The following is a 57,347-nucleotide window of genomic DNA, read 5'->3' as shown; positions in this document are numbered from 1 at the left end:
AACTGTTCAATGTGGTCTCGGCGAAGCCGATGAGCAGCCACGGGCCGGTGATCTCGACCAGGGTGTACAGCAGCAGCGGACGCCAGTGGCGGAATACCGGTGTCAGCGCCTTGGTGTAGAGCGCGATCGGCAGCAGGATCAGCGCGCCGAGCAAGGTTCGGCCGAAGGCCACCACGATCGGGTCGAAATCCTCGACGGCGATCCGGATCATCGCGTAGGGCACGCCCCAGATGACGCCCATTGCCAAGAACAGCACCCAGCCACGCCTGGTCATCCGTGGGACCTCCGATCCATTCCTCGCACTGGAGCTTATATGGGTTCATCCCATGATTCGAGGGCGAGCTGTACCGGCCGAGCCGTTGGAACCGGGGGCTCGACGGCGTCCGCGGCATCGGTTTCAATCGGCCTGCCGCACAACAGCTTCGGCTGTCCCACGACAGATTGTCGTAACGAGACCGGTCCGGTTCTCGATCAACTGGCCGGGCCGATGTGTATTCGGGTCCGGGCCTTAACGAAGGAATGGGTGTTGAACCGTCCAACAAAACGCGTGATGCTGGCGGCGATTGCGGTATTGCTCGGTCTCGGTGCGATTCCGGCGCATGCGGAGCCGAATACGGGCTCCGGAACGGGATCGACGCAGCCCGCCATTGTGCTGCCGTCGTCGGTGCAGTCGCCGGACGGTTCGTTCATCGAAAAGGTCGAGGCCAAGGACGCCCGCAACGTTCGCCTCTACATCCATTCCGCCGCAATGAATTCGACTGTCCCGGTCGATGTGCTGCGACCGACCGACACCTCGGTGCCGCGCCCGACGCTCTATCTGCTGAACGGTGCTGGCGGCGGGCAGGACGATGCGACGTGGAAGCGCAATACCGACGCGATGGAGTTCCTGTCGGACAAGAACGTCAATGTGGTCAATGTCATCGGCGGGCACTGGAGCTTCTACGCGGATTGGATCGCGCCGGATCCGGTGCTCGGCACCAACAAGTGGGTGACCTTCTTCACCGAGGAACTGCCACCGCTGATCGATACCGCGCTCGGCACCAATGGCGTCAACGCCATTGCGGGACTGTCGATGGCGGGTACCTCGGTGCTCAACTTCGAAATTGCCAAGCCCGGCCTCTACCGCAGCGTCGCGGTCTACAGCGGGATCGCTCAGACCAGTGACCCGATCGGTCAGCGGATGGTCAAAGTGACCGTGGAGACCTACGGCGGTGGCGATACACGAAATATGTGGGGCCCGTCCGATGGTCCGCTCTGGGCTGCGAACGATCCCATCCTCAATGCCGAAAAGCTGCGTGGGCCAAACCTTTTCGTCTCCACCGGCAATGGCATCCCCGGCGTCTACGACCAGCCGGGAGGGAAATTCCGGCTGGAGAAGCCCGAGGACAATGCGCAGACGGTCGCGGTCGGCGCGGCGATCGAGGCCGGGGTCAATTGGTCGACGCACAATCTGCAGAACCGGCTGGACCAGCTCGGGATCCCCGCCACCTTCGTCTACCGCGACAGCGGCACGCATTCCTGGGGTTACTGGCAGGAGGATCTGCACACCTCATGGCCGGTTCTCGCGCAGGGACTGTACTCCGCTCCGTAGTGGCCTGCGAGCCGGTTCACGGGATGTTCGTTTGGCGGTGCATTCGCCGGACTGTCAGGCTGGAGGAGTGTCTCAGCCTGAACAGTCGGATGCGACCGAACGCTCAGCCGCCTCTGCGACGCCCAACTACCGCCTGCTCGAACTCGACCACGAGACGGCCCTCGAAAGTGCCGAGGCCCGGCTGCAGGACGAGTTCGCGACCATGTTCGACTTCGAAACGGTGCACTGTTACCTCTACGACTCGTACGACGAATTCGTCGCTCGCTCCACGGTGACGTTGTTTCTGCCGACGCTGGCCGAACGCTTCGGCCGTCAGCGGCTGTACGCGCTGGCGAAGGTGCAGGGCAAGGTCGCCCAGCCCAAGCCGACGGTGCTGTTCCTGTGCACCCACAACGCCGGACGTTCGCAGATGGCGCTCGGATTGTTCACCCATCTGGCGCAGCGTCGGGCGATCGCCTGGTCCGGCGGCTCCGAACCGAGCGTGGCCCTCAACCCGGCCGCGGTCGAGGCGATGGCCGAGATCGGCATCGATATCGCCGACGAATACCCCAAGCCGTGGACCGAGGAAATCATCCGCGCTGCCGATGTCATCGTCAGCATGGGCTGCGGCGACACCTGCCCCATCGTCCCCGGCCCCCGCTACGACGAATGGATCATCGAAGATCCGGCGGGCCTCGGCCTCACCGAGGTCCGCCCGATCCGCGACGATATCGCCGCCCGCGTCGAGAACCTCCTCGCCGACCTGGGCATCCCCCTGGTCGACAGCCTGCGCGGTTAGCGAATCCGCCACGGTGTCAGCGCGGTGTCAGCGGCGGTCGGCATCGTTGCGCCCATGCCACGAAGGACGCGGCAGGCAACGATCACCGCATCGACGGTTCGGTCCGCATCGATATCACCGCTGCATATCCCCGGTCTCGGTACCGCCGCCGCGAATCTCACCGACTGCGGTACCGAGGCAAGAGCGTCATCCGGATCCGATAGGCGGACCGAACTCCAGTCTTCTGGCGAGCGAGACGGGGCCATCCGTGCGATCGCCGCAGCGGGCGCTGCATGCCTGGCCGCATGTCGCGACCGGCGGCGACGCCGCGGCCCGTATCGAAAACCGGCGGTGACTGCTACCGCGTAGCGGTGATGGTCGGTGCCGCGGACTGTGTCGTCGTGGTAGTGGTGGTCGGTTCGGTGGTGGTCGGCTTTGCGGTCTGGGCGGGGGTGGTGGTCGGCGCCGGTGGCGTTGTCGTCACCTGCGGGGTGGTCGCCGCACTCGTCGTCGTGGTGGGCGGTGTCGTGGTCGTCGGCGGTGCGCTGGCAGCGGGCGACTTCGCGGGTGACGTGCTGGTGGTCGTCGGCGAGGTCGTCGTGGTCTTGGTCGGTTCGCTGGTCTTGGTCGTGGAGGTCGCCGCCTGGTATGCGGCGGCGAGATCCGCTGGCGTCGGCTGCGCGCTGGTATCGACCGTCTTACCCGCCTGCGCCTGCTGCGCCAGATGAGTGAGCCAGGCGGCCGCGTATTCGGCGGAGGTCAGCGGCTTGCCGTCGGCGGCGTCGCGCCAGTAGTCGAAGTGGTGACCGGTCGCGTTCGGCCCGAGCGTGAGCTGGTACGGGTCGCTCATGATCACGGGGATGGTGTTCTGATTCGTCACGATGAGACCGATGATCTCGTTGAACACCTTCTGCGGCAGATAGGCCAGTGGCGACATGTCGTTGGTCGCGATCGCCGTCGCCTGCGTCGCGGGCTTGGGCGTCTGCCCCGGCTTGTACTCGGGATCGGAAACCCGCAGCAGCACCTGGAGGAAGGTTTCGTCGCTCTGCATCCAGTTCGGCTGCGACTGGATATCGGCGAAGGCCGCCAATGCGATCCGGCCGAGGACAACCGCCACATCCTGCCCGGTCGCCGGGGTGAGCCCGTCGCGTTCGAGTGCGTCGACATTCAACTGTCGACCCACATTGACCACCAACTGCAGCAGCGAAATATTCTGCGGTGCCGAGCAGGTGAGATCGCCATCGGAGCAGAACGACGCGATCTTGCCGTTCAGCGCCCCGAAGTCGCCGCTGGTGCCGGGCAGCGCACCCTGACCCGCAACCGCTTTGGTGCCGCTCTGATATTTCTGGTCGAAGCCGTCGGGATTGCTGTACGGATCCTTCGCACCCGGGAACGGCCCGTCGCCCGCCGAGCGCCCGGCATCGGCGAGGATGACGACACCGACGACGTCGGCCGGATCGACGACTCCGTAGCCACCGTTCTGGTCGGGCGTCTGATGTCCGACCGTCATGGCGACGCGGCGCACGACATCGGCGCCCTCGCTGTAGCCGACGATGGAGAATTTGGTGTCCGGGCAGGCCTGGCTGATCTCCCGCATCACCTGTTCGGTATTCGCGACACCGGCATTGACGGCGTCCTCGTAGGTGGCCATATTCGCCGGATACGCGATGTACACAGCGGCATACGAGCCGGGATCGACATTATCGGCGGGTGCGTTGACGACGGGGTCGACCCACTCACTGTGATAATCATCCGACAGCGCGGCGGGCAATTCCTCACCATTGGCCCCGACCAGCAGCTTCGTGGTGCCCGCCACCGGAGTGTCACGACGTCCGGCCACCGAAATGGTCACCATGTCGTGGCACTCGGTCACCGAGGCCCTGAGCTGTGTATCGACGGTCTGCGACGTCGACGTCAGCGCCCACGAGGTGGCGACGATCGCCACCACCCCGAGCGTGGCGGGCGCGACAACGGCCGAAGCCATGCGATGGCGCGCGAAGAACTCCCGAAGAGCCATGTCCAGATCCCCAATCCAACAAATCCGACAAATGGGCGGACAGGCCCCCCGACAGGCCATATGTCACGAGGTGTGTCGGTGACCGGGATGTTTTCGTTACCGCGGTGTCGCCGCGGCGAAAGAACTGTTGTAGGAATCGGACAGATTGCCGATCGGTGTTGCCGTTGCGTTGCCGACGTTATCGATCCACTGATCGGTGGTGCTGACGGCGGCGAACTGGGAATGCATCACCACATTGAGCACGCGGTGGATCTCCGCCGCGGCACGGTCTTTTCCAGGGCGAGGTCGTAATGCCGTTCGGCCACCGTGCGGTGCAGCTGCCATCCCGCGGTGCCGCGATCGTGCCGAGCTGGTATGACCACCACCCCCTCCAACTACCGCCGAACCTTCCAACCCCCGGGTCCATCGGCCGCTGAAGTCAGCGGATAGCCGATGCGCGGATCGGTTGGCGGAAAATGTTGCGCCGCACCAGGATTCACTCGCCGAGGCGAGGCGGCTTCGCCATGGCGCGTTGGGCCTGTTTGCGCACTGTGGGAGCTCGGTCATGGATGAGCGGTTCGACAAGGTGCCGCACCCCAGTGGCTTTCATCTGGACCAACGCCTTGATCGCTCTCCCGCGGGCGGGGCCGTCGAGGTATTTCAACCCAATATTGCGGGATTCAGGTGTCTTGACCTTCCCGAGGTACTCGACCAGCGGGAGCATGGCGGTCCCCTCCGGCAATTCCTCGAGCAGTTCCGCAATCTGTACGAAGTTCTTCGGCCTCGCGATCTTGCCCACTGATGACCCGGATCCGCTGGTCGTAGATGGTGTCATGGGTCATGCCCTGTCACTGGAGGACACCGGCTCCTCATGGGACGGATTCGCGCTGGCCGGTTCGGGGGTTTTGACATGGCGTGGCAGCAGGAAGGGTGTGCCGAGGAGCAGAATCCCGGCCAGCGCAATGGCTGTGCCCGGGCTGGTGAGTTGGGCCAGTAGGCCCCAGAGCACGGTGATAGCGGCAATGCTGGTGCTGGTGGTGATCGACCAGGCGGTCAGTACCCGGGCGTGGCGGTCTTGGGCGGTGGTGTTCAACCGGTGGGCGGCGAAGACGGCGTTGAAAATGCTGGCGCAGATGATCAGGCCGAGTTCGGTGACCATCACGACCACGAGTCCGGGCAGGCCGGGCCGGATGAACGCCAGCCCGAGGGGCCAGCAGGCGCGCAGTGTGCCGAAGACGCGCAGCACCGTCCGTTCGCCGAGGCGGGCGGCGATGCGGCGGGCGAGTCGTGCACCGATCAGGCCACCGATGCACGGAACGGCGAACGCGAGCCCGTATTCCCAGACCGGAAATCCCAAGTGGGACAGCATCAGCACCGATAGCAGTGGCTCGGTAGCCATGATCAGCCCGTTGACCAGCATGGCGTTGAAGAAGAATCGACGCAGTGTGTCGTGGGTGAGGATGTAGCGCCACCCCTCGGCGATATCGCTGCACCGACGCGTTCGGGTGTGCTGCGGAGGCTGCTCGGGTTCGGTGATCGCGGCAATGCCGAGCGCCGAGAGAAGGTAGCTCACCGCATCGATGACAACGGTGGTCACCGGACCCAAGAGCCCGATAGCGGCACCGCCCACCGGCGGTCCGATGACCGTTGCCGACCAAGTGGTGGACTCGAAACGACTGGTGGCCACCAGCAGTCCGTGAGCAGGGACGATGGTCTCGAGGTAGGCGCCACTGGCGGCCGTGAACGCGATCTTCGCTGTCGCAGTGACAATGGAGACCACCAACAGCTGCGCGAACGACAACACACCCAGCCAGTAGGCGAGCGGTACAGATGCCAATGCCGCGAAGCGGACCACATCCATGGCGATCATGACCGGCCGCTTGGCGCGGAACTCCATCCACGGCCCGAGCGGGACCGCCAGCAGCGCCCCGAGCACCAGCCCGGATGACGAGAGCACCGCTACCTCTGCCGAGCTGGCGTTCAGAACCGTAATGGCAACGACCGAGAATGCCCCGAACCCGAGCCCGGTCCCGTAGGCGCTGACCGCGTAGGCGGCCCACAACCATCCGAACGCCCGCCCCGGTCTCGTCCTCCGCCTGATATTCGACACTCGCTCGCTCCGCTTCACACCTCGTCGGACAACGCTCTGTTGCCACGGGGATTGAAGCCGGTTGATGGACGTCGACACCAACAACAGATCGAGCGGCGTGCCACAACGCATCGTTGTGCGATTAGGTTCTCCCCTCATGGATCTCGATGCGGTTCGTACCTTCGTCGCCGTTGCCGAGACGGGCCAGTTCCAAGCCGCTGCCGACGATGTGGGCATCACCCAGCAGGGGGCCTCGAAACGAGTGGCGAGCCTGGAGCGAGAGCTCGGCGTACAGCTGTTCGCGCGGACCGCCAGGGGCGTGCGGCTCACCGTCGACGGACAAGCACTGCTGCCCCATGCCCGCGAACTGCTCCGCGCCGCCGAACGCGCCACCACGGCCGTGACACCGGGGCGCAGGGCGCTGCGGATCGACGTGGTCAGCCGCAGGATCGCACCGTCCAATATCCTGCACGCCTTCTACCAGCAGCACCCCGATATCGAACTCGATGTCGTCGCCCTACCCAACGCCGACGCCGCAGCGGCGCTGGCCGAGATCGGCGCCGGTACCCTTGACGCCACCTTCAGATCCCTACGCGACTCCGCCCGCAAAGTCCCGACCGGACTCCGCTCATCGCGTGTCATCGACGACCGACACGAACTCCTGGTCGGCCCGAAACATCCGTTGGCGAACGCCAAATCCGTGACGCTGGCCGAACTCACCGACCACCCCATCTGGATGCCCGGCATGTCCGATCCGGAGCCGATCGGCTACTACAACGATCTCGCGACCGCCTTCGGACTCACCATCGACACGATCGGCCCGATGTTCGGCATCGAAGCGCTCCTCGCCGAACTCGCCGACTCGACCCAACTCGCCACCTTCGCCGGCGAAGGCTCCCGATACCTCTGGCCGGAAAGCTATGACCTGCGCCGAATCCCCGTCGTCAACCCGACCCCCGTCTACCCTCTTTCGGTGATCTGGCGAGCAGACAACCCCCACCCCGTCCTCGCAAACTTCCTCGACTACCTCGAGACCAGATACCGAACGACATCAAGCGATGACATCTGGACACCGGACTGGGCACGCTGAGACCCCCGCGGAGCAGGCAGCTGCTCTGTATTCGATGCCACACTGCCGGGACAACTTTCAGCTGTCGAGCAACTCCGGGGCGAAGACATCCTCGATCTTCCACCGTCGAGATCCGCGGAAACGAGTTCGACATCGAAAGCAGCGTCTGAGCGCGACGTCCTGCTCACCGGCGTAAGGGGCCTGCTGGTCAAAGCGATCAGGCGCGCCGCCCGCAAGGCTGGTCAGCCGCGCGCCATATCCACGAACCGACTCAAATGCAGTTGGTGCGCAACGGTAATCGTGGCAGTCGGGCCATTACGGTGCTTACCTACGATCAGGTCCGCCTCACCACCACGCGGGTCGTCCCGCTCGAAGGCGTCCGGGCGGTGCAACAGGATGACCATGTCGGCATCTTGTTCCAGTGAGTTGTGTACCGAAATCCCTTGTGCCACAAAGTTATGCGTTCCCGGCACGGTGCCATCGTAGACGTCTTGTTCGCCCAGGCTGGTGATTTCGACGACCTCGTCCCAGAAGACGTCGTTGGTGGCCAGCATTTCGATGTCGGCATCGTCGAGGACGGCGGCGACGCGGGCGAGACGGGCGCGGCTGGGAGAGCGCTTCCACATGGTGGAACCACAGAAGCGGGAGCCCATGGCGGCCGAGAACTCTCGGTGAGTCATGTGCTTGGTTGCCAGCAGGGTGCGGACTTGGGCCCAGACTTCCTTGGGGACGGTGTCGACATTCGTATTGCGCACCATCGGTTCCAGTTCGGCGAGGGCCGATTGCGCGGCCCGTCCGCGTGCGCCGTGAACACTGACGTCACGCAGGAAGATCGTCTGATTGTCCGCCCCATCGATGGTGAGGTGCCAGCAGTCGTGATAACCCGCCTTGCGGACATTCTTGATTCGTCCGTGCACGCCGAGCCGTAGCAGTAGCTGTGCCACATCATCGATCAGGCGGCGGCTCGTGGAGGCGTAGTAGACGCGAGCCTGGCCTCCCTCGGCATCCCAACGCACGGAGCCGTCGGTGGCCCACAGATGCTTCAGGAACAGTGCGATCTGATCGTTCGGCAGCGAGAACACCTGCTGCGGAACGAATTTTTCGTAGCTGCGTAACCCGAAGAGTCCCAGCTCATCGAGCCAGGCGGCAATGGGATTGCGTTTGCCGTGGGTGAGTCGATAGGGCGCGGGCAATCGCAGGGTTGTCACGCGGGCAGCCGCGTGCTGGTCCCGCACCGCCGTCACACCGAAGTGCCGGGCCGCTGTGGTTACCGCGTCGAGGTTCTCCTCGTCGGTGCTGGCGTAGCGGATCGGCTGGCGCTCGACGCACGAGCCGTCACCGATCATGTGCGCCAACAGGATTATCTCGGCGTCCGCCATCCGCTTGGTGTGCACTGGTTCAGGCACCATACGCGGAGTGGCGAGACGGTCGCCTGCGGCCAGCTTTTCCAGTGGGATCCAACCATCGACCGTCAGGAACGGGTGGTTGCCAGTGGCCTCAACTTCTCGCCCCGAAGCCAGCCGCAGCCGGAACACTTCCTTGCGCCCACTGGGAAAGACCTTCACCATCGGCCGCGCAACCATCCGCATGCGATCGTCCAGCGACCACACCAGCGGCTGCTCCCCGCTTGCGATCAACTCGCCGAGGGTGGTCTCACCACCTGTGTCGGCACGCAGGATTCGCGTCGAAGCCGGGAGGCAGCCCGATTCACGCAGGTCGGACACCATCGGGCGCTTATCTGTTCGCTGTTCGGGACCACGGTTGAGCTGGCTGATCGCGATGACCGGAACTTCCAACTCCTTGGCCAGCAGCTTCAGATTTCGCGAGAAATCCGAGACTTCCTGCTGACGAGATTCGACCTTTTTTCCCGAAGTCATCAGCTGGAGGTAGTCCACCACAACGAGTTTCAGGTCGTGGCGCTGCTTCAGACGGCGCGCTTTGGCGCGAATCTCCATCATCGTCAGGTTCGGCGAATCGTCGACGAACAGCGGAGCCTCACTGATCTCACTCATCCGCCGAGCGAGTTTGGTCCAGTCGTCATCACTCATCCGACCCGAACGCATATCGCCCAGCTTGATCTTCGCCTCAGCCGAGAGCAGCCGCATCACGATTTCCGTGCGACTCATCTCGAGCGAGAAGATAACGCTCGCCAAGCCATGCTTGATCGAGCAGCTACGCATGAAATCCATTCCCAGGGTCGATTTGCCGACGCCAGGACGCGCGGCGACGATGATCATCTGGCCGGGGTGTAGGCCGTTGGTGAGTTCGTCCAGTTCGGTGAAGCCGGTGGGGACGCCGAGGGAGATGCCGCCGCGGGAGGCGATGGAGTCGATTTCGTCCATCGTGGGCTGCAGCAGTTCCTCGAGGGGGAGGAAGTCCTCAGTGGTGCGGCGTTCGGTGACCTCGTAGACCTCGGCCTGGGCGCGGTCGACGACCTCGGCGATGTCCTGGCCGTCGGCGCCCGCGTAGCCGTATTGGACAATGCGGGTGCCCGCTTCGACGAGCCGGCGCAGGATCGCCTTCTCCGCAACGATTTCGGCGTAGTAACCGGCGTTGGCGGCGGTGGGGACCGTTTGGGTGAGGGTGACGAGATAGGGCGCACCGCCGATGCGCTTGAGTTCGCCGCGGCGGTCGAGACCGGCGGCGACGGTGACCGGGTCGGCAGGTTCGCCGCGGCCGTAGAGATCGAGGATGGTGTCGTAGACCGCTTGGTGCGCCGGGCGGTAGAAGTCGCCGGGGCGCAGCACCTCGACGACGTCCGCGATCGCGTCCTTGCTCAGCAGCATGCCGCCCAGTACGGACTGCTCGGCCGCCATATCGTGTGGCGGCTGCCTGCCGAAGTCTTCGCCGGGCGGTTCGGGCGGGTAGTCCGTATGCCCGCGGTCATCGGTGGTAGTCACCAGACTCGACCGTCCTCTCTCGCCGCTAGCGACATACATCTAAGGCCGCTCGGAAACGGCGACCGCGTACAGATCGCTCGAAACCTGCCGGCTGACCCTATTGATCACTCGTTGTACTCCCGGGTACCGACACATCCGGCGTCGAACCACGGTGTGCGAGTCCCCCGTCGACGGGCTCACCCGCGGTTCCAGCAAACCGGTGTGACAGCTCCCGGATCATGACGATCCGGAGGTTCGATCATGACAATGCGACGAACCTAGGCGACCGGATGGAGACTCGCCAAACCGCGCTGTGCACACAGCTGTGGATAAGTTGGGGACTGTTTACCCAACGATGTGCACCCCCTGTGTACTACTTGGGGAAAACCCAGGTCACCTCGCTCAAACGCGCAGATAGATATCGATTTCCAAATCTATCCACGTGTGGATGAATCAAGTGTCGGCGTGTCGGTCCAGTTGAACAGCCGGGCGTGTTGGGTAAACAGAGCGTGTACTACGGGTATGTCCTGGATCACGTTGCTGCCGGTTGGTTTTCTCGACGATCCACAAGCCGAATAACAGGTGGTAGAGCCGATAGCCGAGTTTGCCGAGAATGGTCCAGATCACCGTTCCGGCCTCTCGCAAATATTTGGCTATCTGCAGGACAATGCCCATGGCTCACGCTGCGACCGAGCAGTGGCCCGAGGCCGCGCAGCCGAAGGCCACCCTTGTGTCGGAACACAAGAGTGGCCTTCGAATGAACTCAGTTCGCGGCGACCTGCAGGTCGAACTTCGCGACCACGTCGGGGTGCAGGTGCACCACGACGTTGTGCTTGCCAACCGTCTTGATGTGCGACTTCGGCAGCTCGATGCTGCGCTTGTCGACGACCGGGCCACCGGCCGACTTGATGGCGGCGGCGATGTCGGACTGGGTGACCGAGCCGAACAGCTTGCCGGTGCCAGCGGTCTTGACCGACAGCGAAACCGACTCCAGGCCCTCGATGGCCTGTTTCAGCTCGTTGGCGTGGTCCAGGTCGCGCACCTTGCGCGCGTCCTGGGCACGACGGATGCCCTCGACCTGCTTCTGCGCGCCACGGGTGGCGACAATGGCCAGGCCGCGCGGCAGCAGGTAGTTGCGGCCGTAGCCGTCCTTGACCTCCACGGTGTCACCGGGGGCACCGAGGTTGTCCACATCGGCAGTCAGAATCAACTTCATTTGCGATGCCTCCCTTCTCAGCGAGCCGTCGACACGTACGGCAGCAGGGCCACCTCACGCGAGTTCTTGACGGCAACGGCGACGTCGCGCTGGTGCTGCACGCAGTTGCCGGTGACCCGGCGAGCGCGGATCTTGCCGCGATCACTGACGTACTTCCGCAGCAGGGCGGTGTCCTTGTAGTCGATGCTGACGAGGCCGGACTTGGCCTCCTTGCAGAAGGTGCAAGCCTTCTTCTTCAGCACCTTTTCGCGCGCGGGCGCTTTAGGCATGGTTACTCCGTAATTAATGATGGCCCAAAGTAATTCGGGCCGATGTGAGCCGTTCTCAGAACGGCGGTTCGTCGTCTACGCGGCTGCCCCCGAAGGAGCCCGCCGCGGGTGCGCTGCCCCACGGGTCGTCGTCGGCGCCGCCGGAACGGCTGCCGCCACCACCACCGGCAGGAGCGAAATTGCCACCGCCCCCGGAACCGAATCCGCCGCCGCCCCCGCCGCCGCGGCTGGCCTTGGCGACCTTCGCGGTGGCGTAACGCAGCGAGGGACCGACCTCGTCGACCTCGAGTTCGACGACCGTGCGCTTCTCACCCTCGCGGGTTTCGTAGGAGCGCTGCTTCAGTCGTCCGCTCACGATCACCCGGGCGCCTCGGGTCAGGCTTTCGGCGACATTCTCCGCAGCTTCACGCCAGATGTTGCAGCGCAGGAACAGCGCTTCGCCGTCTTTCCATTCATTCGAATTACGGTCGAACACGCGGGGAGTCGATGCGACGGTGAAATTCGCCACCGCAGCGCCCGCGGGCGTGAATCGAAGTTCGGGGTCGGCCGTCAGATTTCCGATGACGGTGATGACCGTGTCGCCTGCCATGTGGTTCCTCCTGCTCGGTATGCAGTCCGCAGTGCACCTGTTGCGTAGAGCCTAGAGACAGGCACCGACGCAATCGAGGGTCACTTGCCGTGGCGCAGAACCTTGGTGCGCAGCACCGACTCGTTGAGGCCCAGCTGGCGGTCGAGCTCGCTCACGGTGGCGGGCTCGGCGGTCAGATCGACCACCGCGTAGATGCCTTCGGCCTGCTTGGCGATCTCGTAGGCGAGACGGCGGCGGCCCCAGATATCGACCTTGTCGACCTTGCCGCCTTCGGTCTTGACGACGCTCAGCATGTTGTCCAGCGACGGACCAACAGTGCGCTCGTCCAGGCTCGGGTCGAGGATAACCATCACTTCGTAATGACGCACGGACCAATCACCTCCTGTGGACTAGGAAACGGCCACGGACGGTCCGTGGCAGGAGGGTCGTTGCGTCAGCAACCCGACAAGGCTACATGAACGCCCGTTAACCAGCGAAATCGATGTCCGGCGCGGTGCCACGCCGGTCCTTCCCAGGGGAAGCGAGGGCGTCTGCGCGCGGTGCGGCCTAGGGTGGTGCCCATGCCGACCGGACTCGCTACCCACGACAGGATCGCGGGGGGTGTGACGCGCAGCGCGGCCTTGGCCGCGGTGGTGGTGTTGCTGTGCGGGTTGACGCTGGCGCTGGCCTATCTGAACAAGGCACGCTGCGCGGGTGCGCCGTTCGGCGCGGACGGCCGCAGTGCGATTTTCGATGTGATCAAGGATTCGGATGTCTGCTATTCCGATATCCAATTCCTGTGGTTGGGTCGCGATATCGACCAGCACGTCTTTCCCTATATCGACGGCGGGATCACCGATGACGGCATGCTGACCGGCGGTGCGGTCGAATACCCGGTGCTCAGCGGCGTATTGATGTGGCTCGGTGCGGTCGGCGCCGATAATGACGCGGAATTCCTGCTGCACTCGGCATTGCTGCTGGCGCCGTTCGCGTTGCTGACCGCCTGGCTGTTGGTGCGGCTGGCCGGTCGGGCGGCGCTGTTGTGGGCGGCGGGGCCGCCGTTGGTGCTCTACGCGTTCCACAACTGGGAACTACCCGTGGTGTGCATGGCCGTCGCCGCGGTGTACGTGGTGACCGCGCTGACCAGATATTCGTTGCGTACCAGGGGAATTCTGGCCGCCGTACTGCTCGGCATCGGGTTCTGCCTCAAGCTGTATCCGGGTATTTTCGTACTGCCGCTGCTGGTCTATGTGCTGACGGGCGGCCCGCGCGATATGGATGGTCCGACGCGGTCCCGGCTGGATGTGCGCGGTGCGCTGATGACCGCGGGTGCCGCCATCGGCACGGTGGTGCTGGTGAATCTGCCTTTCGCCCTTGCCGGTTATGAGGGCTGGCGCGCATCGATCACCTTCCAGCAAATGCGGCAGGCCGATATCACCACGAATTCCATTTGGTACTGGGGACTTCGGCAGATGTTCGGTCAGGACGCCGATAGCGAGACCGCATTTCAGCATGCGGTGTCGATCGCCTCGCCGACGCTGGTGCTCATCTCGTTCGCGCTGGCCATGTGGTTGGGCTGGAAGCGATTCACACTGACCGGCACCTTCCCGTGGATCGGGGTGAGTGGCGCGATGCTGTGCGGATTCCTGCTGTTCCACAAGGTGCATTCGCCGCAGTACACGCTGTGGCTGGTGCCGTTCCTGGTGCTGCTCGCGGTGCCGTGGCCGGTGATCGGGGCCTATTTGGTCGCCGATGCGACCATCGGGATCGGGGTGTTCCGGTACTTCTATTCCATCGTTTCCGGCACCTCGGTGGATTTGATGGAGAACGTGGTGCAGTTCGGCGTGTGGGGGCGTGCCGTTCTCCTTGTGGTCTTCTTCTTCGTATTCGTGCGGGCGGTGCCGCGCGGAACCCGGCTCGCGCCGCCGCCGATACCGCGGTTGGAAACCGGCGGCCTGGTACCTGTGGCCTAGTACCGGATTCCACCCACGGGTGGTACTGCGCGCGCCACGATCCGCGCACCGTAGTGGCATGACCGCGGGCGGCCAGTCGACCTTCGCCGCCGAGGTCGGGCAGCGGCTCGTCGCCGCGCTCGCGGCGCACACCGTCGGGCCGCCGTCGCCGGGGCGCAGTGGTCCGGAAATCGGCCTCAGCGCCCGTGAACTCGAAGTGCTCACCTTGATGGCCAAGGGCCACAACAACTCCGAGATCGCCAAGGAGTTGTTCATCGGCATCAGCACCGTCAAGACCCATATCGGTTCGCTGTTCGCGAAGCTCCAGGTCCGCGACCGCGCCCAGGCCATCGCCTACGCGCACCGCATCGGCCTCGGCGGCTGAGCGGATCGGGTCAGTCGGCCTGCCGGGCGCGGAAGGCGGCACTTTTGGCGCGATTGCCGCAAATGGTCATATCGCACCAGCGCCGCGACTTTCCGCGTGAGGTGTCGAGGTACAGGCGGGTGCATTCGAGGCGCCCGCATTCCTTGAGCAGACCGCGTTCGGGGCCGCCGAGCATTTCGATGGCGGAGCGGGCGATCGCGGCAAGTGCCGCGTCCGGATCGCCGTGGCGGGCGATCGTCGCATCGGCGCGCAACGTGACCTGGGGGAGGACGCCACGGGCGAACTCGTTGACGGTCTCGCGGTCCGCATCGGCGAGCGGTTCGTCGCGGGCGGCGGCCAGCGCCAGACGGTAGCCCGCTTCGCGCAGACGCACGGCGCGGTCGAGTGTCGCCAGATCGCAATGGGGCGCGGTGTCGAGGAGGTCGGCGGCGAGCAGCCAGGTATCGAGATCCGCTGGTGTGGTGAGGAAGTCGTCGAAGGTCGTGGCACGGGCCTTGACCGTGCCGGCGAAATCCAAGGCGAGGTTACCGCTCACAAAGGCGAACACCCTCTCATAGTAACCACCTTGACAGGTTACGTGCAAAGGTGCGAGGTTAGTAACCTACCTAGATGGTTATCCGGCCTGTCATGGTCGATCGAGGAGTGCACGTGAAGACGCAGCTCTTGGACCCGTTGTTCCGAGCGACCGGCAAGCCATCGCTCGCGGCGGGTATGCAACCACTGTTCGTCGTGCTGTGGAGCAGCGCGTTCATCGCGGGAGTCGTCGGCGTCGGCGCCGCCCCGCCGATGATGGTGCTGTTCGCGCGGTTCGCCATCGCCGCGGTGCTACTCGCGGTGTACGCCACCGTGATTCGGGCCAGCTGGCCCGGCGGCGGCCAGGTCGAGCATGTCGTCATCGCCGGACTGCTGATGCAGATCGTGCAGTTCGGCGCCTTCTACACCGCGATGAGCCTGCACGTCTCGGCCGCGATCATCGCCCTGGTGCAGGGCCTCAATCCGGTGGTCATCGCCTTGCTGGCCGGATTCATCGGCGAAACCGTCACCGCGCGCCAGTGGTTCGGCTTCGGTATCGGCGGTATCGGCGTCGGGCTGGCCGTGCTCGATCAATCGAGCATGTCGCTGGTCGGTCTGCTGCTGTGCGTGGTCGGCTTGCTCGGCCTGAGTGTCGGCACGATCTACCAGAAGCGCTTCGTCCCGCAGGTCGATTCGCGCGCGGCGACCGCGATCCATATGGCCGCGAGCGCACCCGTCGCGGGCGTATTCGCATGGGCCACCGGACAGTTGCATATCTGGGATGCAACGCGCTTCGCGGAGTCGCTCACCTGGATGGTGCTGGTGAATTCGATGGTCGCATTCCTGCTGTTGAACGCGATGCTGAAGCGTTGGGAGGCAACGCGGGTCGGCCGCTTGTTCTTCGCGACCCCGGCGGTCACCGCGATCCTGGCCTGGCTGTTCATCGATCAGCCGCTGCGTCCCATGGCCGCCGCCGGACTCGGCGTCGGACTGATCGGCATGGTGTTCGCATCGCGCCGCCCCACACCCGTGGTCGCGCGACCCCAGCCGGTGCCCGTGCGGTGAATTACTTGCGGGCAAAAGAACAGCGGCAGCGGCCTTCAGGGCCGCTGCCGCTCGAGTTCTTCGGCTATCCGCCGGACTTTCAGCCGACCGGGGTGGGCTCTCGTTCACTTTCGATTTCGTCGGTGTCCTCGCGCCGGTTCTTGATGATGCTGGTGATGAACGCCGCGCCGATGAACGCCACGCCGACGAGACCGGTGAGGATGTCGTTGATGTGCACACCGATCGAGACGAACAGGATGATCGCCAGCGCACCGATCGCCCAGTGCGCACCGTGCTCCAGGAACACGTACTCCGACAGGGTGCCCTTGCGCACCAGGTACACCGTGATCGAGCGGACGAACATGGCGCCGATCAAACCGAGGCCGAGCGCGATGATGATCGGGTCGGAGGTGATGGCGAAGGCGCCGATGACACCGTCGAAGGAGAACGACGCGTCCAGCACCTCCAGGTACAGGAACAGGAAGAACGCGGCCTTGCCCGCGGCCTTGACCAGCTGCGACGGACCGCCGTCGGCCCCTTCTTCGAACTCTTCGGTGTGGAACAGCGAACCGAGCCCGTCGACCACGATGTAGGTGATCATGCCGAGCAGTCCGGCGACCAGCACGGTGGCGCGCTGCTCGTCGGTGGCGATGAACTCCGCGGTCAGCATCAATCCGGCGCTGGCGACCACCACCGAGAGCATGTCCAGCTTGCCGAGCTGGGCCAGCGGCTTCTCCAGCCAGGACAGCCAGGTGATCTCGCGCTCTTCGAAAATGAAGTTCAGGAACAGCAGCAGCAGGAACATGCCGCCGAATGCGGCGATCTGCGGATGCGCATCGGTCAGCAGCTTCTCATAGCTCGGGCTGCCGTCCGGAAATACCAGCGCGTCATCGGCGGGCGGGTTGAGTGCCAGGTCGAAGGCCTTCACCGGGTCCAGGCCCGCGGTGATCCACACGATCGCCAGCGGAAAGACCAGCCGCATACCGAATACCGCGATCACCACGCCGACGGTGAGGAAGATCTTCTGCCAGAACTCGTTCATGCGTTCCAGCACAGTGGCGTTGATGACGGCGTTGTCGAACGACAGCGAGACCTCGAGCACACCGAGGATCGCGGCCAGCGCCAGCGCGGTCGGCCCGCCGTAGAGGAACGCGACGATGAGCGATATCACCGTGACGCCGATGGACATCCCGAAAATTCGCAGAACCACGCGGAGACCCTTTCCGTGCGGCGGTCGAATCGTTGTCCGAGCGCGCCTTTAGCTGATGTAACCCGAGGGCCGTACAACCCGCGGTGGCCATGATGGTTCCAGCGTGGACGCCGAACCGTCGATTGTCCAACGGTGCGCTATGGCAAATCGTTCCGTGGACACGCGGACAGGGGGCTCGTTGCCGAGCCCCCTGTTGCTGCTGATGTCCTAGACGTTCACGCCATAGTCGCGGGCAATACCGGCCAGACCCGAGGCGTAGCCCTGCCCGATCGCGCGGAACTTCCACTCGGCACCATTGCGGTACAGCTCACCGAAGACCATGGCGGTCTCGGTCGAGGCATCCTCGGACAGGTCGTAGCGGGCCAGCTCGGTGCCGTTGGCCTGGTCGACCACGCGGATGTAGGCGTTGCGCACCTGGCCGAACGACTGCTGGCGGGTGTCCGCGTCGTAGATCGAGACCGGGAAGAAGATGCTCTCGATGGTCGGCGGCGTGTTGGCCAGGTCGACCTTGATGACCTCGTCATCGCCCTCGCCCTCACCGGTCAGGTTGTCGCCCGTGTGCTCGATGGTGCCCTCGGGCGACTTGAGGTTGTTGAAGAAGACGAAGTGCTTGTCGGACACAACCTTCTTGTCCGCACCGGTCGCGATCGCACTGGCATCCAGGTCGAAGTCGGTTCCGGTGGTCGTACGAATATCCCACCCGAGCCCGACGGAGACAGCGGTAAGGTTCGGCGCCGCTTTGGTCAGCGAGACATTGCCGCCCTTGGACAGACTGACACCCATTCGGGGTTCCCTTTCAATAGACGTCTGTGGTTCCCAGCATGTCCGAATCGCCGGGTACGCCATACGACAGTAGTAGGTTTCCCCGGACTTGCGTAGGAACTGAGCTAACCACGGCGAAGTGGTACACCGCCTAACATCGGGGCGTGACAGGCCGCAGGCGTGGATGGTTCCGGTCGTCCGGGAACACCGAATGGATTTCGCAAGCCCGGTCGACGCTGGCGGCCGCGTTTCTCGATATGGATCAGCGCCAGAGCGCCGCCGAGGCCGCGGTGCATGCCAGCGCGCAGGTGTTTCCGGAGCGGCGGATGAGCGCGCAATGGGAACCTGTGCGCAGCCGGTGTTATGACGCCGCGGGCGCATATCTGGCATTCACCGAGGAATTGGACAATGCCGAGCGCGACGGCACCGCAGTGCCGCAGGGTCAGATGCGGGTGGACACCCTGGTCCGGCAGTTGACCGATGCGGCCCGGGCAGTAGATGACCTCTATCGCGGCAACCAATCGCAACTCGAGCACGCGGTCGTGGTGCTCGGCACGGTGCCGCAATTCGCTCAGCAGGTGAAGGTCGCGGCGGCGGGTGTCCGCGGGCAGGCCGCCGAATCGGAATACGTCGACTACCCCTCGGTGCGGCAATGTGCGGCGGCGGTGGATGAGTCGCTGCTCACACTGGAGGCCCTCGGCTCCGAGGTACCGGCGGCGACCGTCCGCGAGGCCGCCGGCCGCCTGGAATCGGCGACGAAGGCGCTGGCAGAAGCATTGGCGCAGGCCCCATCCCGCACTGGCGCCGCGGCCAATGCGATCACCTCGGTCGGCACCAGAATCGCCGCCGTGCGCACCCGTGGCGAACGGTTGGCGCCGGCCTATTCGGAGCTGCTCCGCGAGTTCAATGCTGCGAGTTCGGCCGATCTGGCTAACAATGGGCAGGACAGTCAACGGGCCATCGATGCCGCCGACGCTGCCCTGGTCCGGGCACGTGCGGCGGCGGCCGAGAACAATCCGGAGTTTGCACTTGAGCTGACCACATCCGCACGGGGCTACCTCGCCGAGGCCGAACAGAAGGTCGACGCCGTCACCAAACGGCTGACGTTGCTGCGCGAGGTCCGTGCGAATCCGCAAGAAAAGGCCAAGGCCGTACGATTTCGGCTGCGGGACGCGCAAATGCTCGCGGTGAGCCGCGGGCTCGTCGGCGAATGGGGATCTGTGCTCGATGCACAGGTGGACCGAATCGATCGAATCACCGAAAACCTGTCGGGACGTCACCCCGACTACTGGGCCTATGTGGCCGAATTGGATGCCGTCGCGGAGTTCGTAGCCGGGGTAGTGGATCGAATGAGAAAACAAGCAGGACCACGACGAGAATGAGGCCAGGGGTATGCGGCCACCGCCACAAGGGATGAGGACAGCGCAACGATGACCGCGGGCATCGCCGTCCAGCAACAGATCTCCCTGCGAAAGCAATTGCCACTGCGCCATTTCCGGCAGCTGCACGGCCCGGAGGCGCGGCGCCTTTTCCATCGACAACCGGAACCGTTCGGCGATCACGCCGATCGGGAACTGTTGGCGATCGCACTCGGCGCCACCCTGTACGCACCGGCGACCCGGCCGGATCTCGCCGTGACCATCAGCAGACGGGCCGCGCGCGGGGTGTGCTCGATGGTCATCGATCTCGAGGACGCGGTCGCCGACCACGAGGTGGAGTTCGCCAAACAGCAGACCGTCGCGACGCTGAATCTGCTTGCGGGCAGCGATGATCCGAATCCGCTGCTGTTCGTCCGCGTGCGTGACGCGGACACCGTCTGCGAGATCGTCGAGCAGCTCGGCACCGGTGCGGCGGTATTGACCGGCTTCGTCTTCCCGAAGTTCGACAGTGCCAGCGGGCCGAAATATCTCGCGGCGCTCGAGGCGGCCGGGGAGCGGCTGAGCAGGCCGGTGTACGGCATGCCGGTACTCGAATCGGCGGCGCTGGTGCATCGCCAGACCCGGGATCAGGAGCTGACGCAGATCGCGGCGCTGCTCGCCGAGCACCGGGAGCGGATACTCGCGGTGCGTATCGGGGCCACGGATATGTGCTCGACCTTCGGCATTCGGCGCGATCGGGATCTGACGATCTACGACGTGCGGGTGGTCGCCGATGTCATCGCCGATATCGTGAATTATCTCGGCCGTTCGGACGGTTCGGGTTTCGTGATCACCGGGCCGGTCTGGGAGTACTTCGCCGACCATGAGCGGATGTTCCGGCCGCTGCTGCGGAGCGCGCCGTTCGAGGAGTCCGATGCGGTGCCGTTCCGGCGCTATCTGGTCAGCCGGGATCTGGACGGTCTACTACGTGAGATCACGTTGGACCGGGCCAACGGGATCCAGGGCAAGACGGTGATCCATCCGTCGCACGTGGCGGCGGTGCACGCGCTATCGGTGGTAACGCACGAAGAATATTCCGATGCGCTCGATATTCTGCAGGTCGACGTCGGCGGGGTGGCGGCATCGGGCTATCGGAACAAGATGAACGAAATGCGGCCGCATCGCAGCTGGGCGCGCCAGACGCTATTGCGGGCAAGGGTTTTCGGTGTCGCGAACAAGGGGGTCTCCTTCGTCGATCTGCTCACGGCGTTGGTGACCGAATGAGCACCGATGCCTGGGCGACCACGAATTTGGGAATCGAATTGCGGCACGAGCGTTCGCACGGCGCTGGTGCGTCGGTGGACGTGCTGCCCGCCGAACTGCCCATCGCGACACTGATCCAGCCCGGCCTGCGGCGCAACCCACGCCGCGCGCATCTGCTGGTGTCCACGGTGCTCGGCAAACATCTGCCGACCGATCCCCGCGTGGTACTCGGCGCAGGCAATCGACTCGGTGACCTGGTGCGTGACGCATTGGGTGCACGCGAGGCGGTGGTGCTCGGATTCGCCGAGACGGCAACGGGATTGGGGCATTGCGTGGCGGCCCGGATCGGGGCCGGATGCTATCTGCACTCGACCCGTCGCGAGGTGCCCGCCGCCACGACATTGACCGGATTCGAGGAGGGGCATTCGCACGCCACCTCGCATATGCTCCAGCCCGCGCCCGCCGATATCTTCGTCAACGATCTGCCGCTGGTGCTCGTCGACGACGAAATCTCCACCGGGGATACCGCCATCGACGCGGTGCGGGCACTGCACGCGTTCGCACCGCGTTCGCATTATGTGCTCGCGTCGCTGGTGGATATGCGGACCGCGGACGATCGGGCACGCTTCGAAGCGGCCGCCGCGGAATTGGGTGCGCGGATCGACACCGTATGCCTGGCTTCGGGGCGCACCCTGCTGCCCGATGGTCTGGTCGAGACGGTATCGGCGATGCCGGACCCGGTATTGAACCCGACCGCGGAGCACCGTGGTTCATTCGAGCAGCTCGAATTGCCCTGGCCCGCTTCGGTACCCGAGGGCGGCAGGCACGGAATTCTGCGCTCGGATGCCGATGCGTACGAGGCGGCGCTGGCGAAAGCGGCCGAGGTGCTGCGGGTTCGGCTCGCCGACGGTTTCGCCCAACGGCCCGTGATCGTGCTCGGGCACGAAGAGCTGATGTATCTGCCGCTGCGGCTGGCGGCCGAACTCGCCGACGCCGGGATCGCGACACGATTCCAGACGACCACGCGCTCGCCCGCGTATGTACTCGACGAACCCGGTTATCCACTGCGTCGCGGATTTCGGTTCATCGCTCCCGAACCCGGTGAGGAGCAACCGCGGTATCTGTACAACGCGCACTGGATCGAGGATGCGCTGTCCGAACTGGCGGCGTTCGGTGCGGATGTCGACGATCCGGTTCTGGTCGTCATCATCGACGCGCCAGCGGATACCGCCGAATTACGCGCTGAGGGCGGTCTGATCGATGTGCTGACCGCATCCGGCGCCGACGTCGTCCTGGCGGTACTGCCGGGTGCGGATCCGCGCATGCTGCACGCCGAGCGCAGCGATGCCGCGCCCACCGCCGCCGACGTATCCGAACCGAGAGTGCTGTGAGGTCGAACGCTGTGTCGGAATCGAATATCTCGCCCCCAACGACATTGCGGCCGCCGGTGCCGCTGCACGGCCCAGCCTTCGGATCGTATGCGGCCCACGAGGTTTCCTGGCTGCTGAAGGATCTGTCCGAGGTCGATCTGGAGGCCGATGTCGCCGAGCGCGAGCGCCGGATCCAGTCCGGTGCGGCGCATTACGCGGAATCGCTGCCGATCGAATATCAGCCGGACGCCGCGTATCGCTCGCTGTTCGACGAGGTGCTCGCCGACAGTGCCGAGCGGCTGGCACTCGCCGTCGCGACGGTATCGGAACTGGTGGTCGCCGAACGCGGCGAGGACATCGTGCTGGTGTCATTGGCCAGGGCCGGGACGCCGATCGGGATCCTGATGCGGCGCTGGCTGCGCGACGGGCGCGGGCCGGATCTGCCGAGCCTCGATGTGCCGCATTACGCGGTGTCGATCGTGCGCGATCGCGGCATCGATGCGGTGGCCTTGGACTACCTCGCGCGCCATTATGATCCGGCGTCGGTGGTATTCGTCGACGGCTGGACCGGCAAGGGCGCGATCACCCGTGAACTCACCGAAGCGCTCGATGCCTATCACGCCGCGGGCGGTGCGCGATTCAATGACGAACTCGCCGTACTCGCCGATCCGGGACATTGCGTGCGCACCTATGGCACCCGCGACGACTTCCTCATCGCCTCGGCCTGTCTGAATTCGACGGTGTCCGGACTGATTTCGCGTACCGTGCTGAACGACACCTTGATCGGCCCCGGCGAGTTCCACGGCGCGAAGTTCTACCGCGACCTGGCCGATGACGACGTATCCGGCCGCCTGCTCGACACGGTGAGCGCGGCCTTCGATGCCGTCCGCGATCGCGTGCCCGCCGAACTCGCCGCCGTGCTGGCTGGCGACCGCACGCCGACCTGGACCGGCTGGGCCTCGGTGGACCAGGTCCGCGAGGCGTACGGCGTGGCCAGTGTGAATTTCGTGAAACCCGGTGTCGGCGAGACGACTCGGGTGCTGCTGCGGCGGCTGCCGTGGCGGGTGCTGGTGCGCGAGGCGGACGCGCCCGAGCACGCACATATTCGACTGCTCGCCGCGGCTCGCGGTGTTCCGGTCGAGGTCGTACCCGACCTCGCCTATTCGTGCATGGGATTGATCAAGGACGTACAGCAATAATGCAGCTACGAAGGCTACGAAGGCAGGCTCTGATCGCTACCGATCTGGACCGGACGATGATCTACTCGCGCAATGCTTTCCATGCCGCGACCGATGTGCCGACGGTCTGTGTGGAACATCTGGAGGGCGCGCCACTGTCGTTCATGACGACCACCGCCGCCCTGCGGATGCAAACCCTGACCGAACCCGCCGCCGTCATCCCGACGACCACTCGGACCATCAAGCAATTCGAGCGGATCCGACTACCCGGCGCCCCGTGGCGGTACGCGATCACCAGCAACGGCGGCAATATTCTGGTCGACGGCATACCGGATATGCGCTGGCGCATCGATATCGACGCGCAGGTGCGGGCCAGCGGCGCGACGCTGTCGGAGGTGAATACCGAACTGCGTGCGCGCATCGACGACTCCTGGGTCACCAAATTCCGTGTCGCCGACCATTTGTTCACCTATCTGGTGGTGAAGCCGAAGGAGGTGCCGGAGGGCTTCCTGGCCGAATGGGACGCGTGGTGTCGCCCGCGCGGCTGGTCCGCCTCCCAGCAGGGCCGCAAGATCTACACCATGCCCATGGCCGTCTGCAAGAGCCACGCGGTCCGCGAGGTCCGCCGCCGCCTGCTCGACAATGGCGAACTCACCGATGCGGCCATGACGCTCGCCGCGGGCGACGGCGCGCTCGACGCCGAAATGCTGCGCACCGCCGATTCGGCCATTCGCCCCCGCCACGGCGAACTCGAACAACTCAACTGGACCCATCCCAACCTCACCATTACCCGCGCGTCGGGAATTTTGGCGGGCGAGGAGATCATCAACTGGTTCATCAAGGCCGCGCCGGGATCCGCCGAATAGGACTTGCCTTGTCACCGGCGGCAACCTTTAGCGTTGCCGTGATGGTTCGAAGGAGGTCGAATGAAGTTCGGAATCAGCTACAGCACACCGTATTACGGCACCGATCCGGATCGCCTCATGGCCTTCGCCCAGCATGCCGAGGCGTGCGGATTCGAGTCGATCTATCTGCCCGACCACATCGCGCTGTATCCGGGTGCGCAGGTCGGCGCCATGGAAATGCCGTCCACGCTGCCATTTCCCGATCCGCTCGACTGTCTGAGTTTTGTCGCGGCCGCGACCCAGCGCATTCTGCTCGGCACCGGGGTGCTGCTACTGCCGTACCGGCATCCGGTGGTGCTGGCGAAACGGCTGGCGACCATCGATCTGCTGTCCAAGGGGCGCATGCGGCTGCTGACCGTTGGACTCGGGACGCTGCCGAGCGAGGCGCAGGCGCTGGGGGTGGACTTCGCCAGCCGCGGGCGGCGCGCGGATGAGGCGATCGATGTGCTGCGGCTGCTGTGGTCCGGCGGTGCGGACGGGGTCAGCTATCACGGCGAGTTCTTTTCCTTCGACAACCTGTGCGTCTACCCGAAACCGCATGAGACACAGCAGCTGCCGATCCATATCGGTGGCTCCAGTCGCGCCGCGGCCCGCCGGGTCGGCCGTCGCGGCGACGGCTATTTCCCGGGTGGCATGCTGATGCCCGCCGAACGTGCCGCTCAGCTGGATCTCGCCCGTGCCACGGCGGTCGAGGCGGGACGGGATCCGTAGCACTGGGCCGCATCGGCCAGGTTCCTCCAGGCGACGTAGTCGGGGTCCTGATCGATCAATTCCCAGTTGGCTTCCAGCGCATCGAAGAAGCGGTGCGGCCGCCGGGCGGTTCGCCGATGTAGATGAGCAGATCATCACCGGCGCGCTGGTAGGCATCGAGTGCGCCGGAGGCCATGTGGTTCTACCAACCCGGTGGCAAGCAGAGCAGCAGGACGTCGGCGGCATCGGCAATGTCGCGGTAGGCATTGGCGTCTCGGAGTTCCTCGATCGGATGCCGGATAGTGGCGTAGAAACTGCCCGACGCGATCCGGTTCCGGGCGATGTCCGCCTCAGCGGTTGCGGGTGCGGTTGAGCCAGGCGAGGGCGTCGCGGAGGGTGGGGGAGTGGTCGATGCCGGGAGGCGGGGCGTAGTCGCGATCTTCTGACGTGGATGCCGGGTCGGTCGCGGGCTGATGCGGCCGGGGTTCGTCCTGCTCGAGGCGGGTGCGGTTCGGGCGCGGGTAGGCGGGATCGGTCGGGAAAGGCAGGTTCGGGGTGCGGGATTGCGGCCGGGTGGATTGGGTCTGCGGCAGAAAGCGGTCGAGTATCGAGCCGCCGCGGGGGGCGGCGGAGGTGTTTTTGTCGGGGGCGAAGGGGACGCCGGTCGACAGGGCGCGCAGGCCCAGTGTCAGCATCTCGCCGAACATGCCGATGCCGATGGACAGGGTGGTGGGGCGGGCAGCGTGGTGCATGCCCATCGCGGTGCCGAGGGTGCTGATGCCGAAGCCGGCGGCCATCGAAATGACCCATACGACAACGGTCCAGCGGGTGTAGCGCTGCCAGAGGTGGCCGTCGCGGGTGAAGATGGTGATCGTGGTTCCGCGCATCGCACCGAAGGCCAGGCCGACGATGCCGCCGATGACCAGCCAGGTGATGTCGGTGCCGCTGAGGTCGGCAACCTTGGTGAGGCCGTAGCCGCCGATCGCCACCAGGATGACCGGCGGCCCGAAGGTGTCGCGGGCGTTCATCGGTTCGCCGGAGAACCGCTTCACCACCACCGCGATGACCGCGACGATCGCGATCACGAGTCCGATGCTCATGAGTGCCTCCCAACACGATGTCTGCTGTTGGGAAAGTTACTGAGCGCGCCGTGTGCCGCGAGTCCGCCGAAGGGAGGACTACGAGGATGATCCGCAGGTCATCCGGTTCAGTGGTGCTGCTGCTGAGCGCCCAACTGCTGGGTGATGACGCCGTGTAGCCGCTGTAGGCCGCCGACGGTCATACCGCTCTGGAGTTGGCCCTCGATGGTGCGCACCAGCGCCGAATCGCTGAGGATCTTCTCGCTGGACTGGATGAGAACCGTTCCGGCGCCGGTGAAGTCGAACTGGCGCTCCTCACCGGAATTCACGCCGAACCGGGCGGCACCGGCGGCCAGGAAGTTGGAGACCCAGCGCTGGTCGTAGTGATGGCTGGGGGAAGGGCAATCCGCCCAGCCGACAAGGGCTTCCGGGTCGACGCGCAGCGGCGGTTCGGCGAACATGACCGGGCCATTGGACGAGGCCAGGAACTTGCCGGTGCCGATGAGGGTGAGGAAGCCGGGGACGATCGACTGGTTCAGCGATAGGCCGGGTTCGAAGGCCAGCAGGTTGGCGGCGCGAATGGTGAGGTTGCCGTTGTCCTCGAGGTCATAGGAATTGATGTCGTAGCCGCGGTCGCCGATGATCAGCTTGCCGTGGCCCTCGGCGATCACATAGTCGCCGGTGAACAGCGGTGCCGAGAACTGCTGGGAGACCATGTGCAGCAGTCCGCCCTGCAGCCCGTGGGTGAGCATCTGGAACCGCATATCGCCGTAGTAGGCGATCATCGCCCCCTTGCGCATGAACCAGGGCTTGTTCAGGTCGATGCAGTAGGCGTAGCTGTTGCCCGGAATATTGTCGCTTTCAACGAGATTCAGCGGATTCAAAATATCGGTCATGTCTCACAACTTCTCTTCCGAGGCCTGCACATAGACCACACCCTGTCCGACGCAATGCAATTGCATGGCCTCCCCGGAACCACGGCCGACCGCATCGCGCCAGCTCAGCGCCGTCTTCAACTCGGTCTGCACATTGCCGTAGGCGGCGACGAAGGCCTGTGGATCCACCACGATGGGATTCGGCCCGCCCACCGGAAGTTCCAGGAATCCGCCGTGTGCCAGCAAGACCGCCGCACCCTGTCCGGACAGCTGCGTAGTGAACATGCCCTGACCGGTCAGCGCGCCGCTCGCGGCCCCGCGCAACGCGCCCATCAGCCCGCCGCCACCGCCGCCGCCCGAACTCATGACGGACACAATCGAACTCTGCAGCGCGGCGGTATTGGCCAGCAGCCGCGAGGCCTCCACGCGCAGCACCGCACCCGGCTGCATCTGCACCACGTGCACTTCCAGCCCGGCGAAGCCGTAGTGCACCTGGCCATTGCCGGTCGCCAGCATGGTGCGTTCGTGCTCACCGGCCATCATCCGGCCCGCCATCCGCATGATGCCGCCACCGCCCATGCCCGGGGCCATGCCCGGAATCTGGTGCGGCGCAAAGGAAATACCGCCGGTGTAGAACAGCATCGCGCCATTGCGCGCGACCACACCGCCCGCCATGCCGACATCGACCTTGACGACCTTGCCGTTGACCTTCTCGAACATCGCAGGCCCCCTTACCGTTCCGCGGGCTGGATCAGTACCAAGCCCTGACCGTCGAAGCGCAATGAGAACGCCTCCCCGGCATCCTGGCCGACGAAGGTGCGCCACGAAACATCGGTCACGAATGACTGATTGAGGTTGCCGCGGCAGGCGACGAAGGCATCCGGATCTACGATCAGCGGATATTGCGGTGAAACCTCCAGGTGGATCAGCGGCCCACCGGCCGAGAGCAGTGCCACCTGCCCCTGTCCGGTCACCGTGGTGGTGAACAGGCCGGCACCCGACGACGCGCCGCGCAGACCGGCGAAACGTACGTCGGTGCGCAGGTTTCCGGCGAAGCAGAGCAGCTGCTGCGATTCCACCTGCAGCGTCTCGTTGTTCAGATTCACCACGGTGACGTGCTGACCGTTCACCGCGAAGAAGACCCGGCCATTGCCGCCGCATTCCATCAACGACAGTTTCTCGCCGGTGGCACGTCGCTTGAGTCCGGCGAGTACGCCGTCGCCACCGCCGAAACCGGCCGACTTGAACTGCACGTTTCCTTCATAGGCGACCATCGAGCCGGAAATCGCGCGGATACTCGTTCCGTCGAGGTGTGCCTCGATCACCTTTTTCGACTGCTCGAACAGTTGCGCCATGGGGGAGTTTGCCTGCCGTCTCGTTCGGGAACATGGTCTTGATCGCCCATATTCCAACTGCGTTTCGTCACCCTAACCGATCTCCGGGCAACGATCCGGGCCATAGCGGCGGTTACTTCGGATCGCGTTCGGCACGTTTCTCGTAGAGTGGCACCGTACGCACCGACAAGCGAAGGGTCGAACTTGTCCGCAACACTCGCCAAGGGTCAGAATGGCCCGCTGGTCGCCAATGATGTGGTGATCTCCGTTCAGCTGACCGCACCAGCGGACCTGTCCGCACTGCTGGTCACCGAGGCGGGGAAGGTCCGCTCCGACGCGGACTTCGTCTTCTTCAACCAGCCCAGTGGCCCAGGGGTGAATCTGCAGCCCGCACCGGCCGGGCAGCCCGCGTCCTTGGCGGTGGCGCTGAATGCGGTGCCAGCGGATATCGCGCAGATCCGCGCTGTCATCACCCTCGATGACGCGACCAGCAATTTCGGCCGCTTCGCCGCGCCGACCGCGGTCGTCTCGGATTCGGCGGGTAATCAGTTGTACGAGTACCGCATCGACGGTTTGAACACCGAGTCGATCGTGATCGCGCTCGAGCTGTACCGGCGGCAGAGTGAATGGAAGGTGCGCGCGGTCGGCCAGGGCTATGCGGGGGGTTTCGCGGCGCTGGTCACCGATCACGGTGTGACCGTTGACGAATCTCCGGCCGCGACGCAGGTTCCGCCGCCGCCGACCTACCAGCCCGCGCAGCCCACTCAGGGCTACCAGCAGCCGGCCCCACCCGCGTATCCGACGCAGCAGCAGCCGCAGTACCCGCCGACGCAGACCTACCCGCAGGGCGCACCCGGCTACCCGCCGCCGCCCGGTGCGGGCTACCCGCCGCCGCCCGGACCCAGTGGTTACTCGCCGCCGCCCGGCCAGCCCGCCCCCAGCCAGGGCTATCCGCCGCCCGCTCAGCCCGCGGCCCAGCAGCCGCCGCCCGCCGAGGTCAGCCTGAGCAAGGACCGTCCGGTCAGCCTGGTCAAGGGGCAGCGGGTCACCCTGCGCAAGGAGGGTGGCGCCGCGCTGACCTTCGTGAAGATGGGTCTCGGCTGGGATCCGGTGCGTAACCGCGGCATGTTCGGCAATCGGACCGTCGATGTCGATCTCGACGCGTCGGTCGTGATGTTCGCCGATATGAACGTGGTGGATGTCGCCTACTACGGTCAGCTCACCTCCAAGGACGGCTCGATCCGGCACCAGGGCGATAACCTCACCGGTGAGGGCGAGGGCGACGACGAGGTGATCCTGGTCGACCTGACCCGCATCCCGGCCCATGTCAGCTCGCTGCTGTTCATTGTGACCTCCTATAAGGGCCACACCTTCGAGCAGATCCAGAATGCGTTCTGCCGCTTGGTCGATGGCTCCAACAATGCCGAGCTGGCCAGGTACACCCTCGCCGGTGGCATGCCGTTCACCGCGATGGCGATGGCCAAGGTCTTCCGGGTCGGCGGTGACTGGAAGATGCAGGCCCTCGGCGAGGGTTTCCAGGCCAAACACCCGGGCGAAGCGGTTCCGCAGCTGGGCCGGTTCCTCGGGAATTGATCGATAGGCGCAGCCACTGCGCTCGAACAAACCAGAACACGAAATAACGGGGCGGACAACGTGATTCAGCTGAAGGCCGGTCAGAATACAGTGCTGACCGGCGATATCGTTCGATTCAGCGCGAAAGCCGGGGCTGCCCTGGATGTTTCCGCGCTCGTGGTGGCGCAGAACCTGCGGGTCCTCGATACCGGCGATTTCGTGTTCTACAACCAGACCGAGGCGGCGGGGGTGACGCTGTCCGAGGACGGCGTCACCATCCGGCTCGCCGAGGTGCGCGCCGACGCGCAGGCGGTACTGCTGGTGGTCAGCGCCGATCCGGCCGCACCGGCAGCGCCGGGTGGACTCGGTGCGGTCACTGCCACACTCGCCGTGGATGACATCGCGACAGCGGAATTCGCGATCAATCCGTCCGCGGGGGAGACCGCGCTGATCTGTCTGGAGGTGTACCGGCGCGGGACCGACTGGAAGCTGCGCGCGGTCGGTCAGGGCTATGCGGGTGGACTGGCCGTGCTGCTCACCGCGCACGGCGTCGAGGTGGACGAACCGGCGACGCCGCAGTCCGGCCAACCGGGGCAGCGCAGTGCGGCCGGTCTGCGCGATGCCGAACCGGTCAGCGCTCCGGGACGGGCCAGCGGTCAGGACACCATCAGCGGTCCCGGCTCCGACGACTCCCGCGCGGGCGGTCCGGCGCCGCTCGAGGTGGCGCACGGACTCGAACGGCTGTGGATGATCTTCGAGGATGCCGCGCGTTCGGCCGCGGCGCTCATCTCGTCGCGGGATTACGCGATGCAGCGGTTGGATCAGGAACTGTCCGCGGCGGTTTCGGATCCGGCCACCAGGAACACCTCGGCCGCCGAGGATGCGCGCCAGTCCGCACAGCGCCGCTGTGACGATCTGATCGCCACCGCCGAGAGCAACCACCTGCGCGATAGCGAACAGCTCATGCGCGAACTCGCCGATGCCGACCGGCAGCTGCCGCCGTCGCTGGCCACCTGGGATTCACCCGCTTGGGACCGCCCGCCGACACCGAGCGACGGCATCCGACTCGGCGAGCTCTACGCGATCGAACGTGGGCCGCTGCGCATTCCGTACTGCGTGCCGGTGCCGCTGACCCGCCCGCTGTGGATCGATACCGAAACCACGGCCGCGGCGACCCCGATCGTCGGCGCAGTGCTGGCCCGGCTGCTCGCGGCCGATCCCGGTCGGCGCACCCTGGTCGACATGATCGATCTGACCGGCGCGTTCGCTCAGCTCGTCGGTCCGCTGACCCCGGTGCTGAACGGCCCGCCGATCACCGATTTCGGTGAGATCTCGGCGCGGCTGCAAGCCCTGGTCGACGCCGCCGAATTGGCCGAATTGGCCTATTCCAGTGGAAATTTCACTCCGCCGACCGAACACCGGGTGCTGCTCGCCGCCGACTTCCCGCACGGCTACCAGGCCTCGGACGCGCAGCGCATCGCCGTACTGCTGATGCGCGGCGATCTGATCGGGCTGTCCACCGTGATCGTCGGCACCGACGAATCCGATTCCAGTGACGGCACCTTGGCCATGCTGTCGCAGTCCTGCCGCCATCTGCCGACAATGGACGGCACCCCGCTGTTCGATCCGTGGACCGGCAGCGCGTGGCAGCTGGATCTGGACCTGTTGCCGAGGGAACCGGCCAGGCAGGCGCGCTTCCTGCGCACCAGTTAGCGGGCTTTTCCAGCGCGTTCGCTAGCGCAGGGCCGCCACCCGCGGACGCAGCGCCTCGGGCAGCCAGGGCAGCAGCGGGTCCGGAGCGCGGTCGACGATGCCGCCGATCGGATCGTCGACGAAATCGCGCCGGACCAGATCCTCTTCCGGCCGGTAGATCTGCCGGATGATCAACGCGCACAACCCGAGTACCGCGAGATCGCGCAGCACCACGGTGCCGGTGAACCACTGCTCGGGCAGGCCCTTGCGGTCCAGGCCGAGGTAGTAGAACATGCGCGGCACCCAGACCAGCGCGTCGATGGTCATCCATGCCAGCAGAATGCGGCGATGCGGCAGCGCGAGCACGGCCAGCGGCACCAGCCACAGCGAATACTGCGGGCTCCACACCTTATTGGTGAGCAGGAATGCGGCAACCACCAGGAAGCACAGCTGGGCCAGGCGCGGACGGCGCGGGGCGGTGAGCGCGATATAGGCGATCACCGCACAGGCGAGGACGAATACCAGCAGCGAAACCAGGTTCAGGACGGTCGGCTGATCGGCGTGGCCGATCTGGCCGTCGAATCCGTCCCAGCCGGTGAACGAGGTGATGACGTTGTAGATGGAGTCCGGATCGGCGTGTCGAGTGGTGTTGAGCCGGAAGAATTCTCGCCAGCCGTTCGGATACAGCAGCAGGATCGGCAGATTCACCACCAGCCAGGTGCTGGCCGCCGACGCGATGGTGAGCGTGGCCGCGCCGAGCGGGCGGGCGCTGAGAAACCGCAGGCGGTACGGGGTTTCGCGGAGCCAGGTCAGCGCGGTGTGCCATCCGGTGATATCGCTCGGGCGCAGGCCCAGGCGTGCGCTCGGCACCCGCTGTAGTGGGTCGGCGCGTAGGCACAGCACCAGGATCGGTCCGAGCAGCAGCAGCGGATATAGCTTGGCCGCGCCGCCGAGCCCGAGCAGCAGACCCGCAAGTACCGGTCGGCGGCGCGCCCAGGCGAGCAGGCCGGTGGCGGCGAAAGCCGTTGCCAGTGCGTCGAAGTTGGTGAAGATGTGCACGATCACCAGCGGTGAGCAGGCGATCAGCGCGGCATCCCAGATCCGCCGCCCCGCGAGTTGCGCAGAGGCCCATATGGTGACCAGCCAGGCCATGGCCAGGCCGACCGCGACCACATTGAAGTAGATGACCACCTGCAACGCACCGGGCAGCGGTGACGCGTCCCAGGTCTTGGCGACCTGCATCGCCGCGTACTGATAGAGCCCGGACAGCACCGGATACTCCATGTACCTGGTTTCCCGGCCGCCGTCCGGGGTCGATTCGGTCCACTGCTTCTTGTACGGGAACGCGCCCTCGTTCAAGCGTTCCGCGCCGTAGAGCGGCACCGTATCCGAGTAGCACATGGCCACGTACTGGCGGCCGTTGTTCCAGTCCAGGGTGAGCGAACCGTCAGAGGCGGTCGTCTGCTGAATGCAGCCCGCCTTACTCGCCCAGCCGAGCGCGAGGAAGACCAGCGCGAAGGCGAGCAATACCCGCATCGGGGTCCAGAACCGGACCCGGCCGATGAGCGCGTGGTCACCGACCGGACCGCCGATGACGGTGCTGAGCTGCGTGGTCAGGGAATCGTTTCGGCTGGGGCGATCCCGGCCATCACACGATCGCAGATCGGGTGCGAGCGGCGCGGGCGCGATGTAGTGCGTCGCGCCGCGCGCCCGCTCCGGGACATCGGGGTTCTGCGCGGCGGCGGAATGCGTTGTACCGGACTGCATCCCATTGGGCTGCGGCGCGCTTCCGTTCGTCCGCTCGTCCACGAGATGCGGTTCGGTCACGGCACCCGAGGCTACCGGGTGCGCGTCGGTTGGTTGCCGTTGCCGTTGCCGTTTCCATTGCCGGCGCCGCCGGGTGGGGGTGACCCGGTGGTCGTCGACAGCGAGCCATCGGAGTTCACCGTCGGCTGCCCGGGTAGCGGCGTCGATTCCGGCTGCTGCTGTTGCTGCGGCTGGCGCTGCTGCGTCTGCGGCTGCACGCCCGGAATCTGGATCGGCCCGAACGGGGTGTCGATGGTGTTCGGAACGATCTGGATCGGCGGCAGCAGCGGTGCCTCGGTGGTCGAGGGCGGGGTGAACGGCGCGGACCACTCGGGCACACCGGCCTGGCCCTTGATGGGCGCGGGCTTCGGAAAGGTCTGATTGGGCGTGCCCTGCAGGGCGCCGTCCATGGTGGCCTTCCAGATATCCGAGGGCAGGCCGGAACCGTAGACCATGCCGCCGCTGTAGTTGCGCAGCGCCGAGTTATCGATGGAGCCGACCCACACTGCCGTGGACAGCGACGGGGTGTAGCCGACCATCCAGGCGTCCTTGTTCTCGCCGGTGTCGCCGAGCTGGGCGGTACCGGTCTTGGTCGCCGATTCGCGCCCGTTGGCCAGGTTGTGATTGCGCGACCAGGCGGCGATCGGCTTCATCGCGGCGGTCACGTTGTCCGCCACCGCTTCCGAGACGCGACGTTCGCCGGCCACGTCACCGCGGTCGAGCAGCACCTGCCCATCGGCGGTCACCACCTTCGTGACGAAGTGCGGTGCGTGGTAGATACCGGAGGCGGCCAAAGTCGCGTAGGCGGAGGCCATATCCAGAACCCTGGCCTGGTACTGGCCGAGCACGATGCCGTTGTTCGGCGGGGAACCGTCCGGCTCGACGAGGGACTTGCCGACGCCGGGGATGGTCTCCGGGATGCCGAGCTTGTGCGCCATATCGGCGATCTTCGCCGGACCGTTCTGCATATCCAGCTCCATGCGATAGAAGCTGGTGTTCAGCGAGCGCTTCAGCGCCTCGGCGATGGTGCAGGTACCGCACTGCTCGCCTTCCACGTTGGTGATCTTGATGCCGTTCACGGTGATCGGCGAGCTGTCGTACATCTCCGACAGCGGCTTGCCCAGCTCCAGGTTCTCCGCGAGACCGAAGACCTTGAACGAGGAGCCCGGCTGCAGACCGGCATTGGCGAAGTCGTAGCCCTGACCGTCGTCACCGCCGTAGTATGCGCGCACCGCACCGGTCTTCGGATCCACCGACACCACCGCGGCGCGCAGCTTGTCCGGCTCGCCCTGCATCTTCTTCTGCGCGGCGTCGACGGCGGCCTGCTGCGCCTTCGGATCGATCGTCGTGGTGATCGACAGGCCAGCGGTATTGAGCTGCTGCTCGCTGATGCCCGCGGCCGACAGCTCCTTGAGCACCTGGGTCTTGATCAAGCCCTCGGGGCCGGCGTCCAGGCCCTTGTCCTTGGTGGTGGCCACCGGGACCACCTGCGGGAACTGCTGGGCCTGGCGCTCCTCGGCCTTCAGATTGCCGCCGGAGACCATGCCGTCGAGCACATAGTTCCAGCGGGTCTTCGCGCCTTCGGGATTCTTCTCCGGATCCAGGCCGGAGGGCTGCTGGATGGTTGCGGCGAGCACGGCGCCCTCGGCGATGGTCAGATCCTGGACCGGCTTGCCGAAGTAGGCCTTGGCCGCGGCATCGATGCCGTACGCACCGCGACCGAAGTAGATGGTGTTGAGGTAGGCGGCGAGGATTTCGTCCTTGCTCCATTGGCGCGCCATCTTCGCCGAGATGACCAGCTCGTGCAGCTTGCGGGTCAGCGAGTGTTCGTCACCGACCAGCGCGTTCTTCACGTACTGCTGGGTAATGGTCGAGCCACCGCCCGCGCTCTCCTTGTTGAGGGCCTGGTCCCTGGCGGCGCGCACGAAGCCGGAGACCGAGAAGCCCGGGTTGGTGTAGAAGTCCCGGTCCTCGGCCGCGATCACGGCATTGCGCACATGCGGCGGAATCTGATCGATGGTCACATCGGTGCGGTTGCCCTCGGGCGGTACGACCTTGCTGATCACCGAGGTGCCATCGCTGGCGAGGATGGTCGCGACCTGGTTGGTTTTGAGGTCGCCCGGCTGCGGTACCGAAACCGTCGAATAGGCGATCAGGAAGACCACGCTCGGCAGCACGATCGACAGGGCTAGCAGCACATAGATCACCCGGCGCACGATTCGCCACGGCGACTTCTTCTTCTCACCGGGGCGACGCCCGCCCGGTCCGCCGGAGCCGCCATCGGCGCCGTTGCGACGCGGCGGTGGTCCCGACGGCGGTGCGCCAGCGGTCACGCGGCGCTCACCGGTGGTGCTACCCGAGCCATTGGTGCGGCGCGCGCCGGGGCGGTCCTGGCCGGGACGCGGAGTGGCGGGACGGGGACCGGTGGGCGGGGCCGACCGCCGATTGCGTTCGGCGACGGCATCGGTCAGCGAACCGGGGCGCCCGTCCTGCGGACGCTCGATCTTCTGCGTGGACTGTGCGCCCGGAGGTGCGTTATTGGGCAGCGGGCGACCCTGCGGTGGGCGACCCTGCGGGGGCGGACCGGGGCGCCGGGGCGGCTGTGGTCCGCGTGGCTCGCCATAGCCGCCCTGCGGCGGCTGGCCGCCCTGCGGCGGCTGGCCGCCCTGCGGCGGGCGTGGGCCCGGGCCACCGGGTCCACGCCCGGGTGGGGGACCGGGCGGGCGCTGGCCGGGGTACGGGTTCGGAGGAGGTGAACTTCGCTGAGTGCGGCCGCCGTGCGGTTCATCGCCGTAGGGGGAAGTCTCGTAGGGCGAATTCACTGACAAGATCTCCATAACTCGTATCGGTCTGCGGGGAGCGGTGCGGCGATCGTCGCCGCGGCGGACACGTCGAGGCTCCGCGTGTCACCCGGCGGGCAGATGACCTGGCACATCATTCGGCTGCGGTGCGCCGGTTGGCCCTGGTGCCCGAGCGCCGTCGCGTCGGCGACGGAGCGGTACCGAGCACATAGGACTGCACCAGATGATTCCAGCTGCAGCTCCGACATACCTCGACGACATGGACCGAGAACTCCTCGCGAGTCTCCGCGAGGCGTATCAGTTCCTCTGGTGTGCGAGCCGAACCCGCCATCGGGCCGAGGCCGTCGCCGTAGACCCAGGATACGAGCGTCAATTGCTCTTTCCGGCAGATAGGGCATGTGACCTCGCTCCCCCGACCGTGGAACTTCGCCGCACGCAAAAGATAGGGATTCGCATCACAAACCTCGGCGACATCGACACGGCCCGCATAGACGTCAGCCAGCAGCGACCGACGCCGGAGGGCGTAGTCGACCACCTGCCGCTGAATTCGCACGAGAACCAGAGTAGCGGTGCCGGACGCGGGCCGCGCTGGCCCGTGCTGGATCGACCGACCGGTATCAGTGGCCGAACTGGGACAATCCGGGCGTCGGCCCATTACGATTTCCCTGTGTCCCCCGCAGCATCCGGTCGTCTGCGTGCGCGTGACCTCGACCGCGCAAATGCGTCCAGTGTGCTGGATGCGGCGTATGCGGAAGGGCAGCTCGGCGCAGACGAATATCGTGACCGCACGGCCAAGGCCGAGGTCGCCAGGACAATCGCCGACCTGGACCGGCTCACCAGTGATCTGCAGCTCCCTTCGGCCGTGCGCGATCTCGTACCCGGTGCGCCGACGCCGACGCGAAACCCCTTACGCCGCTCCGGGAATACGGGCCGTTATCCCGATCACACCCGAGCCCGCGACGCCGATCGCGATACGACGAGGCAGTTGCTCGACAGCGCCCGAAGTGACGGTCAGCTCACCGAGGAGGAACACCAGGCGCTCTCGGAGTTGGCCGAATCCGCGACGACGCTTGGCGACCTCGGTGACCTGGTCGATGATCTGCAGCGCCCCGATGACGCACCGGCGGCGCCGCGACCACCGCACTCGAATCGACGGCGCTGGTATCGGGCCGCTGTGTCGACCGCGGCGGTGGGCGCGGCCGTTATCGCATTCGTACTCACCAGTGGCGTGTCGGATCCCGAACCGGCACCGCGCGCCGCACCCGTTGTCGATCTCGGGTCAGTACGACCGGTCGTGGTGGCGACGCCGAATCTGCTGACTCGCGACGGCATTACCTTGTTCCTGCAGCGGTACAAGGAGAAGTTCGGCGATCTGCAGGCCGACCAGCTGACCGTATTCGATGAATACGTCCATGTGACTCGCGCGCTCCCCGGCCAACCGAATCGTCAGGCCAATTACGACTATCGCGGTGGTTTCGAGCAGTCGGGCGCGATCAGCGGGCGCAAGGCCGATAAGCCCGCCGTGGATCTCGGCGAGCTGAATATCGCGGCCATCTCCGATGTGCTCGCGAGCGCCTCGACCAGGCTGAAGGTACCCAATGGCGTGCCGACGCATATGGGCGTCGAGGTCAACGACTCGGGTTCGACCAGTTATTACGGCATCGGCAAGGACAAGTCGTATATCGAGATATACGCGGGCAATAAGTTCAATGAGTCCGGCCGCCTGCTGCTGACTCCCGCGGGCGAGGTCGTGCGGGCCTGGCCGTTCGAAGGATGACCGAATAATGGCGACAACTCGATACGGCGGCATCCGGGCCCGCGATACCGACCGCGCGGACGTCTGCGGCATGCTCGACGCGGCACTGGCCGACGGTCAGCTCACCGCGGACGAACACACGTCTCGGACCGCGAAGGCCATGTCCGCCAAGTCTTTCGGCGAGCTCGACGCGATCGTCGGCGATCTACAGATCCCGGACAATCTGGTCGACACACCCGTGGTCCGGGTGGATCGGCGTCGCCCGCGCCGGTGGCTCGCACCGCTCGCGATCATCACCGGCGCATTTGTGGTCGGCGCAATGGCGGGCGGCATAGCGAGCTGCGCAGGCGATTTCGGACCGTCCGAACATGTGCCGACCCTCACCACCGGTGCCGGCCTGGCGTACTTCATCGACGAATACCGCGCCGAGTTCGGCGACACCATTGTCGACGAGGTCACGCTGTACCCGGATTACGTGATCTTCAAGCGGCCAGCGACCGGAAACCCGACCGCCACCGCGGACGGCTACTACAACGGCAACTTCCGCAATCCGAATATCAACACCGGCCGCAAACCCGATGTCCGCACCTTCGACCTCACCACCATCGATCTCCCCGCCATCGCAGGCCTCCTGGCAGGCGCACCGACAACGATCAAGGTCCCCAACGGCGCAATAACCCACGCCTCGATCGAATTCCCCCCAGGCAGCTCATCCGACAAATCCCCGGTCGTCGAGATCTACGCCGCAGACAAAACAAACGCCTCAGGATACCTGACCGCGACGGTCAAAGGCGAGCCCATACGAGTCTCCCCACCCAGCCACTGACCCCCGATCCACGGGCTGGTAGCGGCAGACCTGAGCAGGACCGTGTGCAAGATGCGGTGCCCAGCCGCCGAGCAGTCCGATCCATGAGGGTGGGTGCCGTCTCGCACCGTTACCGCGTGCCGGTAGCAATGGGTCTGCGTGATGTGCGGTGTCCAGCCACTGGTCCAGGTCCAATCCACGTACGCGCCGTTCTAGACCACCGATTGCTGCGTCCGAGTAGTCGTGTCGACTTCCGATGGGATCTGGCGCATTTGTGCCGCTCGCAAGTTGACAGATACGAACATTCCCTCATCCCAACGACCGGGTATCGACCTAAGGTGCCCGAATGTCGGTGACATCGAGCGGTGGAGCGGCAGCGGGGCAAGTCCACCTCGGCCGATTCGTCGACAGCCCCCGCGCCGCCGAATCGAGGCCATGCTCCACATCAACGACTAGCACTTCGCCACCACAGACAAGGCACACGCCCCCATCCACGCCCCCCACATCCCCACGCCTCACGACTTCTCGAGAATGCGTTCACGCAGGGGTGCTCTCGGCGTTTGCATGGATGAGTGCATGGTGATCACTGGTCCAGGATTGTTTGCTGGAGGCCCGGGCGCTGTCGAGTGTGCTCGCGGCAGGTGCATCCCCGCCGCGCCTTCGAGAATGCGTTTACGGGCTTTCGAGGGTTGCGTTTGTGAGCGCTTGGTGGTCAGTGGTTCAGGGGGGCGCCTTGGGTGTGGAGGGCTCGGCGGACTCGGGTGAGGATTGTGTGGGGGCGGGTGCGGAGTTGGTGGGCGCTTACTCGGATTATTTGCCAGTTCTGGGCGGCGAGGTCGGCTAGGCGGTCGATGTCTTTGGCGTGCTGTTTTGGGTCGGTCCAGTGTTGGGCACCGTCGTATTCGACGGCTACTTTCCATTGCTTCCAGCCGAGATCTACTCGTGCGATGAAGGATCCATAGTTGTCGCGGACTACGATTTGGGTTTCAGGGCGTGGTAGGCCGCCGTCTATCAGTAGTAAGCGGGTGCGGGTTTCTTGGGGGGATTCGGCTCCACTGTCGACCAAGGGAAGTACTGCACGCAGTTTCGTGATGCCACGGGCGCCGCTGTGGATATCGCACAGCTCGTTGACCTGCGGTGCGGCCAAACCGGTTGCGGCACAGAGGGCGTCGAGGGTGATGAGTGCGCTCTCGCGTGGCAGCCGACGTCCGAGATCGAAGGCTGTTCGCGCGGGCGTCGTGACCCGAAAGCCTTCGATCTCACAGCACTCCACTTCGGGAATCACATCCTGCCGCAGGATGATTCCGCACGGCGCCCGCGTGCAGTCGCCCCGCGCGATCTCAGCGGGCTGGTTCGGATCCAGCCACCGCGTCCCATGCAACGCCGCAGCCGACCACCCAACCAACACCCCCTTCCCCTTCGCCCAATGCCCAGCCGCCACCGCGCGCTCAACCGCCCCGAGCACACTCCCACGCCGCGCGTAAACATCCGGGAGCAACCGCACAAACCCGCGACTCAACTCCCACCGCCCAATAAGCCCAGCCGCCACCGCCGAAGACCCACAAAACGGCCGCCCCAATACATCCCCCATACCCCCCATCCTCCCCCCAACCACCGACAACCCAAGAATGCACTGATGCAGGCCGCTCTCGCCGTTCACCTGCACCAGTACATAGTGATCACCCGCCCACGACTTCCCCACAGGGCCGGAACTCGGCATGCTCAGCCGGCGGCAGCCATGGCACCCGCTCGAGAATGCGCTGGTGCAGGGGTCTTCTCGACGTTTGCACTGCATCAGTGCATGGTGATCACCCGTCCAGGACTTCCCCATGGGGGGAGCGCGGCGTGCTCGGGTCTGTCCAGTGAACGGTGTAACTCGGTTTGATTTGGTTACTTTCGTCCAGCGGACAGGCGTCCGTCGAAGGTGATGTCGAAGGCGTTCAACGCTGCTTTCCATCGGGTGACCCAGCGTTTCTGTCCGGCGCCGGTGGGGTCGAGGGCCATGATCGCCAGGTAGACGCATTTCAGGGCGGCTTGCTCGTTGGGGAAGTGGCCGCGAGCGCGCACGGCGCGGCGGATGCGGGCGTTGACGCTTTCGATGGCGTTGGTCGAGCACACGACTCGGCGGATCTCGGTGTCGAAGGCCAGGAACGGCACGAACTCCGACCAGGAGTTCTCCCACAGTTTCACGATGGCCGGGTATTTCGTGCCCCAGGTCTCGCTGAACTCGTAGAACCGTTCCAACGCCGCGGATTCGGTGGGGGCGGTGTAGATCGGTTTCAACGCTTTGGCGATGGCGTCCCAGTGCTGGCGGGCCGCGTAGCGGAACGAGGCCCGCAGCAGATGCACCACGCAGGTCTGCACGACTGCGGCCGGCCAGACCTGCTCGATGGCCTCGGGCAAGCCTTTGAGGCCGTCGCAGACGAGCATGCACACATCTCCGGCACCACGATTACGCAGCTCGGTGAGGATCTGCAGCCAAAACTTCGCGCCCTCACCACCGTCTCCGGCCCACAACCCGAGGATGTCACGGGTGCCATCGACCGTGACCGCCAACGCAACGTAGATGGGTCGGTTGGCGACCTTGCCGTCGCGGATCTTCACATGGATCGCATCGAGGAAGATCACCGGATACACCGCATCCAGGGGACGGTTCTGCCATTCGGCCATCCCGTCGAGCACCTTGTCGGTGATTACCGAGATCGTCTGCTTGGAGACCTCGGCGCCATAGACCTCCCGCAGGTGCGCCGAGATCTCCCCATGCGTGAGCCCTTTTGCCGACAACGACAGCACCATGTTCTCCACACCGTTCAACCGGCGCTGGCGTTTACGCACGATCTGCGGCTCGAAGCTGGCATCCCGGTCACGAGGGACGTCGATCTCGACTGGACCAACGTCGGTGACCACCGTTTTCGAGCGAGTTCCATTGCGAGAGTTCGGTGTTCCACGTCCAGCCGGGTCGCCGTGGTCATAGCCCAGATGATCGGTGATCTCACCGTCGAGGGCCGACTCGACCACCATCTTCGTCAGCTGCGCCAGCAGCCCACCCTCACCAGTCAACTGCAGACCGTTGGCCCGAGCCGACGCCACCAACTGACCGACCAACTCGGCATCCACCGCCGAGGCCTTCGCGTCCTTACGCTTCGCCACCGCAGCAGTATCGACCACATCGGCCGCCACCACATCAGACATCAAGTGCCACTCCTTAATTGGGAGTTACACCGTTGTATTTACAGTCCCGCGTGCTCAGGTGGTGGTAGCCATGGCGCCCGCTCGAGAATGGGTTGGTGTGGGGGATTTCGGTGTTTGCACTGCGTCAGTGCGTGGTGATCGAACGGTCAGAAGTGCGGTTGGGGTGGGGGTTTGGGGGTCAGCTTTCGGTGCTTAGTTCGTATAGGGTTCCGTCCTTGGTGAGTTCGTATAGCTTTCCGTCTGCGTGTTCGTATAGCGGGTGGCTGTCTAGGGGGGCGCGGTCGAGTTTGAGGGGGGTGTCTTCGTGGAAGGCGGCGAGTAGGGCGGCGACTGTTGGATCGATGACTGATCGGTGGGCGTGGGGTTCAGTCATTTATGTTGCGCCCCAGTGGGGTTGGGGGGTCTGAGGGGTACATCAAGGCGGTCCAGTAGTCGTCGCGTAGGGCGTTCCATAGGTCGTTGTGGGTGGGGAGGAGTTGGCGGGCGTCGACGAGGTCTGGGGTGGTGTCGAAGAGGATGGTGCCAGGTTGGGCGTCGGGGAGTGGGGTGCGGGAGGGGAGGCGGTGGGCGGTGAAGGATTCGTGGGGGAATTGCACGCGGAGGATGCGGGCGGAATTTTGGATCAGTTGCCATACGGCGAGCTTGCGGCCATCGTGAGTTCGCGTGGTTCGCAGGGAATCTCGGCGCATCACGGCCCCTTTCCGGTGGCGATACCGAGGGAATCGTTGCCCCGGCACATGGGTGGTTCTGTGTGGTCTGCCCATTCGTGGATGGCGTTCGCGAAACGCTCGACCACTTCGGCTGGGGCGCCGCGATATTCGGCTGGCGGGCCTACGAACGGGTCTCGCTGTGGAAGCTTTCGCTTCGGCATCTGCCGACCTCCCGGACCTCGACGACGGTGAGTGCGCCCGGTCCCGGCAACCCCTGAATGTCCCTGGGGCGGAAGTGGACTGCCTGAGGGGCAAGCTGGCCGTTCTCCCTGCCTGGCGCATATTCAGCACACTCCGTTCGGCTGTTGTCGGGAAGGAGAATCTGGGAACCCAGCGAATTGCTCGATTCCCCAGGTTGTTGACCAATCGACGTGGGAGCATTTCCCCGCCTGGGAAATTCGACTGCCCTTAGGGGGAAGGCTTGTCCGAAGAGGAAGGCGGCAGCACGCTGCCGCGTCGCCAGCTCGGCCGTCATCTGCGCGAGGCGCGTGAAGCGCTCGGCATGACTCTGATCGAATCCGCGAAGCTCATGGAGTGGGGCAAGAGCAGCTTGCAGCGGCTGGAGAAGGGGCAGACGGAGAAGATTCGAACGCATGACATTCGGCTGTTGTGTGAGCAGTATCAGCTAGGCGCCGAGCGAACCTCGGATCTGATCGCGCTCGCCGAGCAAACTGCGGTGAAGTCGTGGTGGCACGACTACGGAGCGTTGATCACTCCGGCGTTCGATGTGTACATGGGGTTGGAGTCGTCAACGCGAGGGCTGACACAGTTTCAGCCATCAGCGGTTCCTGGACTGCTCCAAACTGCCGACTATTCTCGCGCGCTCGACGTTCTGTACTTCCCGAATGACTCTCCGGAAGGGATCGACCGACGTGTTGAGATACGCACCCGCCGTCAAGGGCTGCTCACTCGGAGGAACAAACCAGCGATCTACACGGCTGTGCTGCATGAGTCGGTGTTGCGCACTGTGATCGGCTCGCGCAAGGTTATGGCGGCACAGCTCCGGCATCTTGCCGACCTCAGCGCCCACCCGAATGTCGACATCCGTGTACTGCCGTTCAGGGCTGGGTTGCCGGTCGGCTTATCGACAGGGCCGTTCCTCATCCTTGATTTCGATGTCGATAAGAAGGGCAAGCCCCGAAGAACCCAGTGTGGTCTACGTCGAGAGTTTCACTGGCGGAATCTTCTTGGAGCGGTTGATCGATCTGGACAGGTACCGTGAGGCGTATGGGGTGATCCAGCGCACCGCGCTCGATTCCCAACCGAGCCGAGACTTGTTACGTGAAGGTGCGAAGGAGTACGAACGTGGGCGTTGACCTGTCCGGGGCGAAGTGGTTCAAGAGCAGCCACAGCGGTGGGGGGCAAGATTGCGTGGAGGTCGCGCACTTGGACGGGGGCATGGTCGGCGTTCGTGACTCCAATAATCCGACCGGCCCGGCGCTGGTCTTCACGCCCGGTGAGTGGGAAGCCTTCACAGCTGGCGTGCAGGATGGCGAGTTCGATCGTCACTGACCGTGCGAACACATCCCAGCACCCAGCGCTGGATGGAGCGGCAGCAGAAATTGTTTGCGATGCAAGGGAAATCTGTTGCTGGGCGAGGCGAGGAGTAAGAGTGAACGTTGACCTGTCCGAAGCCCGTTGGTTCAAGAGCAGCCGTAGCGGTGGCAGCAAGGAATGCGTGGAGGTGGCGTTCTTCGAAGCCAACATGGTCGGCGTTCGTGACTCCAAGAATCCGACCGGCCCGGCGCTGGTCTTCACACCCAGTGAGTGGGAAGCCTTTACCGCTGGGGTGGCGGACGGAGAGTTCGACCGGTCCTAGCTAGGCGCTGAGAAGCCCTGTCTCTCGTGCGTGTTTCGAGGTGGCGGGGCTTCTTTCATGTCGGATGGGTATGACCTAACCGCTTCTACCTGCGGGAACAGCTATATGTATCGCCGACGACTATGCACGTTTATATCGCTCCGATATAGTGAGAAGTCGCATCCATCGGTTAGGTCTGTACACACAGTCAGGGGGTGAAGCCCGATGCTCGAGTTGGCAATCCTCGGGCTGCTCCTCGAAGCGCCCATGCACGGGTACGAGCTGCGCAAGCGGCTGACCGGTTTGCTCGGGCCGTTTCGGGCCTTCTCCTACGGGTCGCTCTATCCGACGCTGCGGCGCATGCAGACGGATGGGCTGATCGCGGAGGAGAACGTCGCGGGCGTCACCCGTCGCGCGCGACGGGTCTATCAACTGACTCCGGCCGGGCGCGAGCGTTTCACCGAACTGCTCGCCGATACCGGACCGCAGAACTACACCGACGACGGCTTCGGCGTCCACCTGGCGTTTTTCAGCCGTACCCCCGCGGAAGCGCGGATGCGGATTCTGGAGGGCAGGCGACGGCAGGTCGAGGAGCGCCGAGAGGGTCTGCGGGAGGCGATCAAGAAGGCCAGTGGCTCGCTGGATCGCTATACCCGCCAACTTCACCAGCTCGGTCTGGAATCAAGCGAGCGCGAAGTGCGCTGGCTCAACGAGTTGATTGCGGCGGAGCAATCGACGAAGGCGGCACCACAGAAAGAGGGAAATATCGGCCATGAGTGAAGACAAGAAGGCTGAAAACGCCACCGAAGTCCGCGTCGCCATCGTCGGCGTGGGTAACTGCGCTTCCTCGCTGGTCCAGGGCGTGCAGTACTACAAGGACGCGGACGAGACCTCGACCGTGCCCGGTCTGATGCACGTCAAGTTCGGCCCGTACCACGTTCGCGACGTCAAGTTCGTCGCCGCGTTCGATGTCGACGCCAAGAAGGTCGGCTTCGACCTGGCCGAGGCGATCTTCGCCAGCGAGAACAACACCATCAAGATCTCCGACGTGCCGCCGAGCGACGTTGTCGTGCAGCGTGGTCCGACGCTGGACGGTATCGGCAAGTACTACGCCGAGACCATCGAGCTGTCCGAGGCCGCGCCGGTCGACGTGGTCAAGGTGCTGAAGGACCACAAGGTCGACGTCCTGGTCTCCTACCTGCCCGTCGGCTCGGAAGAGGCGGACAAGTTCTACGCCCAGTGCGCCATCGATGCCAATGTGGCCTTCGTCAACGCGCTGCCGGTATTCATCGCCTCCGATCCGGTGTGGGCCGAAAAGTTCACCAAGGCAGGCGTTCCCATCGTCGGTGACGACATCAAGAGCCAGGTCGGCGCGACCATCACCCACCGCGTGATGGCCAAGCTGTTCGAGGACCGCGGTGTGCAGCTCGACCGCACCATGCAGCTCAATGTCGGCGGCAATATGGACTTCAAGAACATGCTCGAGCGCGAGCGGCTGGAGTCGAAGAAGATCTCCAAGACCCAGGCCGTCACCAGCAACCTGAAGAAGGAACTGGGCGCCAACGATGTGCACATCGGCCCGTCCGATCACGTCGGCTGGCTCGACGACCGCAAGTGGGCCTACGTCCGGCTCGAGGGTCGCGCCTTCGGCGATGTGCCGCTGAACCTGGAGTACAAGCTCGAGGTCTGGGACTCGCCGAACTCGGCGGGCATCATCATCGACGCGGTGCGCGCCGCGAAGATCGCCAAGGACCGCGGCATCGGCGGCCCCGTCCTCCCGGCCTCGGCCTACCTGATGAAGTCCCCGCCCAAGCAGCTGGCCGACGATATCGCCCGCGCGCAGCTGGAAGCGTTCATCATCGGAGCTGAGTAGTCACCTCACACGAAAGCCGGGCCGGAGCAACTCTCCGGCCCGGCTTTTGCGGTATCCAGGGCCCGGTAGCAGATCACTCCAAATGGTGGCTCGACAGACCCGACTTCTGAACGCACTGACGTCGGGGATCGGGCAAGCCGAAGTTGTCGGGCAGAGTGGTGTAGCAGCTCGCTGATCTGTAGTGAGTGGGAACGTCCGAGGGCCGAGCCACGGAATTCCGTAAGCCCGGCCCTCTTTCGATTCCGTTGCTCGACTGGTTCGGATTTCGTTGCTCGGCCGCTCCGGACTCGGTCGCTCGGCTCGTCCGGACTTGCTCGGCCCGTCCAGACTTGCTCGGCCCGTCCAGACTTGCTCGGCCCGTCCAGACTTGCTCGGCCCGTCCAGACTTGCTCGGCCCGTCCAGACTTGCTCGGCCCGTCCAGACTTGCTCGACCCGTCCAGACTTGCTCGACCCGTCCAGACTTGCTCGACCCGTCCAGACTCCGTCCCTCGGCTGCCCAGACGAACCTGCGCACCCCCGAAAACTCAGTCCAACGAGACGTACACCTCTACCGATGTCGGCCCCGTATAGCGCTCGAGTTCCGCGGTGTGCGAGCGGGTGATGGTGCCGGCGCTTTCCGCCTTGCGGACCTGCGCCCATGCGGTGCGCAGCAGGTCGTAGGGCTTATCGGAGACAACGAATTTCGCGTAGCGGCCGGAGGGGATGCGGGTCAGCACGTCACCGGCGTCCATATCGTCCATCTCGGCGACCTCGTAGCCGAGGACGGCGACGGCGTGATCGTTCTGTCCGATATAGGCCGCCACGCGCGGCACGTTCTTCTCGCGCGCCAGGTATCGGTCCCAGGTGAAATTCACCAGGTCCAGGTCGCGGGCCGTCACCTCGCGTCCGGCCAGCGGGACGGTGAGTCCGGCGACCAGGCTTTCGTCCAATGTGACAATTTCGAAGTCCACAGCTGTTCCTACCCGTCGACCGGTTCTTCTGCCAGCGCCACGAAAACCTCCGCGGTGCGCGCGTCCGGATAATGTTCCACGTCACCGGTATACGAGCGCACGAAGCGTCCGGCGGCCTCGGCATCCCACACCGCGCGCCAGATGGTCACGATGGTGTCGCCGAGGTTGTCGCCGCTGAGGATGAACCGCGCGAACCGGCCGGCGGGCACCCGGGCCAGCACGTCACCGGGGAGCAGGTCCGCGAGGGTGTGGCAGCGGTAGCCGACGATATGGGTCAGATACGAGTTGATCTCCGGCGCGTGGTCGACGTATGCGGTCGTCGGCGGCCCGGGCAGGGTGCGTGCCAGATTGCGCTTCCACGCCTCCTCCACCTTCGCGCGCCGCGGCCCCTCGACCGCGAGCGCCGGGCTGCGAAGCACTGTGCCCGCCACGAGCGTCTCGGGACGGTCAACGACATTGAAATCCACCGGCGTAGCCCCTATGTCTAGTCTGTCTCCATCTGGCGGCGCTCCGGGCCCATCGCGCCGCTGTATTCGATCGGCGGCGTTCGCGGTGCCCGATCGCGCACGCTGCCTCGTGCGGGCCCGCCGCTCACGCCGCCGTGTCGTCGCTTGTGCGCATATCCTCTCTCATCGATCTTGGGGCGTCGGCGTCGGCCTGGTTTCGGTCCTCGGCGTACCGCGCTCCAAGTTGGCGCCGATGCCGATCACCCTGCACTATGGCCAACGATGTTGCCACGTCATGCGTTCCCATGGCCCCGGTAAACGAACATTCATAGCGAATCGGTCACCCCGGGACCGGAATGCTCAATCCGGGGAAGATTTCGACTTCCTTAGGCTGCTGCGGTGCGGGTGGGATCACGATGACCGGTGCGGTCGAGGTGGTGGACGGCGGGTTCAGGATGTCGTAGCCGCCGCTGGAGGGTTTGCCCGTATTCGGCTGGCTGCCGAGCGGTGCGGGCACCGGGAATTGCTCGATCGGCGTGCCGTCGAGTGCGCCGTCCATCACCTGCTTCCAGATATCGGCGGGCAGGCCGGAGCCGTAGATATCCGCGCCGCGCGCGGTGCGGATCGGCTCGGGCTGTTCGGTGCCGACCCAGACCGCGGTGGACAGCGACGGCGTGAAGCCGATCATCCACGCGTCCTTGTTCTGGTCGGTGTCGCCGAGTTGGGTGGTGCCGGTTTTGGCGGCGGAGGGCCGACCGTCGGACAGGCCGTGTCCGTTCGAATACGCGGCGATCGGAATCATCGCCCCGGCGGTGTTGTCGGCGATGACGCGCGGGATGCGCTGCTGACCCGGTGGGAGCTGCTTGCCGACCTGCTGATCGGGTGCGCCCCGGTCGAGCAGCACCCGGCCGTCGCCCGCGACCACCCGCTGCACGAAGTACGGCTGGTGGTAGACACCGGAATTCGCGATCGTGGCATAGGCCGAGGCCATATCGATCGGGCGAACCAGATACTGGCCCAACACGATTCCATTGAGCGGCCGTCCGCCTTCCTCGGTCAGCGCCTTACCGGCGACGCCGGGAATCTCCTCCGGTATCCCGGCCTGGTGTGCGGCATCGGCGATCGCCTTCGGCCCGTCGAACATCGACATGGTCAGCCGGTAGAAGCTGGTGTTCAGTGAGCGTTTCAGCGCCTCGGACATCGAGCACTTACCGCACGATTCGCCCTCCACGTTGGTGATCCTGGTGCCGCGATCGGTCACCGGTGAACTGTCCAGCACGCGGCTGAGCGGAATGTTCTGCTGCAGCGCCGCGATCACCGCGAAAACCTTGAACGCGGAGCCGGTCTGCAGCGGTGCCTGCGCGAAATCGAAGCCGATGCCATCGGATCCGCCGTAGTAGGCGCGCACCGCGCCGGAGCGCGGGTCGATCGAAACCACCGCGCCGCGCAATTCGGGCGGCTGCGGGTCGAGCCGATCGCGGATCGCGCCGAGCGCGGCCTGCTGGGCCTTGGCGTCGATGGTGGTGGTGATCCGCAATGCGCCGGTATTCAGTTCCCGCTCGCTGATGCCTGCGGCGCGCAATTCCCGCAGCACCTGGGTGCGGATCAGCCCCTCGGGGCCGCGGGCCTCGTTGACATCCGGGATCTCGTTTATCGGGACGATCTGCGGGAACACCGTCGCATCGCGGTCGCCGGGGGCGAGCGCACCCATCTCGACCATGCCGTCGAGCACGTACTTCCAGCGCGCCGTCAGATCCGCCAGATGGGTTTCCGGATCGAGGATCGACGGGGTGCGGATGACCGCCGCCAGCACCGCGCCCTCGGCGAGGGTCAACTCCGGCGCTGGCTTGTTGAAATACGCTTTCGCCGCTGCTGAGATGCCGTAGGAGCCGCGGCCGTAGTAGATGGTGTTGAGGTAGGCGGCGAGGATATCGTCCTTGCTCCACTGCCGCGCCATCTTCGCGGCGATGATCAGCTCGCGCATCTTCCTGGTCAGGGTGCGTTCGGAGCCGAGGAAGGCATTCTTCACATACTGCTGGGTAATGGTGGAGCCGCCGCCCGCGTCCTCCTTGCCGAGGATGTTGTCGCGGGCGGCGCGTAGGAAGGCGTAGGTCGAGTAGCCGGGATTGGTGTAGAAGTTGCGGTCCTCGGCCGAGAGCACCGCAGCGCGCACCGGTTTCGGCACATCGGATAGCGGTATCGGAACCCGATTGCCATCGGGCGGAACGACCTTCGCGATCACGGTGGTCTCGTCGGCGGCGAGGATGGTGGCGATCTGGTTGGTCTGCACCGAATCGGGATCCGGAATCTCGGCGCTCCAGTAGACGAGCACGAACAGCAGTGACGGCACCGCGACGAAGGTGATGAACAGCGCGAGCACCAGTCGTCTGAAGCGTTCGGCGCGGGTGCGCCGAGGTTTGTCGGTCGGCGTGGACAACGGTGCGCGCAGCGACTTCTCGGGTCTGTTCCTGCGCCCTGCCGTGTCGGTGCGGTGCTCGTTGAACCCGGCAACTGATGCATACGGTGCCGATACCGATTTGCTCCGGCGGCCGCTGCCGCGTTTTCGCCGCTTGCCGAACGAGCTCACGATCATCTCCTTCCGGAGCGTCGGTAAAACTCACCTGCACTGATACGACCGGAAATCGGGACTTCTGCGGGTGCAAACCTTTCCACGCTGAAGTGACCCGGGATGCTACCACTCTAAGGTGCCGTCACCGGGCGGGGTTCGTATCGCAGTTGTGAGCTAGCTCTTCACGCCGCCTGCGGTGAGGCCGGAGATGATGCGGCGCTGGAACAGCAGCACCATGATGACCAGCGGGATCGTGACCATCGTGCCCGCCGCCATGATCGCGGCGTAGGGCTGCACGAGCGGGTTGTTACCGGAGAAGCGGGCGATCGCGACGGTCACCGGTTCGGTCCGGTCGCTGGAGAGCAGCCGGGCCAGCAGGTATTCGTTGACCGAGGCGATGAAGGCCAGGATCGCGGTGGTGAAGACCGCTGGCGCGGCCAGCGGCAGCATGACCAGTCGGAACGCCTGCATCTTGGTCGCGCCATCGATGCGCGCGGCTTCTTCGAGTTCCCAGGGCAATTCGGCGAAGAACGAGGCCAGGATGTAGACGGTCATCGGCAGCACGAACGAAATGTTCGGGATGATCATCGCCTGGTATTCACCGATCCAGCCGAGATTGGTGAACAGCTGGAACAGCGGGGTGACCAGCACGACGACCGGGAACATCGACGCGGACAGGATCAGTCCGGAGACCAGGTACTTGCCCTTGAAGGTCAGCCGTGCCAGCGCGTACGCGGCGAGGACGCCGAGCACCAGCGCGGCCGCCGTCGTCACCGCGCCGATGATGACGCTATTGGTCAGCGCCTTGCCGAAATCGTTGCCGCGGCTGGTGTCGAAGGCATTGCGGAAGTTCTCGAGCGTGACGTGGGTGGGCCACGGAGTGTTGTCGAAGGTGTAGTCCGGATCGCGGAATGCCGTGACGGCCATCCAGTAGAACGGGGCCAGGCCCCATACCAGCACGATCAGCGCACCCAGGTACAGCCGCACCGGACCCAGTCGCTTGGTCCAAGGTGTAGGTGCCGCATTCTTCTGGGCCGCAGGCTCTTTGGTGATCACCGTGGTCATCAGTGCGCCTCCCGCTGTTCTTCCTGGGTCCGAACGGCATTGGCGCCCAAGACCTTGACCAGCAGGAACGCCACCGCGAAGATCAGCAGGAAGGTGATCGTCGAGAGGGCGGCCGCACTATTGGGGCCCTGGCGAACCTGTTCGACCACCAGCGCCGAAATCGGGCGGGTGGCCGGGTTGCCCAGTGTCATGATCGCGGGCAGATCGTAGAGGCGCAGTCCGTCCATCGTGCGGAACAGCACCGCGACCAGCAGCGCGGGCTTGAGCAGCGGCAGGGTGATCTGGGTGAAGCGCTGCCAGGCCGATGCGCCGTCGACCCGCGCGGCCTCGTACACATCGGCCGGGATCACCTGCAGACCGGCCAGCAGCAGCAATGCCATGAACGGCGTGGTCTTCCAGACATCGGCGGCGATCACCGCGAACCGCGCGGGCCAGGCCTCCGAGGTCCAGAGGATGTGCGTGCCGAAGATCCGGTTCACCACACCGTCGTACTGGAACATGAACTCCCACAACCGGGCGGTGACCGCGGTCGGAATCGCCCACGGCACCAGCACCGCGGCGCGCAGCAGGGCGCGGCCCTTGAAGGTCTTGCCCATCACCATGGCCATGCCGAGGCCCAGGGTCGCCTCCAGGGTCACCGTGATCACCGTGAAGAACAGCGTCACACCGATGGCCAGCCAGAACTGCGAGCCGAGGTTGCCGGTCGGGCAGGAGACCGTCTCGCCGGCCGCCTGACACTGCTGCAGCAGCCAGTGCGTGTAGTTGGAGAATCCGGCGCTGCCGCCCTCGACGAACATGCCGGTCGCCGGGTCGAGCCCGGCGTCCTTCTGGAATGACATGTACAGCGCGCGAAAGACCGGATAGCCGACGACCACCGCGAGGGTGATCAGCACGGGCGTGACGAATAGCCACGCCTTACCGGAACGTCGCAGCTCCAACGCCAATGTTCCACCGAATCCGCGCTTGCTCGGCACGGGAGTGGCCGTTCCCGAAGGATCCGACACCGTTTCTACTCTCCTACAAGGTGGTCGGGTCCGCTGCTCTTCAGCCTACGATCCGGCTGTCTCGATGCCCTTTTGCATACCGGTGATCGCGTCGTCGACGGACTTGGTTCCGTTCAACGCAGCATAAGCGTTGTCCTGGATGGCCTTCGACACCGCCGGGTAGAACGGGGTGACCGGACGCGGCACCGCGTTGGCGATCGAATCCTTGAGCGCGGGCAGGTAGGGCATCTTCGCGATGAGCGCCGGATCGTCGTACATCGACGCGCGCACCGACGGCAGCGCACCGGCCGCGACGATGTGCTGCGCGTCCTCGCTGATCAGGTAGCGCAGGAAGTCCAGCGCGGTGGCCTTGTTCTTCGAGAAGGCGCTGATGGCCGCGTTGTAGCCGCCCAGCGTCGAAGCGCCGACGCCGTTCTCACCGGGCAGCGGTGCGACCCCGAACTTGTCCTTGACCGCAGAGGATTCCGAACCGGCGTCACCGAAGGTGGACGGCCAGTTGCGCATGAACAGCAATTTGCCGGTATTGAAGGCGTTGGCGCTCTCCGGCTCCTTGAAGGTGATGGCTTCCTTCGGGATATCACCGTTGCGGTACGCGTCGACCAGCACCTTCAGTCCGGCGCGCGCCTGCGGGGTATTGACGGTCGGGGTCTTGCCGTCCGCGCCGACGAAGGTGCCGCCGTAGGCGTTGATCGCCTCGGCGGCGTTCACCGTCAGGCCCTCGTACGGTGCGAGTTGGCCTGCGTAGCAGCCGATGTTGTTCTGCTTGGCGATCGGGCACTGCGCCAGCATCTCGCTCCAGGTCTTGGGCGGATTCGGCACCAGGTCCTTGCGGTAGAACAGCAAGCCGCCGTTGGTGTTTCGCGGTGCGGCGTAGAGGGTGTTGTTGTAGGTGGCGCTCGCGACCGTCGGGGAGAGCAGGGCGGAGGTGTCGATCTTGAAGGTGTCCTTCAGCGGCTGGATCCAGCCCTTCGCGGCGAATTCCGCGGTCCACGGCACGTCGAGGGCGACCACGTCGTAGGTGGACTGCTTGGAACGCATGTGCTCGACCAGGTCGTCGTACTGCTGCGAGGCGTCGTTGGACTGCTCTTTGAACGTCACCTGCTCATCCGGGTGCGAGGCGTTCCAGCGCTCGATCAACTGCTTGACCGCGCCGGTCTCGGTGGTGTCCTTGCCCTCGACGTAGGTGATCGGGCCGCGACCGGTGAGGTTCTGGCTGGACGGGTTACCACCGTTATCGCTCGAGCAGGCACTGGTGAACGTCGCCATGAGCAGCGCCGCTGAGGCGGCGGCCACTGTCGCTCGAGGTACGAGCGATGAACGTAGGGACGACACCTTCTTCAAAGCCATCGCGAACACTCCAAGGTCGAGACGTGAGCAGCAGCACACCCTGCCGGTGCACAAGGCAAGATACATGGTTGTTATATGTGACGCAGCGATTGCGCCCGTAAGCGGGCCGGGTACGACGTCACGGTTCCACTGTCGTACCAGCTCGTTAGGCTGACCGTGATGACTTCGCCGAATGCGGTTCCCGACCGGATGCTGACCCGGATCGGTGGGTTGCTGCGCCAAGCCGAATCGACCGATAACGAGCACGAGGCCGAGGCGTTTCTCGCCGCGGCCCAGCGGTTGGCGACCAGGTCCTCGATCGATCTCGCGGTGGCCCGCGCGCATATCGCCGGACGTGAGCGCAGGCCGACCCCGGTGCAGCGGATGATTCCGATCGGCGAACCGGGCAAGAAGGGGCTGCGCACGTATGTGCAGCTGTTCGTGGCGATCGCCGCGGCCAATGATGTGCGCTGCGATGTTGCGCGCACCTCGACCCAGGTCTACGCGTACGGCTTCGATTCCGATATCGATGCGTGTGAAGCCCTCTACACGAGTCTGCTGGTGCAGATGGTGCGCGCGTCGGATCAGTACATCAAGTCGGGCCGATACCGTTCGGCCACTGTGGAAAAGATCGTCACCGAGAAACGCTGGGGCCGCCAGGTGCAGCGCCGGATCCAGGCCCCGGTCGCCCCGGTGACCGCCCGCCTGAACTTCCAGATGGCCTTCGCCGCCCGAATCGGCCGCCGCTTGGCCGAGGTGAAGGCGGAGGTCGAGGCCGAGGTGGTCCCGGCCACCGCCGCCGCCGGTACCGCACTTGCCCTGCGCAATAAGGAGATCGAACTCACCGATTTCTACCGACGGACCTCGGACGCCCGCGGCACCTGGCGCGGGCCACAGGCATCGACCGGGCATTCGGCGGCGGCGCGGCGGGAGGGTGATCGTGCTGGGCGGGCTGCGCGGTTGGGGACGTCTGCGGAGTTGGGGGCTGCGCGTGGGGAATTGCCTGGGGGTGGGTCGAGGTGAGTGAGTCGGGGGCGGTTGCGTGCCGCGCGGTCGAGTCATTTCCGAACTGGTGTCCGTTCGGGTGGTACGGGATCAGCTGTCTCGGTGAACGGATAAGCTGGGTGCGGTGAGTGCGCGAGATGGCCAGCGCGCCAAGGTGTATGACGCTGAGCAGTTGGTGCGGGGGGTGTTCGATCGGGCGGATGAGTTCGGCAACCGCACGGTAGAGATCTACGGTTCGCATCTCACGTTGCCGATCGAGCGTCGTTTCGCGTCGGTTGAGTCGGTGCAGGTCTACGCCGATAAAGTGCTGAATCTCAACTGGGTTCGGGCGGAATGGGAGCGAGCCGCCACGCCGGTGCGAGTCCGATCGCGCGCCGGAACTGCCGCTGCCCACTACGAGGCCGCGGAGGCGGTGCTCGCGGTCCCTCTCCACACCGGCGCGACCGCATGGGCGCTACGCGAGCTGGTGATCCTCCACGAACTCGCCCACCATCTCGAACCAGCGGCGGCATCCGTCGCCCCGCACGGCCCCGAATTCTGCACCCGCTACCTCGAACTCGTCGACGGCATAATCGGCCCCGAAGCGGGCCTGGTCCTGCGCTCGTCCATGCTCAGCTGCGGTGTCCGCCTGAACTGACGCCTGTCATGCCTCATGTGAGTTTCGCGCAGCGCCGCTTCGGTGGTGCGGCTGGGACGTCCGTCTCCGCTGAGTCCGGCGCGCTGCCGAATTCGCGTTCCTCGTCCGTTCGGGTGCGCGCTACGTCGGCGGTGCCGTGCCGACATGCGGCGCGGGTCGGCGAGGCGAGAGAAAAGGCGGTTCGAATGTGTCGGCAGCCGTTTCGATGGCCTCGATCACCGGGGCGGGGGAAGTGCGCGGACTCGGGTTAGGCGGTCTTCCCACCAGCGGGTTCGTGCTGGGTCGGGGTGGCGGTAGCGCTCCAGTAGAGCCGCGTCGGGGGTCGGGGGAGTTTTCGGGACGGGCAGGTAGCCGTTGACCGGGCGGAGGGAGTCGGCGACGAGGTCGCCGTCGAGGAGGGACAGAGTGCCCAGGCCGCAGGCGAATTCGAGGTCGGGCAGAGTGGCCGCGAGGGCTAGTTGGGCGGCCAAGCCGATACTGGTTTCGAGGGCCGAGGACACCACGCAGGGCAGTCCGGCGGCCTCGGCGACCCGGAGTGCGCGGCGCACGCCGCCCAACGGTGTGCATTTGAGTACCGCGATATCGGCGGCCCCGGCCACCGCGACGCGCAGCGGATCCTCGGCGCGGCGGATGGATTCGTCGGCGGCGATCCGCACATCGACCCGCCGCCGCACCGCCGCCAGCTCCTCGATGGTGCGGCACGGTTGCTCGACGTACTCCAAACCGCCTGCGGCACGGTCGATCTGCTCGATATGCGCGACAGCGGTATCGACATCCCAGACCGCATTGGCATCCACGCGCACGAATCCATCCGGCCCCAGCGCATCCCGCACCGCCTCGACCCGCGCCAGATCCTCGTGCAGCGAATCGGCGTGGTCGGCGACCTTCACCTTCGCCGTCCGGCACCCGGATCCGGCCACGATCGCATGCGCCCGCTCCGGATCAACCGCTGGCACCGTGCAATTGATCGGAATTCGTTCGCGCACCGGCTCCGGCCACCCGACCGTCACCTGCTCGACGGCAGTCGCCAGCCACCCCGCCGCCTCCCGATCGTCGTACTCGGGGAACGGACAGAACTCCCCCCACCCCAGCGGCCCCCTGATCAACATCCCCTCGCGCACCGTAATGCCGCGGAACCTGGTCCGCATCGGAATGGCGTATACGAAGGTATCGGTCATCACCCTGCAGCCTAGAGGCCATCGACACCGCCGGTTGGATGGCATAAGGCGAACAAGCCGACCGCGATCGCGAGGAACGTCAGCCGCGGGACCGATCGCGCAGTGATCTGTGGTGGATCGGTGGGGGCGGCTGTTCGGTGCGGCAGAGGGTGTGTGCTCGGATCGGAGCCGTCATGCTGGAGGTATGGGATCGGGGCCTTGGGGGGCGCGGGTGGCGAATGCTGTCCGGGCGGTGCTCGGGTCGGTTATTGCGGTCGGGTTTGCCTGGGTGGTGGCTTCTTTCGTGCCGCTGTACGAATTCCTTGGGCGGGGGGCGGATCCGGGTGGGGGTGTGCGGTATCTGCCGGTGGCGTATTGCGTTGCGTGGGTTGGTATCGCGCTTTCGGTGGTGGTGGTCGGGGTTATGGTGGTCGAGAGGATTCGGTACCGTCGGCGGATCGCGTGGGTGCCATTGGTTGCGGTGCCGTTGGTAGCCGAGTCGTGGTTGCTCGGGTTTCTGCTCGCGGTGGTGTTGGTTTCGATGTGAGTGTTCGGCCGGGTGCCGGTGATTCGAGCCGGGCACCGACCGCGTCACAGCCGGCCTTGAACTTCTGAACCGCCGCGAATGCGCATCGCACGGGGTGCCCGGTTCGATCTGAGTTCGGCTGGAATTCTGGTGCTTCGAGTCGGGCACCGAGCGATCGGCACAGCCCGCCGCGGACTTCCGGCCCGCCGCGAATGAACACCGCACGCGGTGTGCCGGGTTCGAATTGAGTTCGGCCGGTTGAACTTGCCGCGAGCCGGACACCCCGCATGCGGGGTGCCCGGCT

General features: G+C 65.4%; 56 protein-coding genes (1 of these 56 only partly in view). 26 read left to right on the top strand and 30 right to left on the bottom strand.

Features of this window, described 5'->3' with window-relative positions:
* Positions 1–274 carry the 5' portion of a DMT family transporter gene (locus tag ACQP2D_RS42805; RefSeq protein ID WP_433681570.1) on the bottom strand. Its footprint begins 158 nt before the window's first position, so only the first 274 of its 432 coding nucleotides appear in the window; its start codon is at positions 272–274; its stop codon lies beyond the left edge, outside the window.
* A 276-nt stretch (positions 275–550) separates the two neighbouring features.
* On the opposite strand from ACQP2D_RS42805, the gene ACQP2D_RS42800 reads away from it, so the two are divergent.
* Positions 551–1,591 (top strand): alpha/beta hydrolase, encoded by a 1,041-nt coding sequence (locus ACQP2D_RS42800; protein WP_433685945.1) that lies wholly within the window; start codon positions 551–553, stop codon positions 1,589–1,591.
* 133 nt (positions 1,592–1,724) lie between these two features.
* Positions 1,725–2,369, top strand: coding sequence for an arsenate reductase ArsC (locus ACQP2D_RS42795; RefSeq protein ID WP_433685944.1), 645 nt, complete (start codon positions 1,725–1,727; stop codon positions 2,367–2,369).
* Positions 2,370–2,706: 337 nt separating this feature from the next.
* Here ACQP2D_RS42795 and ACQP2D_RS42790 read toward each other — a convergent pair whose 3' ends face one another.
* The 4 genes from ACQP2D_RS42790 to ACQP2D_RS42775 all read right to left on the bottom strand — a co-directional run bounded on the left by ACQP2D_RS42790 (position 2,707) and on the right by ACQP2D_RS42775 (position 6,454).
* The gene (locus ACQP2D_RS42790; RefSeq protein WP_433681569.1) at positions 2,707–4,365 is read right to left on the bottom strand and encodes a cutinase family protein; all 1,659 of its coding nucleotides are present in this window, start codon (positions 4,363–4,365) and stop codon (positions 2,707–2,709) included.
* Positions 4,366–4,461: 96 nt separating this feature from the next.
* The gene (locus ACQP2D_RS42785) at positions 4,462–4,593 is read right to left on the bottom strand and encodes a hypothetical protein (RefSeq protein WP_433681568.1); all 132 of its coding nucleotides are present in this window, start codon (positions 4,591–4,593) and stop codon (positions 4,462–4,464) included.
* A 247-nt stretch (positions 4,594–4,840) separates the two neighbouring features.
* Positions 4,841–5,143 carry a hypothetical protein gene (locus ACQP2D_RS42780; RefSeq protein ID WP_433681567.1) on the bottom strand — a complete coding sequence of 101 codons (303 nt, stop codon included), beginning with the start codon at positions 5,141–5,143 and terminating at the stop codon, positions 4,841–4,843.
* Positions 5,144–5,182: 39 nt separating this feature from the next.
* Entirely contained in the window at positions 5,183–6,454 is a 1,272-nt protein-coding gene (locus tag ACQP2D_RS42775) for an MFS transporter (protein WP_433681566.1), read from the bottom strand.
* A gap of 136 nt (positions 6,455–6,590) precedes the next feature.
* Here ACQP2D_RS42775 and ACQP2D_RS42770 point away from each other — a divergent pair, with 136 nt between their 5' ends.
* Positions 6,591–7,523 (top strand): LysR family transcriptional regulator, encoded by a 933-nt coding sequence (locus tag ACQP2D_RS42770; protein WP_433681565.1) that lies wholly within the window; start codon positions 6,591–6,593, stop codon positions 7,521–7,523.
* Between the two features lie 221 nt (positions 7,524–7,744).
* Here the strand turns inward: ACQP2D_RS42770 and ACQP2D_RS42765 are convergent, their stop codons facing one another.
* The 5 genes from ACQP2D_RS42765 to rpsF form a co-directional block, all read right to left on the bottom strand.
* The gene (locus ACQP2D_RS42765) at positions 7,745–10,402 is read right to left on the bottom strand and encodes a replicative DNA helicase (protein WP_433681564.1); all 2,658 of its coding nucleotides are present in this window, start codon (positions 10,400–10,402) and stop codon (positions 7,745–7,747) included.
* Between the two features lie 742 nt (positions 10,403–11,144).
* Positions 11,145–11,597: a 50S ribosomal protein L9 gene (rplI, locus tag ACQP2D_RS42760; protein WP_433681563.1), complete on the bottom strand. Its 453-nt coding sequence runs from the start codon at positions 11,595–11,597 to the stop codon at positions 11,145–11,147.
* A 17-nt stretch (positions 11,598–11,614) separates the two neighbouring features.
* On the bottom strand, positions 11,615–11,866 hold the full coding sequence (gene rpsR / locus ACQP2D_RS42755; RefSeq protein WP_433681562.1) for a 30S ribosomal protein S18: 252 nt from the start codon (positions 11,864–11,866) through the stop codon (positions 11,615–11,617).
* 55 nt (positions 11,867–11,921) lie between these two features.
* Positions 11,922–12,455, bottom strand: a complete 534-nt coding sequence (locus ACQP2D_RS42750; RefSeq protein ID WP_433681561.1) for a single-stranded DNA-binding protein — start codon at positions 12,453–12,455, stop codon at positions 11,922–11,924.
* Between the two features lie 80 nt (positions 12,456–12,535).
* Entirely contained in the window at positions 12,536–12,823 is a 288-nt protein-coding gene (gene rpsF, locus ACQP2D_RS42745) for a 30S ribosomal protein S6 (RefSeq protein ID WP_420770131.1), read from the bottom strand.
* 192 nt (positions 12,824–13,015) lie between these two features.
* On the opposite strand from rpsF, the gene ACQP2D_RS42740 reads away from it, so the two are divergent.
* Positions 13,016–14,407: a glycosyltransferase family 87 protein gene (locus ACQP2D_RS42740; protein WP_433681560.1), complete on the top strand. Its 1,392-nt coding sequence runs from the start codon at positions 13,016–13,018 to the stop codon at positions 14,405–14,407.
* 58 nt (positions 14,408–14,465) lie between these two features.
* The gene (locus tag ACQP2D_RS42735; protein WP_433681559.1) at positions 14,466–14,771 is read left to right on the top strand and encodes a response regulator transcription factor; all 306 of its coding nucleotides are present in this window, start codon (positions 14,466–14,468) and stop codon (positions 14,769–14,771) included.
* Positions 14,772–14,781: 10 nt separating this feature from the next.
* On the opposite strand, the gene ACQP2D_RS42730 is transcribed toward ACQP2D_RS42735, so the two are convergent.
* Positions 14,782–15,318 (bottom strand): CGNR zinc finger domain-containing protein, encoded by a 537-nt coding sequence (locus ACQP2D_RS42730; protein ID WP_433681558.1) that lies wholly within the window; start codon positions 15,316–15,318, stop codon positions 14,782–14,784.
* Positions 15,319–15,419: 101 nt separating this feature from the next.
* On the opposite strand from ACQP2D_RS42730, the gene ACQP2D_RS42725 reads away from it, so the two are divergent.
* Complete coding sequence (locus ACQP2D_RS42725) at positions 15,420–16,349, top strand: DMT family transporter (protein ID WP_433681557.1); 930 nt, start codon at positions 15,420–15,422, stop codon at positions 16,347–16,349.
* Between the two features lie 79 nt (positions 16,350–16,428).
* Here ACQP2D_RS42725 and ACQP2D_RS42720 read toward each other — a convergent pair whose 3' ends face one another.
* Both ACQP2D_RS42720 and ACQP2D_RS42715 read right to left on the bottom strand, forming a co-directional pair.
* The gene (locus tag ACQP2D_RS42720; RefSeq protein WP_433681556.1) at positions 16,429–17,538 is read right to left on the bottom strand and encodes a DUF475 domain-containing protein; all 1,110 of its coding nucleotides are present in this window, start codon (positions 17,536–17,538) and stop codon (positions 16,429–16,431) included.
* A 207-nt stretch (positions 17,539–17,745) separates the two neighbouring features.
* Positions 17,746–18,321, bottom strand: coding sequence for a TerD family protein (locus tag ACQP2D_RS42715; protein ID WP_433681555.1), 576 nt, complete (start codon positions 18,319–18,321; stop codon positions 17,746–17,748).
* A 143-nt stretch (positions 18,322–18,464) separates the two neighbouring features.
* Between ACQP2D_RS42715 and ACQP2D_RS42710 the strand changes: the two genes are divergently transcribed.
* The 6 genes from ACQP2D_RS42710 to ACQP2D_RS42685 are packed head-to-tail and all read left to right on the top strand — an operon-like array spanning position 18,465 to position 25,085.
* Complete coding sequence (locus ACQP2D_RS42710) at positions 18,465–19,682, top strand: hypothetical protein (protein WP_433681554.1); 1,218 nt, start codon at positions 18,465–18,467, stop codon at positions 19,680–19,682.
* A 48-nt stretch (positions 19,683–19,730) separates the two neighbouring features.
* Entirely contained in the window at positions 19,731–20,942 is a 1,212-nt protein-coding gene (locus tag ACQP2D_RS42705) for an HpcH/HpaI aldolase/citrate lyase family protein (RefSeq protein WP_433681553.1), read from the top strand.
* A complete protein-coding gene (locus ACQP2D_RS42700; RefSeq protein WP_433681552.1) occupies positions 20,939–22,312 on the top strand; it encodes a phosphoribosyltransferase family protein in 1,374 nt (457 codons plus the stop codon). Before ACQP2D_RS42705 ends, ACQP2D_RS42700 begins: the two co-directional genes overlap by 4 nt.
* An 11-nt stretch (positions 22,313–22,323) precedes the next feature.
* The gene (locus tag ACQP2D_RS42695) at positions 22,324–23,490 is read left to right on the top strand and encodes a cysteine protease StiP family protein (RefSeq protein WP_433681551.1); all 1,167 of its coding nucleotides are present in this window, start codon (positions 22,324–22,326) and stop codon (positions 23,488–23,490) included.
* A gap of 56 nt (positions 23,491–23,546) precedes the next feature.
* Positions 23,547–24,335, top strand: a complete 789-nt coding sequence (locus ACQP2D_RS42690; protein ID WP_433681550.1) for an HAD family hydrolase — start codon at positions 23,547–23,549, stop codon at positions 24,333–24,335.
* 60 nt (positions 24,336–24,395) lie between these two features.
* Positions 24,396–25,085 (top strand): TIGR03619 family F420-dependent LLM class oxidoreductase, encoded by a 690-nt coding sequence (locus ACQP2D_RS42685; RefSeq protein WP_433681549.1) that lies wholly within the window; start codon positions 24,396–24,398, stop codon positions 25,083–25,085.
* A gap of 329 nt (positions 25,086–25,414) precedes the next feature.
* Here the strand turns inward: ACQP2D_RS42685 and ACQP2D_RS42680 are convergent, their stop codons facing one another.
* From ACQP2D_RS42680 to ACQP2D_RS42665, 4 genes are all read right to left on the bottom strand, one after another.
* On the bottom strand, positions 25,415–26,164 hold the full coding sequence (locus ACQP2D_RS42680; RefSeq protein ID WP_433681548.1) for a hypothetical protein: 750 nt from the start codon (positions 26,162–26,164) through the stop codon (positions 25,415–25,417).
* Positions 26,165–26,271: 107 nt separating this feature from the next.
* Positions 26,272–27,039, bottom strand: a complete 768-nt coding sequence (locus ACQP2D_RS42675; RefSeq protein ID WP_433681547.1) for an AIM24 family protein — start codon at positions 27,037–27,039, stop codon at positions 26,272–26,274.
* 3 nt (positions 27,040–27,042) lie between these two features.
* Positions 27,043–27,738: an AIM24 family protein gene (locus ACQP2D_RS42670; protein WP_433681546.1), complete on the bottom strand. Its 696-nt coding sequence runs from the start codon at positions 27,736–27,738 to the stop codon at positions 27,043–27,045.
* A gap of 11 nt (positions 27,739–27,749) precedes the next feature.
* A complete protein-coding gene (locus tag ACQP2D_RS42665; RefSeq protein WP_433681545.1) occupies positions 27,750–28,373 on the bottom strand; it encodes an AIM24 family protein in 624 nt (207 codons plus the stop codon).
* Positions 28,374–28,556: 183 nt separating this feature from the next.
* Here ACQP2D_RS42665 and ACQP2D_RS42660 point away from each other — a divergent pair, with 183 nt between their 5' ends.
* Positions 28,557–29,945 carry a TerD family protein gene (locus ACQP2D_RS42660; protein WP_433681544.1) on the top strand — a complete coding sequence of 463 codons (1,389 nt, stop codon included), beginning with the start codon at positions 28,557–28,559 and terminating at the stop codon, positions 29,943–29,945.
* Positions 29,946–30,005: 60 nt separating this feature from the next.
* Positions 30,006–31,637, top strand: coding sequence for a TerD family protein (locus tag ACQP2D_RS42655; RefSeq protein ID WP_433681543.1), 1,632 nt, complete (start codon positions 30,006–30,008; stop codon positions 31,635–31,637).
* 21 nt (positions 31,638–31,658) lie between these two features.
* Here ACQP2D_RS42655 and ACQP2D_RS42650 read toward each other — a convergent pair whose 3' ends face one another.
* The 3 genes from ACQP2D_RS42650 to ACQP2D_RS42640 form a co-directional block, all read right to left on the bottom strand.
* Positions 31,659–33,383 (bottom strand): glycosyltransferase family 87 protein, encoded by a 1,725-nt coding sequence (locus ACQP2D_RS42650; RefSeq protein WP_433685943.1) that lies wholly within the window; start codon positions 33,381–33,383, stop codon positions 31,659–31,661.
* A 71-nt stretch (positions 33,384–33,454) separates the two neighbouring features.
* On the bottom strand, positions 33,455–35,755 hold the full coding sequence (locus tag ACQP2D_RS42645) for a transglycosylase domain-containing protein (RefSeq protein ID WP_433685942.1): 2,301 nt from the start codon (positions 35,753–35,755) through the stop codon (positions 33,455–33,457).
* Positions 35,756–36,356: 601 nt separating this feature from the next.
* A complete protein-coding gene (locus ACQP2D_RS42640) occupies positions 36,357–36,776 on the bottom strand; it encodes a DUF5318 domain-containing protein (RefSeq protein ID WP_364389888.1) in 420 nt (139 codons plus the stop codon).
* A 114-nt stretch (positions 36,777–36,890) separates the two neighbouring features.
* On the opposite strand from ACQP2D_RS42640, the gene ACQP2D_RS42635 reads away from it, so the two are divergent.
* Complete coding sequence (locus ACQP2D_RS42635) at positions 36,891–38,000, top strand: DUF1707 domain-containing protein (RefSeq protein WP_433681542.1); 1,110 nt, start codon at positions 36,891–36,893, stop codon at positions 37,998–38,000.
* A gap of 7 nt (positions 38,001–38,007) precedes the next feature.
* Positions 38,008–38,805 carry a DUF1707 SHOCT-like domain-containing protein gene (locus ACQP2D_RS42630; RefSeq protein WP_433681541.1) on the top strand — a complete coding sequence of 266 codons (798 nt, stop codon included), beginning with the start codon at positions 38,008–38,010 and terminating at the stop codon, positions 38,803–38,805.
* A 691-nt stretch (positions 38,806–39,496) separates the two neighbouring features.
* Here ACQP2D_RS42630 and ACQP2D_RS42625 read toward each other — a convergent pair.
* From ACQP2D_RS42625 to ACQP2D_RS42615, 3 genes are all read right to left on the bottom strand, one after another.
* Positions 39,497–40,375, bottom strand: coding sequence for a DUF559 domain-containing protein (locus tag ACQP2D_RS42625; protein ID WP_433685941.1), 879 nt, complete (start codon positions 40,373–40,375; stop codon positions 39,497–39,499).
* Between the two features lie 299 nt (positions 40,376–40,674).
* Complete coding sequence (locus ACQP2D_RS42620; RefSeq protein ID WP_433678047.1) at positions 40,675–41,976, bottom strand: IS256 family transposase; 1,302 nt, start codon at positions 41,974–41,976, stop codon at positions 40,675–40,677.
* 365 nt (positions 41,977–42,341) lie between these two features.
* A complete protein-coding gene (locus ACQP2D_RS42615; protein WP_433681540.1) occupies positions 42,342–42,572 on the bottom strand; it encodes a hypothetical protein in 231 nt (76 codons plus the stop codon).
* A gap of 155 nt (positions 42,573–42,727) precedes the next feature.
* Here ACQP2D_RS42615 and ACQP2D_RS42610 point away from each other — a divergent pair, with 155 nt between their 5' ends.
* From ACQP2D_RS42610 to ACQP2D_RS42580, 7 genes are all read left to right on the top strand, one after another.
* Entirely contained in the window at positions 42,728–42,904 is a 177-nt protein-coding gene (locus ACQP2D_RS42610; RefSeq protein WP_433681539.1) for a hypothetical protein, read from the top strand.
* 203 nt (positions 42,905–43,107) lie between these two features.
* A complete protein-coding gene (locus ACQP2D_RS42605; protein ID WP_433681538.1) occupies positions 43,108–43,908 on the top strand; it encodes a helix-turn-helix domain-containing protein in 801 nt (266 codons plus the stop codon).
* Positions 43,838–44,002, top strand: a complete 165-nt coding sequence (locus ACQP2D_RS42600) for a Scr1 family TA system antitoxin-like transcriptional regulator (protein ID WP_433681537.1) — start codon at positions 43,838–43,840, stop codon at positions 44,000–44,002. The genes ACQP2D_RS42605 and ACQP2D_RS42600 overlap by 71 nt, the downstream gene beginning before the upstream one ends.
* Positions 43,992–44,198, top strand: a complete 207-nt coding sequence (locus tag ACQP2D_RS42595) for a DUF397 domain-containing protein (protein ID WP_433681536.1) — start codon at positions 43,992–43,994, stop codon at positions 44,196–44,198. The genes ACQP2D_RS42600 and ACQP2D_RS42595 overlap by 11 nt, the downstream gene beginning before the upstream one ends.
* Before the next feature lie 100 nt (positions 44,199–44,298).
* Positions 44,299–44,505, top strand: coding sequence for a DUF397 domain-containing protein (locus ACQP2D_RS42590; protein WP_433681535.1), 207 nt, complete (start codon positions 44,299–44,301; stop codon positions 44,503–44,505).
* A gap of 204 nt (positions 44,506–44,709) precedes the next feature.
* Positions 44,710–45,264: a PadR family transcriptional regulator gene (locus ACQP2D_RS42585; RefSeq protein ID WP_040697429.1), complete on the top strand. Its 555-nt coding sequence runs from the start codon at positions 44,710–44,712 to the stop codon at positions 45,262–45,264.
* Positions 45,257–46,357, top strand: a complete 1,101-nt coding sequence (locus ACQP2D_RS42580; protein WP_433681534.1) for an inositol-3-phosphate synthase — start codon at positions 45,257–45,259, stop codon at positions 46,355–46,357. Before ACQP2D_RS42585 ends, ACQP2D_RS42580 begins: the two co-directional genes overlap by 8 nt.
* Positions 46,358–46,882: 525 nt before the next feature.
* On the opposite strand, the gene ACQP2D_RS42575 is transcribed toward ACQP2D_RS42580, so the two are convergent.
* The 6 genes from ACQP2D_RS42575 to ACQP2D_RS42550 form a co-directional block, all read right to left on the bottom strand.
* Complete coding sequence (locus ACQP2D_RS42575; protein WP_354959338.1) at positions 46,883–47,308, bottom strand: GyrI-like domain-containing protein; 426 nt, start codon at positions 47,306–47,308, stop codon at positions 46,883–46,885.
* An 8-nt stretch (positions 47,309–47,316) separates the two neighbouring features.
* Positions 47,317–47,775: an effector binding domain-containing protein gene (locus ACQP2D_RS42570; protein WP_433681533.1), complete on the bottom strand. Its 459-nt coding sequence runs from the start codon at positions 47,773–47,775 to the stop codon at positions 47,317–47,319.
* Positions 47,776–48,094: 319 nt separating this feature from the next.
* The gene (locus tag ACQP2D_RS42565) at positions 48,095–50,347 is read right to left on the bottom strand and encodes a transglycosylase domain-containing protein (RefSeq protein ID WP_433681532.1); all 2,253 of its coding nucleotides are present in this window, start codon (positions 50,345–50,347) and stop codon (positions 48,095–48,097) included.
* A 150-nt stretch (positions 50,348–50,497) separates the two neighbouring features.
* Complete coding sequence (locus ACQP2D_RS42560; RefSeq protein WP_433681531.1) at positions 50,498–51,388, bottom strand: carbohydrate ABC transporter permease; 891 nt, start codon at positions 51,386–51,388, stop codon at positions 50,498–50,500.
* Positions 51,388–52,392, bottom strand: coding sequence for a carbohydrate ABC transporter permease (locus ACQP2D_RS42555; protein WP_433681530.1), 1,005 nt, complete (start codon positions 52,390–52,392; stop codon positions 51,388–51,390). Before ACQP2D_RS42555 ends, ACQP2D_RS42560 begins: the two co-directional genes overlap by 1 nt.
* Before the next feature lie 45 nt (positions 52,393–52,437).
* Positions 52,438–53,739: an ABC transporter substrate-binding protein gene (locus ACQP2D_RS42550; RefSeq protein ID WP_433681529.1), complete on the bottom strand. Its 1,302-nt coding sequence runs from the start codon at positions 53,737–53,739 to the stop codon at positions 52,438–52,440.
* A gap of 159 nt (positions 53,740–53,898) precedes the next feature.
* Between ACQP2D_RS42550 and ACQP2D_RS42545 the strand changes: the two genes are divergently transcribed.
* Positions 53,899–54,741: a DUF2786 domain-containing protein gene (locus ACQP2D_RS42545; RefSeq protein WP_433681528.1), complete on the top strand. Its 843-nt coding sequence runs from the start codon at positions 53,899–53,901 to the stop codon at positions 54,739–54,741.
* Between the two features lie 106 nt (positions 54,742–54,847).
* Positions 54,848–55,360, top strand: a complete 513-nt coding sequence (locus ACQP2D_RS42540; RefSeq protein WP_433681527.1) for a TIGR04338 family metallohydrolase — start codon at positions 54,848–54,850, stop codon at positions 55,358–55,360.
* Between the two features lie 215 nt (positions 55,361–55,575).
* Here the strand turns inward: ACQP2D_RS42540 and ACQP2D_RS42535 are convergent, their stop codons facing one another.
* Entirely contained in the window at positions 55,576–56,538 is a 963-nt protein-coding gene (locus ACQP2D_RS42535; RefSeq protein ID WP_433681526.1) for an o-succinylbenzoate synthase, read from the bottom strand.
* 211 nt (positions 56,539–56,749) lie between these two features.
* Between ACQP2D_RS42535 and ACQP2D_RS42530 the strand changes: the two genes are divergently transcribed.
* On the top strand, positions 56,750–57,064 hold the full coding sequence (locus tag ACQP2D_RS42530; protein ID WP_433681525.1) for a hypothetical protein: 315 nt from the start codon (positions 56,750–56,752) through the stop codon (positions 57,062–57,064).
* Positions 57,065–57,347 lie beyond the last annotated feature (283 nt).

Origin of the sequence: Nocardia sp. CA-119907 (genome assembly GCF_050955995.1) — a bacterium.
Taxonomy (GTDB): domain Bacteria; phylum Actinomycetota; class Actinomycetes; order Mycobacteriales; family Mycobacteriaceae; genus Nocardia.
This window is presented reverse-complemented; position numbering and strand designations above follow the sequence as displayed.

Coding starts and splice junctions, on each gene's coding strand:
- ACQP2D_RS42800 (WP_433685945.1), top strand. CDS start 551: ATGCTGGCGGCGATTGCGGTATTGCTCGGTCTCGGTGCGATTCCGGCG.
- ACQP2D_RS42790 (WP_433681569.1), bottom strand. CDS start 4,365: ATGGCTCTTCGGGAGTTCTTCGCGCGCCATCGCATGGCTTCGGCCGTT.
- ACQP2D_RS42785 (WP_433681568.1), bottom strand. CDS start 4,593: ATGCATTCCCAGTTCGCCGCCGTCAGCACCACCGATCAGTGGATCGAT.
- ACQP2D_RS42770 (WP_433681565.1), top strand. CDS start 6,591: ATGGATCTCGATGCGGTTCGTACCTTCGTCGCCGTTGCCGAGACGGGC.
- rplI (WP_433681563.1), bottom strand. CDS start 11,597: ATGAAGTTGATTCTGACTGCCGATGTGGACAACCTCGGTGCCCCCGGT.
- rpsR (WP_433681562.1), bottom strand. CDS start 11,866: ATGCCTAAAGCGCCCGCGCGCGAAAAGGTGCTGAAGAAGAAGGCTTGC.
- ACQP2D_RS42750 (WP_433681561.1), bottom strand. CDS start 12,455: ATGGCAGGCGACACGGTCATCACCGTCATCGGAAATCTGACGGCCGAC.
- ACQP2D_RS42740 (WP_433681560.1), top strand. CDS start 13,016: ATGCCGACCGGACTCGCTACCCACGACAGGATCGCGGGGGGTGTGACG.
- ACQP2D_RS42735 (WP_433681559.1), top strand. CDS start 14,466: ATGACCGCGGGCGGCCAGTCGACCTTCGCCGCCGAGGTCGGGCAGCGG.
- ACQP2D_RS42715 (WP_433681555.1), bottom strand. CDS start 18,321: ATGGGTGTCAGTCTGTCCAAGGGCGGCAATGTCTCGCTGACCAAAGCG.
- ACQP2D_RS42705 (WP_433681553.1), top strand. CDS start 19,731: ATGACCGCGGGCATCGCCGTCCAGCAACAGATCTCCCTGCGAAAGCAA.
- ACQP2D_RS42700 (WP_433681552.1), top strand. CDS start 20,939: ATGAGCACCGATGCCTGGGCGACCACGAATTTGGGAATCGAATTGCGG.
- ACQP2D_RS42690 (WP_433681550.1), top strand. CDS start 23,547: ATGATCTACTCGCGCAATGCTTTCCATGCCGCGACCGATGTGCCGACG.
- ACQP2D_RS42685 (WP_433681549.1), top strand. CDS start 24,396: ATGAAGTTCGGAATCAGCTACAGCACACCGTATTACGGCACCGATCCG.
- ACQP2D_RS42680 (WP_433681548.1), bottom strand. CDS start 26,164: ATGAGCATCGGACTCGTGATCGCGATCGTCGCGGTCATCGCGGTGGTG.
- ACQP2D_RS42675 (WP_433681547.1), bottom strand. CDS start 27,039: ATGACCGATATTTTGAATCCGCTGAATCTCGTTGAAAGCGACAATATT.
- ACQP2D_RS42670 (WP_433681546.1), bottom strand. CDS start 27,738: ATGTTCGAGAAGGTCAACGGCAAGGTCGTCAAGGTCGATGTCGGCATG.
- ACQP2D_RS42665 (WP_433681545.1), bottom strand. CDS start 28,373: ATGGCGCAACTGTTCGAGCAGTCGAAAAAGGTGATCGAGGCACACCTC.
- ACQP2D_RS42650 (WP_433685943.1), bottom strand. CDS start 33,383: ATGCAGTCCGGTACAACGCATTCCGCCGCCGCGCAGAACCCCGATGTC.
- ACQP2D_RS42630 (WP_433681541.1), top strand. CDS start 38,008: ATGGCGACAACTCGATACGGCGGCATCCGGGCCCGCGATACCGACCGC.
- ACQP2D_RS42625 (WP_433685941.1), bottom strand. CDS start 40,375: ATGGGGGATGTATTGGGGCGGCCGTTTTGTGGGTCTTCGGCGGTGGCG.
- ACQP2D_RS42620 (WP_433678047.1), bottom strand. CDS start 41,976: ATGTCTGATGTGGTGGCGGCCGATGTGGTCGATACTGCTGCGGTGGCG.
- ACQP2D_RS42585 (WP_040697429.1), top strand. CDS start 44,710: ATGCTCGAGTTGGCAATCCTCGGGCTGCTCCTCGAAGCGCCCATGCAC.
- ACQP2D_RS42580 (WP_433681534.1), top strand. CDS start 45,257: ATGAGTGAAGACAAGAAGGCTGAAAACGCCACCGAAGTCCGCGTCGCC.
- ACQP2D_RS42565 (WP_433681532.1), bottom strand. CDS start 50,347: ATGATCGTGAGCTCGTTCGGCAAGCGGCGAAAACGCGGCAGCGGCCGC.
- ACQP2D_RS42560 (WP_433681531.1), bottom strand. CDS start 51,388: ATGACCACGGTGATCACCAAAGAGCCTGCGGCCCAGAAGAATGCGGCA.
- ACQP2D_RS42550 (WP_433681529.1), bottom strand. CDS start 53,739: ATGGCTTTGAAGAAGGTGTCGTCCCTACGTTCATCGCTCGTACCTCGA.
- ACQP2D_RS42545 (WP_433681528.1), top strand. CDS start 53,899: ATGACTTCGCCGAATGCGGTTCCCGACCGGATGCTGACCCGGATCGGT.
- ACQP2D_RS42535 (WP_433681526.1), bottom strand. CDS start 56,538: ATGACCGATACCTTCGTATACGCCATTCCGATGCGGACCAGGTTCCGC.